Origin of the sequence: Nitrospira sp. (assembly GCA_024998565.1) — a bacterium.
In the GTDB taxonomy this organism is placed as follows: domain Bacteria; phylum Nitrospirota; class Nitrospiria; order Nitrospirales; family Nitrospiraceae; genus Nitrospira_A.
In genome coordinates this window covers 168234-225339 of the sequence record JACOEM010000001.1, presented here as the reverse complement: position 1 = coordinate 225339, position 57106 = coordinate 168234, and the positions used below count along the sequence as shown (strand labels likewise).

Genomic DNA, 57106 nt, shown 5'->3' with positions numbered 1-57106 from the left:
GAAGGGGCAGACGAAGGCCTGCGTCGAATCCGACGGCGAAGGGATGGCGGACGCAGATATCGCTGTGCCTGGGTGAACGGTTGCCATGGTGCCTAACGACCCTTCGCCCGGGCGTATTGTGGACGGTCCCGCGAGTGGAGCGATCGGTGATTATTGAAAAGGATAGCGCAAAACGGTAGGAGCGCAACCGGTCCGACGGCCTGAGCCGGGCCGTCTCAGAGACGTCTCACCGTACAGAGGAGTGGTTATGCGGAGATTGAGGCGTTATGCGGGCGGGAATCGTGTAATGGTGACGGGGGCATAGCTCAGCTGCGGGCCGTCCTCCCGACGGTGGCTGACGGTGTGCCGGAGCCAGGCACTGTCGTTTCGAGTCGGGAAATCGGCCCGGTAGTGGGCCCCGCGGCTTTCTTCCCGTCCGAGAGCGCTCACGACGATGGTGTCCGCGATGTCGAGTAGGCACTGGAGTTCAAGCGCCTGGATCAGGTCGGTGTTGAAGATCCGTCCTTTGTCCTGAACGCACATCCGGTTTGCACGGGCCTTGAGGGCTTGAATGGCCCCCAGAGCCTCTTGCATGGACTGTTTGGTGCGGAAGATGCCTAGATTGAGGCTCATGGTCTTACCGAGATCATCCCGTATCTGCCAGGCCCGCTCCGGGCCTGGATTGGTCAGCAAGGTATTCAGGCGCTGTTCTTCACTCTTGAGGACTTCTTCGGGAACCGGTTGCAGGTCATAGTCGCGGATCGCGTCGGCGGCTCTCGTGCCGGCACGGCGCCCGAAGACAATGGTTTCGAGGAGGGAATTCCCTCCCAGGCGATTGGCTCCGTGCACACTGACGCACGCGCATTCGCCTGCGGCGAAGAGTCCCGGCAGGTCGGTTTCTCCCCAAGCGTTGGTTTTCACGCCGCCCATTTGGTAATGGGCGCCGGGTCGAATGGGGATGGGTGTTTCGATCGGATCGAGTCCGGCGAATTCCAGGGCCAACTCTCGAATCTGCGGGAGCCGCTCCAGAATGCGGGCGCGGCCGAGGTGCCGAAGATCGAGTAAGACGCAGCCGTCGACGCCTCGTCCTTCTTGAATCTCCTGGCCGATGGCCAGCGACACCGTGGAGCGGGTCGCCAGCTCCATCTGCTCCGGCGCATACCGTTTCATGAACCGCTCGCCGAGCGTGTTCAGCAAATAGCCGCCTTCGCCGCGCGCGCCCTCGGTGATCAGAATGCCAGTGTCTTTCAAGGTGGTCGGATGGAACTGGACGAACTCCATGTCTTCCAGCGGGAGGCCCGCGCGATAGGCCAGGGCCATGCCGTCTCCGGTGTTAATGACGGCATTCGTGCTGGTCGAAAAGACGCGGCCGCTCCCGCCGGTGGCAAGAATGACGGCCTTTGCACGCAAGACCTGCAATCCTCCATGGACCAGATCCCAGGCCACCACTCCGCAACAATGGCCCTGTTCGACCAGCAACGCCGTGACGTACCATTCTTCGTACACCCGGCATCGTCGCTTCATCAGCTGCTCGTACATGGCGTGCAACAGCGCGTGTCCGGTGCGGTCGGCGGCATAGCAGGTTCGTGGAAATCCGGCTCCCCCGAACGGCCGTTGGGCGATTCGCCCTTCCGGGGTGCGGCTGAAGATCACACCCATGCGTTCAAGCTCTAAAATGTCTTGCGGGGCTTCCCGGCACATGGCCTCGATCGCATCCTGATCGCCCAGGTAAAGTCCCCCCTTGGCCGTGTCATAGGCATGGGCTTCCCAGGAGTCCTGCTCCCCGATGGCCGCGTTAATCCCGCCTTGGGCGGCCACGGAGTGGCTGCGGACCGGATGAACCTTGGAGAGGAGTGCCACATTGAGGTCAGGCGGTGCGGCAATAGCCGCCCGCATTCCGGCGAGTCCCGCTCCGACGATCAAGATGTCATGTGTGATCATGGGTCTTCGTATCCTGGCCATCGTGTAGCCGTGCGATCGACGTCCCTGGAGGGACATCCGATGTCACTATTACGCTATGGAATTTCGGAAAACAAGCGATGGCGATGGGTGCTGAACGCTTGGAAAACTCGGTGCTGCATGATAGGTTAGCTCACACCGCTTCGAATGGACGAGAGCGCCAACTTTTAGCAGGATTTCACCCCCATGCCACAACCCAATTTCCTTGAGCCGACCGATACGTTTGTGCCCCGCCATATCGGCCCGACGGATTCCGACATCCAGGAGATGCTGGCCACCCTGAGCCTGCCGTCGTTGGAAGCCCTCGTGGAGGCGACGGTCCCGTCCGATATCCGCTTGCAGACCTCCTTGGCGGTGCCGCCCCCGCGGGGCGAGCAGCAGGTCCTGGCGGAATTGCGTGGCATGGCCGGACAGAATCAGGTGTGGCGGTCTCTGATCGGCATGGGGTACTACGATTGCGTCACGCCGTTGGTGATCCAGCGAAACATTCTGGAGGATCCCGGATGGTATACGCAGTACACCCCGTATCAAGCCGAGATTGCGCAGGGGCGTCTCGAAGCACTGGTCAATTTTCAGACCATGGTCGCCGATCTGACCGGGTTACCGCTTGCCAACGCGTCGCTCCTCGATGAGGCGACTGCCGCAGCCGAAGCGATGACGATGTGTGCGGCCATGTCTCGAGCGGCCGGGCATGAGCGCAAGAAATTCTTCGTCTCTGAAAATTGCCATCCGCAAACGATTGCGGTGGTGCAGACCCGCGCGGAACCGTTGGGCATCGTCCTGCAGATCGGTGCGATTCAGTCGTTGGATCTTTCCCGGGACGAGTTCTTCGGGCTGTTGCTCCAATATCCCTCGACGGACGGGTACGTCGGTGATTACAGCGAGTTCATCACGCGTGCGCATGCCTCGGGGGCTTACGTCGTGGTGGCGACCGACTTACTGGCGCTCACGCTGCTGCGTTCACCGGGAGAATTCGGTGCGGACGTGGCGGTCGGATCCAGCCAACGGTTCGGTGTCCCGCTTGGATTCGGTGGGCCCCACGCGGCGTTTCTTGCCACCAAGGAAGAGTTTCGCCGGCAGATGCCGGGCCGCATCATCGGCGTCTCGAAAGATGTGACGGGCCGCGTGGCCTATCGCTTGTCGCTGCAGACCCGGGAACAACATATCCGGCGCGAGAAGGCCACCAGCAATATTTGCACGGCGCAAGTGCTGTTGGCGGTCATGGCGGGCATGTATGCGGTCTATCATGGTCCTGCAGGGTTGCGGCGGATTGCAGAGCGGATTCACGGTTTAACGATGGTACTGGCCGAAGGTTTGCGGCGGCATGGGTGTGCCGTCGGTCTGGAGCCGGTGTTCGACACGTTGCGTGTTCCACTGTCGCCGGCACAATCGGAGACCATTCTGAACCGGGCGCGACAACAAAAGATCAATCTCCGTCGGTACGACGATCAGAGCCTGGGGCTTTCGTTGGATGAATGGAGTACGGTTGAGGAAGTCCAGCAGGTGTTGGCGCTCTTCGTCGGTCATGAGATCCCTGCCGAAGAATTCCAGGCCATCCTCGCCTCGGTCGATGTGCGGTATCCCGCGCCGCTCGCGCGCACGAGCCCCTATCTCACGCATCCGGTGTTTCACCGGTATCATGCCGAACACGAACTCTTACGCTACATCCACCGGCTTCAGTCCCGCGACTTGTCGCTCGTGCATTCCATGATTCCCTTGGGGTCCTGCACGATGAAGTTGAACGCGACGGCGGAAATGTTGCCGGTGACCTGGCCGGAGTTCGGGCGTCTTCACCCGTTTGCTCCGTCCGAACAGGCGCAGGGATACCAGACGCTGTTCCAGCAGCTCGAAGCCTGGCTGGCTGAACTGACCGGGTTTGCCGCCATTTCGCTGCAACCCAATGCCGGGTCGCAGGGGGAGTATGCAGGGCTGATGGTGATCCGTGCGCATCATCGACATCGTGGCGAAACGCAACGCGACGTCTGCTTGATTCCGGTGTCGGCGCACGGGACCAATCCTGCGAGCGCGTCGATGTGCGGCATGACAGTCGTTCCGGTGGCCTGTGATGAGCGCGGCAATGTGGATCTGAACGATCTTGAGGCCAAAGCCACCCAGCATCGCAACCGCCTCGCGGCGTTGATGATCACCTATCCCTCGACCCACGGGGTTTTCGAGGAAGGGATTCGCCGCATGTGCCAGATCGTGCACACGCATGGCGGGCAGGTTTATATGGACGGGGCCAACATGAACGCCCAGGTCGGGCTCTGTCGACCGGCCGACCTGGGGGCGGACGTCTGTCACCTGAATCTTCATAAAACGTTCTGCATCCCTCACGGAGGTGGCGGGCCCGGGATGGGACCGATCGGAGTCGCCCGTCATTTGGTGCCGTTCCTGCCCGGACACCCGGTCACCAAACTGGGTGGACCGGAGTCGATCGGTCCGATCGCTGCCGCGCCGTACGGGAGCCCAAGCATCCTCACGATTTCCTGGGTCTATATCGCCCTGATGGGACGGGAGGGCTTGACCAAAGCCACGCAGGTGGCCATTCTGAACGCCAACTACATGGCCAAACGATTGGAAAAGTATTATCCCGTCTTGTATACCGGCACCCGCGGCTTCGTCGCACATGAGTTCATTTTGGATCTGCGCCCGCTCAAGGAGAGCAGCGGTGTGGAAGCAATGGACGTGGCTAAGCGTCTCATGGATTACGGGTTCCACGCTCCCACGGTCTCGTTTCCCGTGGCCGGCACCTTGATGATCGAGCCGACGGAAAGCGAAGTGAAGGCGGAGTTGGATCGGTTGTGTGAAGCGTTGATCGCGATCCGGGGCGAGATCGAATCGATTGCCGATGGCCGGCAACCGCGCGCGGGCAATGTTCTAAAAAATGCTCCTCACACGGCATTATCTGTGACCGCGGCTGAGTGGACGAAGCCGTACTCGCGTGAGCAGGCGGCGTTTCCCGCTCCGTGGGTGCGTGACAACAAATTTTGGCCGAGCGTGGGTCGTATCGATGAAGCCTATGGCGACCGCCACCTCTTTTGCACCTGTCCTCCGATGGATCCTGCGTCCTGATCGATCTGTGGGCGGTGGCTCCTCGACTGAAAAGGCGACCTATCTCCTGCCGCAGGTGCGTGCCGGACTTTCGGTCGCCGCTGGTTGTCTCCTGGTGCCCTTGTTTTTCTCGCTGCCGGCTTGGGCTGAGTTAGAATCGGGTGCGGCTGCGGAGGCGCAACAAGGCAGCCCCATCATCGATGTCGATCCCGGTGTGACGTATCGCGCCGGCGCGAGGCTCAGAATTCCCGGGACCGATTGGTCGTTCCTGGTGCCGACCGGTTGGCAGAGTACTCGCCCCGAGGATTCGGACATGCCCTTTCTGATGGCGGAGGAAGGGAAAGGCCTGGGCATGATGTTCCCCCTCACCGATGTGACCCGTGAGATGGTCCGTGATCATCTCAGTCAACCTCTGTCGCTGTTACACGGGTTGTCATTTATTCCTGCCGGTTTTGAAGTTGAGACCGAACTCTCGATTGCCCGCTCGTATCAGGGTGAAGACCTGGCCGGCCGTGCCTTGGCAGTCCTCGGGCCCGGCAATATATCGGTCATATATTTTCTCATGGGACCTCCCGACGAGGTGTCCGGGTATCAGTCCGTTCTGGAAGGACTTGGACAATCTACCCGATTTGCCGCGACGGCATCCGGGCGCGACGTCGGTTTGTAGCCGGGGTCGATTCCCTATCAGATCTTCTAGGCATGCAGAGACGCTCCCCCACGAAAGTGATCCTCGATACCGATCCAGGAGTCGATGACGCTCTGGCGCTGCTGCTGGCGTTCGCCTCGCCCGAATTGCAGGTCGTCGGGGTGACCACCGTGTGCGGGAACGTGCCGGTGGGACAGGCGACGAAGAATTTGTTCCGTCTGCTGAACGTTGTACAGCCACCCCAGGGGCTGTTGGTCGGACAGGGCGCGGCGCGGCCGTTGGAGGAGGATCTTGTGACAGCGGTCCAGGTCCACGGGAGCGACGGGCTTGGCGAACTCGACTCTGTCCTGGCCGAGGAGGGGACGCTACGATATCCTCAGGTCCGGTTGCCTTCCGTGCTCTCAACCGCCCAGGATGTGTGGAATGAATGTGTCCGCCGGTATCCCGATGAGGTCTCGCTGATCACGTTAGGACCACTGACGAATGTGGCTGTGGCGCTGAAGGTGAATCCCCTGACGGTTCAGAAGTTTCATTCGGTGATCGTGATGGGGGGCGCGATCGGCGTACCGGGCAATGTTGCCCCCGCAGCAGAATTTAATATGTATGTGGATCCGCATGCGGCGCATCGGGTGTTTCAGGCCTCGCTCCCGCTCACGCTCGTTCCGCTCGATGTGACGACACGAGTGGGAGTGACACGGGAGAGCTTAATGAGCTGGGCCGCTGAGTCGCGTGCCCCCCTCGCCCGGATGACAACTGACATGACGCGGAAGGCATTCGAGTTCGCTGAAAAGGTTGAAGGGCATGGGCTCTTCTATTTCCACGATCCATTGGCCGTTCTGGCCGCCGTTGATTCCTCCTTGTTGAAGGTGGAGCCGTTGCATGTGTCGGTTGAAATGGCCGGGCGAGTGTCTCGCGGGATTACCATCGCGGATCGTCGCCAGCGCACGCCGGAGGAGAAGGCACGTCCGAACATGCGCGTGGCCGTTGATGTCGATGTCGACCGGACGCTGAGTCTCCTACGCAACCGGCTGTGCCCATGATCGTAGTGGTCGGGTCCAGCAATATCGATTTGGTGGCGTCGGTGGATCGTCTGCCGAGTCGAGGAGAAACCGTCCTCGGGTACCGTTTCGCCCAATCATTCGGCGGCAAGGGCGCAAATCAGGCCGTCGCGGCAGCCCGCGCCGGTGCGAATGTCGCTTTTCTCAGCAAGCTGGGGGAGGACGCCAATGGACTGTTGATCGAACAGCATTTGGCCGCGCAGGGATTGTCCAGGCCGGTCCTCCTGCGCGATGACGAGGCTCCTACTGGAGTCGCGATGATTCTCGTTGACCGAGCCGGCGAGAATCAGATTGCGGTGGTTTCAGGGAGCAATGGGCGTCTCTCTCCAACGGATGTACGGCAACACCGCGCGTTGATAGCCGGAGCACGGGTCCTGCTGGTTCAACTGGAAATTCCGCTGGAGACAGTTTTTGAAGCGTTGAGACTCGGCCGTGAATGTGGTCTCACCACTATGCTCAATCCGGCTCCCGCTGCTCAGTTGTCGTCGGACTTGCTGCGATTGATCGATATCCTCACTCCCAACGAGACCGAAGCGCAGGCGTTGACCAGTTCGGCGGATCCGGCAGAGGCGGCGCGGATTCTTACTGATCGTGGCGTCGGTATCGTGGTCGTGACCTGTGGCGCAAACGGGGCGTTCCTGACAACCGGCAACGACGTGACCCATATCCCCGGATTTCTTGTCGAGACGATTGATTCGACGGGCGCCGGAGATGCGTTTAACGGTGCTTTGGCCTGTGCTGTGGCTGAAGGGGTACCGATCAAGAGCGCGATCGAGCGGGCCAATGCGGCCGGTGCGTTGGCCACCACCGGACGTGGGGCGCAGGAGTCGATGCCGACCAAGGATGACATCGAGGAGTTGTGTCGATCGGGGATCAGGCAGATGGAACCGCCGTCACATTCGTAAGTCGGTAGGCCTGATTCCAGGCGAGAGGAAAAAGCGGGTTGCTCAATTGCCTTTGGCTGCTTGGGCTCGTAACTGGGACAGCACTTGCCGGGCTTCGGGAATGAAGTCCGCGCGCTGCAGGCTTTGGGCGAGATCCAGCGCCTTGGTCGCGATAGCGACCGCTTCTTCATGCCGCCCATTGGCGCAATAGCTCTTTGCCAGGCTCAACCGGGCATTAACGGCAGCCGGTTCCCTGGCAATGACCTGACGCAGCAGCGTCTCCCCCTTTTCTTTATCCCCACCCATGAACGCCGGAATGCGCACCAGAACGGTTCCCTTGGCTGAGAGGGCATCCAAATGGTCCGGAGCCAGTTCGAGGGTGCGGTTCAACTCCTTCATCATGCGTCTGAAGCCGAAGAGCGAGGTCAGGCTTTCCCCGTCGATCCGCAGTTGCTCACCGAGGTTACAAAACAACGAGAAGTGGGCATCGGGCGATAAGTCGTCTTTTTCGATCGCCTGTTCTCCAAACGCTTGACCTTGTGCGAAATGTTGAACGCGCTCCGTACGAGTCTGAGCCTGACGGCCCAGCGCACATTCGCGCATCGCATCGGCTGTGAGTTGTTGCGTCGGGGTTCCGGCGGCAGCCAGTTCCACGGCGAATAACAGCGTGATCGCAAGGATAGTCGTAATGCGAAGAGATTTCATGGAGTGTCCGTTTCGGTGTGCCGGAGGAAAATCAGCGGCAGATTTTACAGCAGGTCCCCGGCGGAATTCCAGCAGAGGGCGTGGCGCGGCATGGGTAGTCAGGGATGACTCTTGAGGCCGCTCCCGGCCCACGGTGTCAGCGTACGAAATGCCTCCAGCATGGCATGGTACGGGTAGGATGCGTTTCGCCCACTCGGGTTTGGAAGTAACACAATATTGGAGTTGTACAGTGTCGCTGGTTGCAGACCTGGTTTTCGCCCGGGCTGTTTAGGTTCGAGCGGAAAGAGGATCGGGTAAAGGGTCATGCCCAGCAAGGCGACGACCCGCGGCCGATATCGGAGAATTTTCTCCATGAGCACAAGTCGGCCGGTCGCATAATCCTGCGGCGTGAGACTCGCCATGCTCGTGGTCGATCTACCGACCAGATTGGTGAGTCCCAATCCCCAGTCCGGAAGTCGCCCGTCATCTCGATAGCTGAGTGGTGCCGGCACAAGGTTCGCGTCGTAAATCAGTTTCCAGAAACGATTCGAATGTCCCGCATAGTGATGACCCAGCTCGGCTGAGCGTCGTCCAGGATTGATGCCCACGAATACAATGCTGAGTTCCGGGCGGAGATGATCCGGTAGGAGCGATTGATTTGGCATGATGGTCGTGAGCGCGTACCGTGTCGCATCTCCTGAATCGACTGATGAGGCGGTTTAGTATCGCCCAGGCTATTTTGCCACAGAATCGAGCCATGCTTTCTGTATTATTACGAAGTGTGATGAATGACATGTTCGAAAAAACAACAGTTTAGATTTGTGGGTGCATGAGGCAAGGACTTTGCTTTACCGAACATCCGTCGGTCGGTGGTAATTTCAAACCTAACAGGAGGTCAGAATGAAGAAGATGATGTTGACGGTGATGGCGGCTGCATTGTTGGTGGCGTTCAGCGCTCCTTCGTTCGCCGGTGACGACAAGAAGAAGGAAGAGAAGAAGGGCGGCCACTTCTCCCAGACCCTCTTCGGCGATGACAAGAAGAAGGAAGAGAAGAAGGGTGGACACCTGTCCCAGACCGTGTTCGGCGAAGAGAAGAAGAAGGACGAGAAAAAGGGCGGCCACTAAACACAACACCGTTTCTGGCGAGGCTAGCTGGCTTGGGAGGTCTCCCATCCTGAATGGTGGGAGACCTCTTGGGTCGTCTACCGGTGTCGCTCCTTCCGAATATAGACTGCTTGTAGCCCTACGATCGTTTTTCCGTCCCGAATGGTTCCATCCTCAATCTTCGAAATGGCCTCGCGGAGAGGCATTTCGACCACTTCCAGAACTTCATCCTGATCCAGATTTTGCGTGCCGATCGTCAAGCCCGTCGCAAGGTAGATGTGGATGACTTCATCCGCAAATCCCGGCGCGGTGAAAATGCTGGAAAGGAGTTCGAATCGACCGGCCTTATAACCGATCTCCTCTTCGAGTTCGCGGGCCGCACAGTCGAGCGGGTCTTCTTTCGGATGGAGTTTCCCTGCGGGTATTTCGTAAATAAACCCGTTCGCCGCATGACGGAATTGGCGGATCAGCACGACCGTTCCATCTTCTTTCAGGGGAACGACGGCGGAGGCACCGGGATGGCGGATGACTTCCAGATCGATTATATGGCCGTTCGGCAGTCGCACCGTATCGACGTTGAGCGTGACCACCGTGCCCTTGTAGATCGGTTTCACCATGACTTACGGCGTGCCCGCGGGTTTCTTGTAAAACGGTGGTTTTACGACGACGGCGGGGCAAGCCTTGCCTCGAATATCGATCAGAATGGACGACCCTGGTTGGGCTGCAGCGGGCGTGACATATCCCATCCCGATACCTTTTTGCAGCAAGGGCGACAAGTTTCCGCTGGTGACTTCGCCGATGTCGGCATGAGGTGCCTGCGCGCTCAGAATTTTGAATCCATGACGCGGCACAGCCTTTTCGACGAGCTCGAACGCCACGAGCCGTCGTGCTGCTCCCTGTGATTGCTGCGCAAGCAATTCAGTTCTGCCGATGAAGTCTCCCTTGTCGAATTTCACGACCCATTCTGCCCCGGCCTCGATGGGAGTTGTCTCCTCATTCATGTCGTTGCCATAGAGCAGGTAGGCCATTTCAAGCCGGAGCAAATCACGTGCGCCTAACCCTGCCGGCTTCATGCCCAGTGGACGTCCCGCTTCGAGCAGTTGTTCCCAGACCTTCGGCGCCCCTTCTGCCGGAAGATACAATTCATATCCCAACTCGCCGGTGTACCCCGTCCGTGTCACCAAGGTCGCGTGACCGCATAGGGTGGCGTCCAGGCAGTGACGAATTTTCAGCGTGCTGAGGTCGGCAAGGCCCACGGCTGCCAGGATGGCGCGTGAGGCCGGACCTTGGATCGCGATTTGCGCGAGGGATGCTGACTGGTCCTGGACTTTGCACCCCTGGGCTTGCGCCACCTTCTCATGCAGCCATGCCACAATCTTTTCCCGGTTGGAGGCGTTCACGCACACCAAAAACTCATACGGCTTTACGTGGTAGACGAAGATGTCGTCTTTGATGCCGCCGTTGGGCGCGCAGATCATGGAGTAATGCGATTGTCGCACGGAGAGTTTGGACACATCGTTCGTGGTGACGCGCTGTAAAAACGCCAGCGAGCCCGGCCCGCTGACACGAATGCGCCCCATATGACTCACATCGAACAGTCCTGCGTGGCGGCGGACGGTCTGATATTCGTCCACTACGCCGGAATATTGGATGGGCATTTCCCAGCCTGCAAAGTCGACGAGTTTGCCCTGGGCTTTGCGGTGAGCGTCGATGAGGGGTGTCTGTTTCATCAGGTGCGTCTAACGTCCACGGTGGTGAGTGAATGCCTGCGCGTGTAAAACGGTCCTACCGGACTTCCAGCAGTTCCACGTCGAAGACGAGGGTCGCATTCGGCGGGATCACGCCGCCGGCTCCACGTGCGCCGTATCCAAGTTGCGAAGGAATGGTCAGCTTCCGTTTTCCGCCGACTTTCATTCCCGCGACGCCTTCATCCCATCCCTTGATGACCCTGCCGGCACCGAGTGGAAAGGAGAACGGCTCGCTGCGGTCGACGGAGCTATCGAATTTTTTCCCGTTGGTCAGCCAGCCGGTATAGTGGACGGTCACCAGGTTTCCCGCGGCGGCCTCACGGCCCGTGCCTACTACGACGTCTGCGTAGGTCAGGCCGGAAACGGTCGTGATGTCAGGCGTTGAGGCGGGTTGTTCACTCTGTGCCATGATTGGTCTCCCTATGCTCAGAAATAAGAATCCCACGATACCGCAAGTCGTCAGCCAGAAGCGAGTGTTCATAAAGGTGTCCTTGTCCTGTCTGCCGGTCCGGTGGCGCGACCTGCATGCGCTGACGGTAGTCAATGATTCGAGCTTTGTCTGTCTGACCGATCCGGTTCAGAAAAGATGGCGATGCTCGCCGTATAGCCGTGGAGAAAATTACGTCCGCCGACCGGTCCCAGCTCGCCCTGCGCGAAAAATCCCGCCAGAGGAATAGCGCCCAGTTGCTCCCCCAGGACAGAGGCGTCGTGGTTGGGAACCCCGAAGAGTCCTTTCCCGCGTCCGCAACAACTGAACAGCAACGCCCCCAATGGTCGTTGTGATTCATCGAGACGGGAAGCCGCGAGCAACGCGTGGAGATCCTCGTCTGCGGACTGTGCGTCCCGGACTTGGAACTGAACGGTTTGTCCTTCCTGGACGACGTCACCGACGACAATAGCCCCGGTTTGCTGATCTGCTCCAAGGAGATTGCGGATCAGAAAATCCCCGCGGGTAAATTGTGCGCGTTGCTCATCCATGGCGATACCGATATGGAGCGCCCGTTGCGCCTGCGCGCGTTCATCCATGGAGAGTTGTCCGAAGACCGTCTGCAAACAATGCAAGGCCGGGATTCCGCCGAGTTCTTGAATGACGTTGTGCTCCGCCTTTGTGACGATGAACCGGTCTCCGATCGGACGACAGCCTTGTGAAATCACGGTGCGAACCGAGATGTTTCCGGAGAGCGCGACACCGACCAAGCCGTCGCTGTACACCTCGTCATCCAGAAACAGACGATTCTCGGCAAGATCCTGCCCGCCACCTGCCAGCCCGCCGAGCGCACGAGCCTGCGGGTAACGCTCCTCAATGACGCCCAACACGTCTTGCAGCGGAGTGGAGAAGGGATCTGCGAAGAGGAGCAGGACGGGGGCCGATTCGCCTCCATAGTCCAGTTCAGGCCAGTCACGCAGTGAAAACTGATCGTGGACGCTTGAAAACGACAGTCGTAACGGATGTGCGATGACTCCCGGCAAATGGGCCGCCCACAGGGTTGCGGCCGGTCCCGTTTCGACTTCTCGTCCGGTGGCAATGACTCCCTCTCCTGTACAGCCGACCAGGGTATCGGGGCCGAGTGCCGTGCGGAGTGCATGCGAGAGCGTATCGGCCTGATCGGCATGTTGGGCGGAGATAAACAGGAAGGCGACATCAATGCGGGAAGAGCCCAATTGTTCACGAATAGATCGGATCAACTCGTCGGCTGCAGTCTGCACGTCGGCGTGACGAGTGAGAGCGGAGGCGAACCGCAGTGTTGATGGAGGTGTCAGAATCACAGGTCTGTCTTTGCCGATCGGATCAGGGAGTAACGTGCCTGGGGCGATTAGACGCCAGGATTCATGCGCTCAGGTCGGTCCGACGCGAGTTTTTTGTAATAGCGCCACATATACGAATGGTAGTCATCGAGCTGGGCGAGCAAGTAGTGGAGTTCGGTCGGGTCCTGGGTTTCCAGTGCTTGCGTCATGCGCGTCTGTAAAAATTCAGCGAACTTGCCGTTCTTTTCGAGCGCGGTCAGAAGTGTGAGGCCACCTCCGATAGGATAATCAGCCATAGCCCTCCGGATGACGTACGGATCAGCCAGGAGAATAGCCGTGGGGCCTTGCAAAAGCAAGGTATCGACGGCTCTCAGCCGGGGAGATGGCGGGCTGTTAGGGGCCGGGCGTGGCACCGGTGGATAGGAGCTCACGCAGACGAGGGATGGAGATGGCTTCGGCTCGAAACCCGTCGCGCCCGGTGACGGTGCTGGCTCCGGTGAGCGCATTCAGAATCGCCTCTTCTGTGGCCTCAACCGTGGCGGTTATCACCGGATTGAGGTGCGTGTCGGCCAGATGGGTGAGTGAAAAGGTGGGGTCGGACGGGTAATGGGGGATGACGTTGCCGGTGGAGAAGGCCAGCATGAAATCCCCGCTCCCGTGGCGGGCGGTTGAGCCGGTTCTGGCGAGCCCGAGCGCGGCACGTTTCCCAAGGCGGGTCAGTTGCCGGCTGTCCAACGGCGCATCGGTGGCAATGACGACGATGATCGACCCTTCGGCGTTCCCGCTGGTCCTTTCGCGAGAGGCGTGAAGGGAGCTCGAATTCTGTTCCGGCGACAGGCTGGATTGGGTTAGAGCGGCACCGTACCGTTGTCCGACCGGTACCCCGCCCATGGTGAGTTCTGGTCTGCGGCCATGGTTGGCGTTCACCAACACCCCGATCGTAAATCCGCCATTGGCCTCAGGGAGCCGCCGCGAGGCCGTGCCGATGCCGCCTTTGAATCCATAGGAAATCATGCCGGTTCCGGCTCCCACGCTGCCTTCCGCCACAGGGCCTGAGGAGGCTTCATCCAAGGCCCGCATGACATCGGTTTCCGAGACGTGGCGACCCTGAATGTCGTTCAATCGTCCATCGTCACATTCCGCCACGACGGGGGTCAGGGTGTCGTCGGTAATGCCGATGCCGGGATATTGCTTGAGCATCCAGCTGATCACGCCATTGGCAACTCGAGGCACGTTCAGTGTGTTGGTCAGTGCGATGGGGTATTCGAGAAAGCCCGATTCCGCGACCCAGGATAGTCCGGTCATTTCTCCGGTGCCGTTCAGGATGAAGGCTCCGGCCGGGACTTTCTTGTGCCACACATCTTCTCGTGGCACGATGACCGTGACGCCGGTTCTGACCGGCCCCTGTCCGGGCTGCAGGGGGCCGTCCCCTTGCATCAGCGTCACCTGGCCGACCTTGACCCCCGGCACATCGGTGATGGCATTCAAGGGACCGGGCTGAAATTGTCCGATGTGCAGCCCCAACGCGCGCGCCCGGACCCGGCCCTGGTCCGCCGACTCGGGCGATATGTCCAGGCTCCAGACCGGCGACGCGCAGGCAGTCACAAGCGTCAGGGCACAGGCCATAGTCAGGTGGCAGCTCATTCTTGATGCGTTCATGCCTACCGATCTCCTCCCTGAGTGGGCGTGCCCGAGCAGCGGGGCTAGATCTCGTATATGCTGTCTTTAGCCGGGACTACGACAGCCATCCCGGGGTGTTCGGTCTGAATGGCCGCTCCCAGCGACAAGGCTTGTTTTTCTTCTCCGTGGACCACGAACACTTGCTGAGGGGCGGGAGAGATCGCCCGCACGTACGCAAGCAGATCGTTCCGGTCCGCATGGGCCGACAATCCGTTAAAGACGACCACCTGAGCACGGCGCGGCGTCGGGATCCCGAAAATCGGCACAACATCCCATCCTTCAACCAGTCTGCGCCCCAGCGTATGCTCGGCCTGAAATCCCACGATGGCGATGATGTTGGCTTCGTCCTGGATGCCATGTTTGAGATGGTGTACGACGCGCCCTCCCTCGCACATGCCGGAAGAGGCGATGATCACGCAGGGGCCTTTCATCTCATTCAGTCGTTTGCTTTCTTCCGGTGAGGAGACATAACGAATATATCGGGCCGCAAAGGGATCCCCTTCCGATGTGAACGTGCGGAAGGTCTCTTCGTCGTAACACTCGGGGTGTTTTCGGAAGACGTCTGTCACTTTCGAGGCCAGAGGCGAATCGATATAAATCGGGAGCGGGTCGATTCGCCCCTCCGCCACCAATCGTTTGATTCGCATGACCAGGTCTTGCGTGCGCCCGAGCGCGAATGCGGGCACGATGATCTTGCTCCTATGTTCCTTGGCATGGGCGACTAGTTGCTGGGCTTTTTGGGTCAGCGCCTCTCCGGCTTCCTCGTGCAGGCGGTCGCCGTAGGTGGATTCGATGATCAGCACATCACAGCTTGGCGGTGGAGTCGGATCGCGGAGGATCGGCATCTGCGACCGTCCCAAGTCACCTGAGAAGAGCACGGTCGTACTGTTGCCGCGCGCGGAGTATTTGAGGCGAATGGCGGCGGAGCCCAGAATGTGCCCGACGTCGTGAAAGGAGGCGGTGACGCGAGGGGTGACCTTGATCGTGTCCCCGTACCGCGCACCCACGAAGCGACGAATGATCGCGCGGGCATCGCGGCTCTCATAGAAGGGTTGCAGGCAGCGCTTACCCCGACGATTTTCTTTCTTGTTCAGATAGGCGCAATCGTTTTCCTGCAGGCGGGCCGAATCCTCTAGCATCACCGCGGCAAGATCGACGGTCGCGCGGGTCATGTGCACATTCCCGCGGAACTGATGTTTGCCCAGCACGGGAAGAGCGCCGGAATGGTCGATATGGGCATGGGATAACAACACGGCCTGGATCGAGCGCGGGTCGAATCCCAGAAACCGGTTTTGACGGTCCGCTTCCTGGCGCTGTCCCTGAAAGAGGCCGCAATCCAGGAGAATTCTATTGCCGGGCATTTCGAGCAGATGGCGGCTTCCCGTCACGGATCGCGCGGCTCCGTGGAATGAGAGTTTCATCGGGCGGACGGGCCTCCATGGCTTCGGCTGATGAGATCCCAGGCCTGCTGAGCCGTTTCTGCAAAGTGGAAGAGCGAGAGGTCCTCGGGGCTCACCAGGCCTTCTTCAATCAACAGCGGCCAATTGATGAGGCGCTCCCAAAAGGCTTGCCCCATCAGGATGATCGTGATGTTGCGCGTTTTGCCGGTCTGGAGAAGGGTTAGTGTCTCAAAGAGTTCGTCGAGTGTGCCGAACCCACCGGGGAACACGACCAGCGCCCGGGCTCGGAGGAGAAAATGCATCTTGCGCAGGGCGAAATACCGGAATTGAAAACAGAGGTCTGGAGTGATGTAGGGATTGGGGCGCTGCTCGTGCGGCAGCGTGATGTTGAGCCCCATCGACTTGGCGCCTGCGTCCGCGGCTCCACGATTGGCCGCCTCCATAATGCCCGGGCCTCCACCCGTGACGATGACGTAGTCGCATTGCCCGTCGATCTGGCAGGTTGAGGACACAATCCGGCCGAATTCCCGGGCGACATCATAGTATCGCGAGAGGGCGAGACGGCGTTCGGCGACGGCGACACGTTGCTGACAGGTTGGGTCGTCGGGGGAGGCCTGCAATGCTGCCGAGGCTTGTTCCAGGGCTTGGCGTGCGTGCGATGGCTCCAGCAGCCGTGCGCTTCCGAAGACCACGATCGTCGAGCGGATACCCTGCTCTGTCTGTATCAATTCCGGCTTGAGCAACTCCAGCCCGAGGCGCAGGGGGCGCAGTTCGTCGCGCTGGAGAAAGTCGATGTCGTGATCCGCCGGGATATAGGAGGATGATGTGCCGGGGGGCTGTTGGCTCGATGACTCGTCGGAAGAACCTGCACCCATGAGCGGCATTATAACGAGATGTACCGGGGGCGGCAATTCACCGATGTGAGGCCTATGGGCAAAGGAGTCAGAAGGGATAGGGTGTGAACGGCGGTGCCGGGCGGTGGCGCACGAAGGCATGGTGGGTGACAATCCAATGGTCGTCGCACAGGAGTTCGAACGCGTCTGTGCCCAGGCCGGAGCGCGAGAACACGAGGTCGGGATCCACGGGCGACCAGGGTTTCAGTAACCAGCCGAAATTGACCCGCGAATATTTGGCGTTGAGGAACCGGTAGGTGACGATGGTTCCAGTTTCTGTATCGGTAATGGAATCCGGTGCTCCGAGTGTGTCGACGACATCGGCCAGGGTGGTGCGGCCTTTCGCAATGAAGGCCACCGATTCAGGCGTCAGGGGGGTGTTGATCGTGAGGCGAGCCACGTTACAGCCGGCCAAAGCCAGGGCAATGACTGCGGAGCACAGCAGTGTGACAGAGCGGTTCCAGCCTGTCATGACCTTAGTCTCCGAATGGCCAGAAGCGGAATTCCAGGCCCTCTGTCCGTTTTGACGCGATCACCTCTTCGACGGTCCCTTCGCGGTTGATCACCACAAACAGATCATCGCTCTTGACCGACACGCGCGAAAAATTGAGCACGATCAACAGCAGGCTGCCGACCTTGGCATCGTACCGGTAGTACTGAAAGAGGTCACGTCCGTTCAGTTGCAGGAGTCGGTCCGGGGCGCCGAGTAGAGCCAGGACTTCCGCCCTGGTGGTTACTCCCTTCTTGATCGAGTTGACGGTGTCGGTCTTGATCTCGTCGCCGAGGGTGCCCCGGCTGAACGCGCAGGCGTTCAATGTCAGGAGCATCAGAACCAAAAGCACACTCACTCGTCGCATGTGACCCTCCTTATGCGGACATCGATCGGACTGACTTACGCCTTTGTGGCGACGTTGTGTGGTTTGGGCAGGACAAAATCAGATTCGTACACCTGGTAGCTGGATGGCAAGAGCCCGACTCGTTGATAGACGCATTTGGCGATGTGATTGTCGCCTTCGACGTAGAGCCGGACGCCGCACACCCCTGGTTGCGATTGCGCGAGGTTGATGATGGCGCCATGCATGGACCGATAGATGCCTTTGCGTCGCCAGTCAGGGTGCACATACACACTCTGGATCCACCAGAATTGGGCGTTCCGCCAATCGCTCCACTCGTATGTGATGAGCAGCTGGCCTACGGTTACTCTATCGGCTGGCGGCTCCGGCCGCAAGTCTGCCACGTAAAACCGCCCTCGTTCAGGCTGCTCGAGAACCGCCTGGGTTCCCAGGCGTAAGCGTGCGCGATCCAGTGTGCGTTGCTCAGTTTCCAGGGCCATGGCGGCGCTGAATGTCGTGAGCGCGTCGAGGTCGTCCAGTGTGGCGGGACGTACGGTCAGGCTATCGACTCGGCTCATGACGGGTTCCGTGCCGGCGACGTCAGCCATCCTGGTAAGGGGCGATAGAGTCCTGCTGAAAACTCCAACTTCAATGCCTCTTCCGGCAACAGGTTCAGCGGGTGCAATTGTGTTTTGGGAATCATGGCCAAGTATCCCGTGAAGGGATGGATGGCGGTCGGGACAAAGACCATCACCAATTCCACCATCGGTGCGATTTGAAGTGCCGCCGGTGGAGAGCCCATGACAAAGCCGAGGGCCCAAAGGCCGTCGCGTGGAAACGGGAAGGCCACCACGGTGCTTTGTCCGAAGCGCGCCCGGTAGTTGAGTAAATCCGTCATGCCCTTGAGGGTCATATAGATGCTGCGAATCAAGGGAATCCGGTCCAGGAGGGCCTCGGTCCAATGCACCACTCGTTGTCCGATGACTTGCGTCGCAATGGCCCCGACCGTGAGTACCATTCCAATGAGCAGCAGAAGGCCGAGGCCCGGGGCATAGGGCTGGATCTGCCGGCCGATGAGATTGAGCAAGAAGGAATCCAGTGTCTCGAACAGCGCGGCCAAAATGAGAAACGTTGTCCAAGCCGGAAGCAGCACGAGGAGTCCGGTAAGGAAAATGCGTCCGAGTCGATGCGAAGCAGTCACGTCCCGTCCCGATATTGGTGAGTGAAGGGGAATCGACCAATGACGATATCAGAAAGGGGGGCGATTTGGTATCTTCTTGATCTGTCGATTCATTTGGACTATCTTTCCGGTAACCGTTCAGTCACCCCTATCGGGTGGGATTGTGAGAGATATTGTGAGCGATGCCGCAGGAAAAAAGGTGAATCTCGACAAGGATCTGTTAGCCATACTGTGTTGCCCCGAAACAAAGCAGGCCGTGGCTCTGGCCGACGAGCAGTTGATTCAAAAGGTGAACGGTGCGATTGAGCGCGGGGCGCTCAAAAATAAAGCCCAAAAGCCGGTCACGGAGAAGCTCGATGGAGGATTGATCCGGTCCGACAACAAGATTCTCTACCCGGTGCGAGAAGACATTCCTGTCATGTTGATCGACGAGGGTATCCCTCTCGATCAGGTTTCCTGATTACCCTCCCCCGGTCCTCTCTTCCTTCATGCGAGTCCTCCCTCGGCAAGCGTTCGCACTTCGCCATAGGCAGTGATGCCCCCGACGTAAGGTTCGGCCTGTTATGGGTGAACGCACGTGCTGGAGTGAACGTTTGACGGTGGATTGCGGTACGTATGCTTACGGGGCGAGCAGTCCACCTTCCGCCGAAGCACTTTCCGTCTTTGAGCCGGTCGAGGCTCCGCATTGAGCACAGAAGTATTCGTAGAGATTGCCTGTCGGCAGGACGAGCAGGAGCCGTTGACGTGTCGGAGTCGCCTGGCGGCATTGTCCGCAGTACAGCAGGGAGGCGTTAAACGAGTCATATTGATCTGTCTGGCGTTGGCCCGGCTGTGACGATGCGGGGCGCGGTCGTATGGCGCGTGGCGGCCAACTGGGAGGCGAGGGTCTGTTTGAACGCGGTTGCATGAGCGGTATTCTACTGAGGGAGGTGGATGCGGTGCAACAGGGCGATGCCCGTCAGGTTGGTATCAGGGGTGGCCGATGCGTTGATCCTCGGGTGTTTCCGGCTCCTCGGCGTTCCTGCCTCGTAAAATCCACCAGAGTGAACGGACGACCTGAACCACGACGTAGAGCGCGACGCCTGAGAGCAACCCGTAGAGCCAGGCTTTACTCCATGGCCACAGGTCAGGCGCGTGCAAGACCACGGCCAGGGCAATATGGCCTCCCAAGCCGAGACAAACGGCGAAGATGATCCACTCACGGGCCATAGTCGCCCTCGGAGGAGGCCATGACGAAGGATAAGCCTGGAGACAATCGACAGGCGGTTACACGGAGGTTTTGGCGGATTCGATCTCAGTTGCCGTGATCAGGCTGGACAAGTAGTCCGCCACAAAGGTCAGGGCTTCCTCGCGTCCGTCGGCCCGTCGGCCTTTTTCGCGCCGCTGTACGGAGAGCTCATGATCCAAGTCCGATTTCACTTCCGTCAGGACACGTTGCAGTGTCGTGGGAGTGATATTGGCATCCATGTCCTCCAGCTCCTGACAGCGATCCAAAACCCAGTTCAGCCCCTCGATCCGCCCGGCATAGTGCTCCTGTTCGGCGGTGTCGATTCGGGACATGGTGGTTGCGAAAGTCTGGGCTTCGTACACCAGATTATAAAAACTCGTAACGGCGCGCTGTAACGTGGGATTCATAGTGCTCCTTGGCTCATTAAGAGGTTCTCGTGATTATACCTGAGAATGGGAGGCCGACAAGGTATTTTTTTACTGGGCAGTGACTTACGTAAACAGGAGGGAATGAAACTCGTTCATGAATCCGTAATACAGCGGGGCAAAATCTTTCAGACTATCGGGGCTATTCTCTTTCAGTCGCTTGAAGAAGAAGACTTGGGCGCGTGGATCCAACTCCTCGAGAAGACGACTGAGTTGTGCCATCGTGTAGCTCCCGGCCGGAACACTCAGTACGTAGTGAACCAATCGCTCAACAAACTGTTGCCCGATGTATTCACTCGTGAGAAGCCCCTCGGGGATCTTGCCCGAAGCGAGATACTCGTCGAAGGGAATGGCCTGTGCTGCAAACGGGGCGGACGGCTGAGGACGTGAGGTCACGCTAAGGGTCCCTCGCTGATGAGGATAGAGTAGGCAGTCATTGCAATCACTCTACTCAAGCCTCGCAGGTCCGTCAAGTGGACAGAAGAAGCACGCAGGTCTGAGTCGAAAGGCTGTATCTTTTCGAGAAGAGGGGCCATCCGCGCTTCGTGCAGATGGTCGGTTGTGATGGTGGCCCCGCTCAGGCAGCTACGTAGAGTCGCGGTAATGACGATATTTCTGCTGCCCGGCTTGACAGTCTTTACGCATGGCCGGTAGAATCCCGCTTCTTCTGTCGGTGGAAGCGGGAATAGCTCAGTGGTAGAGCATCGCCTTGCCAAGGCGAGGGTCGCGGGTTCAAATCCCGTTTCCCGCTCCAATTCACACTCCTCCTCGCCACGCTCATTACCCATATCGTTCCGGACAACCACGGTTCGTGCCTTGATCCGTCCCTTTGCCCGGTGAAATCCTAGCTGAGCATCATCTATAGTCTTGTTCGCCCTGTCAGGACTTGTCTTAGCGGGTGGACTTTCCGGCCGCGCACGCCGCTTTCTTTCGCTCCTGGTTATCCTCTTTTGTCTCATTCCACGTCTGAAGCGTGGCCTCACTCAGCATTATTGTGGTGAGCGGGTGGTCGCTCGTTCCAGTGTGTGGAGCCTGCGCAGCAGGTTTTCGGCGGTGCTGTGGTCTTCGGGCGTGAGGGAAGCGTGACCGAACCGGACTCGAGTATAGAGTTGTGTAAGGGCATCAGCGAAGGGCCAGGCTTCAGCCCATTCTTCTTGAACATGGCGAAGCAACTCTATGGGGGTCGTGCTCGCTGACTTCACGATGCCGCGTTGCGCAAGGCAGTGCAACATATTGGTGTAGAGCGTGACGACGGTGCGTTGATGCGCTGAAAGCACATCCGGCGGTGACGTTGTGTGTCGAGACGACCGCAGCAGCAGTCGACCCGCAGACGCTGCGCCGATGGCCAGAATGATCAAGAGTAGGGTTTCCGGTATCCCGGCCGTTGTGAACGAGGACATGAACCGACGGAATATCGCGGCGCTCTGGGCGGAGAGGGAGTTGAGAGATTCGGAGAGCTTTGCCCGAACGGCTTCGCCGCTCTCCCGAAGGCCTTGTACGACAGTGAGTTGATCGTTTGCGCTGAAGTGGACGAAGAGGCGATCCCATTGAAGCCGGACCGAGTCCATCACACGACCCGCAGATTGCCACCAGGTTTGCCCAATGTTCTCCGGAGCCGGAGGCGTTGGATCCATGGTAATCCAGCCTGACCGTGGGAAGTAGACCTCCACCCAGGCATGGGCGTCCCGCTGTCGAACCGTATAGTAGCCGCCGAACTCATTCCATTCAGTTGCAAGGAATCCTGTGACCAGTCGGGCCGGAATCCCGCTGGCGCGGAGCAGCACCACCATCGCGGTGGCGTAATGTTCGCAATAGCCTGTTTTCCGAGTCAGGAGAAAGTCTTCAAGCGGGTGAGCCGATTGGAGCGAGGGCACGTCCAGGTTGTAGCGATAGTTGGCGAGCAAGTGCGAGTGGATCAGGCTGACGGCCTGAGAGATGCTGGTGGCCGGTTGAGTGACCCGATGGGCGAGATCAACGATCTGCGGGCTGACGGCTGGAATCTGTAAATACTGCTGAAGAATAAACTCCGGGTACAGCACCGCGGCGGCGACCCGCTCTGCCGGATTGATGCTGGTCGGTACGGAGTAGATTGTGTACTGGATGCGGCTATGAGAAGGAAACGCCAGGTGCAGCGATCCCATCAGATCGGATTGGACCGAGTGGAAGTCGCCCTTGACCGCGAAGGCAAGGGGGGCGCCGAACAGCACGGCCGTATCGAGCGGTTCCAGCAGAATATCCTGTCGGAGCGCGCGTGCCTGGGGCGGCGGTTTGGCGCCCGGTGTTCGGAGCGTGAAGGTGCCTTGGGGAACTTCCGTGAGCATACGGCGGTGCAGCAGACTGTTGCTCCAGGATTTTCCGTCATACCGATTGTAGGCGACGCCGCGGAGATACAGCGGCCCCCGTGCCGAGGGAGTTCCGGGACCGTCCGGCAGCTCCACGCGCATGACGATGCTGGGATCCTGCTTCACCGGGCCCATGACGCCCAGATCGACCTGCTCTGAAAACCCCGTCGTTCGCAGGCTTTCCCCATGGGAATGTTGCAACAGGCCAACCCCTACCCGTGGGATCGAAAAGAAAAAGAGCAATGTGAGGCCGAACGCGCCGGCTGCCATCGCATTGGTCGTCCAGAAAAAGCGGGCCGTCATGTGCGGCAGTGTCGAGTCGAGCGGTGCCGCTTGGCTGCCGAGCACCTGATGACCGGTACTCTCTTCGTGTTCCTGCAGCAGGTGATACAGGAGCAGCGTCCAGACTCCGGCCACCAGATAGACCAAGAAGAAGGGGGCATACCAGATTTGCGTGGTCAGCGCGGCGGAGGCCAGAAGCGTGATGAGGCTAATGGCATAGAGGTGAAGAAAATCCCGCCGCTGGTCGAGGTTCGAGAGTTTATTCACCAGGAGCAGCACGAGGAAATGGATCCCGGCCGGGAGAAGTTCCTGCGAGACGAGTAACAGATCGATCCAGAAGCCTGCGAAGGCGAGGAGGAGGAAAATATTCCATGTCAGAGCAGAGAGGCGGACTTGTTGCACGACTCCGGACAGGCCTGAGGAGGGATTCACTCGCAGGAGCGCCAGGGCGAAGGCTGCACCGGCCAAGGCGAGAAGCCAGACTGGCAGGGCAATCGCGAGCGTCAGGCTCGCGAAGCCGGTTGCCGCCAGTAGAATTGAGCTAAGCCGAAAGGCTCGATCCAGCGTCATCGAAGAGCTCTCTGTGTGACTGGGGAGAGACGATGTAATCGACCGATGGAACTTCCTCATTTCGGGCAGGATCGGTCCAGGGTGAGAGCAGGATCGTCGGGCCTTCATGCACTTCTGCAAGCGCCCGTGCCATGGAATGTCGGATCGCAGCTCCCGTTTCCGTCGGGCGTCGCTCGCAGAGCGCCAGAGCGTGAAAGAGATGCAGGGCCTGGTCGGTGCCGCAGGCGAGAAGGGCCTGTTGATCGCCCAGTATCAACCGGACTTGGTACCCGTCTCTCAGAAAGTGATCAATGAGGGAGGCGCCGATCGAGAGTCCCCGTTCGAAGCTGTTCTCCGCCTCGTCCGGCGCAACGGTCGAGATAACCAACGTGATCGACCGCCTATCCTCCGCCTCGGTTTCCTTGAGCATTAACTTCGAGGTGCGGGCTGTGGTCATCCAATGAATGGCGCGGGAATCGTCCCCCGGCCTGAATTCGCGCAAGTTGTACAGTGAGTTCCCCGGCCCGCGCCGGGCCCGCGCGAAATCCTGCCCCAGGGCATTCAGTTCCAGCAGGTGCAGTGGCGGAAGGGGAATGATTTCCGGACAGACGATCAGCGTGGCTTCGAGTGGATAGAAGGACTTCTTGTAAAACAGGCCGAATGGAAACGGGGTCACGATCCGGACTCCTTCGAGCCGGTAGTGCCCACGCTGCCGCACGAGTAGCGGGTACGAGCAGAGGGTGGAGGCGGCAGGCGCGAGGTGCGTGATATGAATTCCCCGATCGAGATCTTTTCCGGCAACGACATCGAGGAGGCGTAACGAGACACTCGGGAGACGTGATTTGTGATTGACGACTCGAAGCGTGGCGGTGGTCGGCTGATTGACGAAGAGGTAGTCCGGGAGGTGCCGATGGAGATCCAGTCGCCGCACACATTGTTCAGACAGCAACCCGGACAGCACGACCAGGCTCAGCATCATGGCCAGCAGGAGGTAGAACAGATTATTGCCGGTGTTGACGGCGGCGATCCCGACGGCCAGGGTCAGCAACAGAAAGCGGACGCCTTCCGTTGTCACCCGGATGGTGCGATCCCGGAACAGTCGGCGGAATAGAGCCTGGAAGTCGTTGGTTGCCACGCTGATGGACTACTGCCGGCCAGACCGCTTACTGGCGACATTTCGCGCGATGCCGCTGTTCAACCCCTGGCGGTTGTTATACGGGAACCGGGACTGTTTCAAGGATGTCTTGAATGACCCGTTCCGTCTGTTCGACGGTGTTCGTGCGCATCCCCCGGGACCGACTGAGCATGACACGGTGCGAGAGGACGGTCGGCGCAAGCTCTTTAATGTCTTCGGGGAGGCAATAGGTCCGGTCGCGCACCAGAGCCAGGGCTTTCGCCGCTCTGCACAGTGCAAGGGCGCCCCGGGTACTCACGCCTAACGACAGCAGTTCGTTGTGCCTGGTGGCGAACACGATGGCGAGGAGATAGTCCATCAGGCTGTCTTCCATCCGGACCTTTTCCGCCTGCGCTTGAAGATCGACGATATGCTGCGCGCTCAGTACCGGTTGAATTTCGTCGGCCGGGTGCAGCAGCTGGGGGCGATCCAGCACTTTCTTTTCCTCATCCGGAGTCGGGTAGCCGATGCGAAGTCGCATCAGGAATCGGTCGAGCTGCGATTCGGGAAGCGGGAAGGTGCCGTGATATTCCGCCGGGTTTTGTGTGGCGATGACCATAAACGGCTGCTGGAGCGGATAGGTTTGGTTGTCGACGGAAATCTGGGATTCGCTCATCGCTTCGAGGAGGCTGCTTTGAGTCTTCGGCGTGGTGCGGTTGATTTCGTCGGCCAGGACAATGTTGGCAAACAGTGGGCCCGGCATGAACTCAAACGCTTGTTTCTGGCGGTTGAACATGGAAATGCCGACGATATCGGAGGGCAAGAGGTCGCTGGTGAATTGAATACGTTTGAAGGAGCAATCCAGGGAACGCGCGAGGCTATGGGCCAATGTGGTCTTCCCGACGCCGGGTACGTCCTCGATCAGGAGGTGCCCGCGTGCCAGCAGGCAGACAACGGCCATTTCGATCACCCGTGGTTTCCCTTTGATGACCTGCGCGATATTGTCTTGTAACGATTTGATAGATTGAGAAGAATTCACGATGGGATGTATCTGACGTGGGTTACGGCCGGCACCAGGGACGTGATGCCAGAAGTCTAACAAAGGGTCTGGAGACCGTCAATTTATACGGACTTTCATGCGGGAGGCCAGGCGGAAGCTGTAGGGATTGCCACGCTGGCGCGACTTTTGTGAGCCTGTCACGCCGTCTGGACTGGTTCAGGAACGAGAGTAAGAAACCAGGGGGGAGTTTCTTCCGCCATCCCCTGAAACCGCCGGGCCGTGCTGCTGGCTGGACGACCTTCGAACAGGGCGCCGCGCTGAATGGTCACTTGTCGGAATCGGTAGGTTGCGGTCCGGCCGGCAGGGGTGCGCAGCGCCGAAGGAAAAGCCCGGCGCAACGGTGTGAGGTCAGATAGTAGGCAGGACCCGCCGATCGGGAGGGCTGAGAGCTTGTGGTAGGTATCCCCGAAGACCTCGGGTACATTCTGAGCAGACAGGATGAGATCACGGGGTCTGACCCGCGGATCTTCGATCAATTGCGACAGGATTTCCCAAAATACTTGGGAGTCAACAGCTCCCAAGACGCAGAGCGCTCCGCGTGTGGCCATCAATTCCAAGAGGGCAAGCGGGCCGCGGATATCGAATTTCCAGGGCGGAAAAAGGAGACTCCGACCAGCGTGTTGCACTTCAAGGGCGGACTCTTTGCCATGCCGGACTTGTCGGGACTCGCCTTTTGTGCGTCGCAGCTCTTCAGCCAGACAGGCCGGGGAGAGGCGCGTGGGTTCGTAGGCAAAGGTCGGGGTGGCCGGTGCCCAGCACGTGACGATCAGATAGCGCTCGGCAAGACGTTGATCCTGTTCGAGCGGGGCGAGTGCAAACATGTCTTGATCGCCGTAAAAGCGAAATTGCAGTCCGGGTCTGGAACGCAGACGGTTCAGACGAAGCGGATGAGCGTGCAGGGGACCGCCCAGTTGCGAGCCGGGATCCAGCCGGTCAAGGCAGTGTAAAATGAGGGGCCTGCTTTGGGCGGCAAGCTGAGGTTCGTACTGGGTGGCCAGCTCTTCGGCAAACGAAAGGTCACCGGCTCCCAGATCCAAGACGGAAGCCGGGTTCTCTTGTGTCAGCAGGTCGAAGGGGTTGTGGTGCCGGCGGATCAATACGTCGATGGTGTCTGCCGTGACCGCCGGTAACGGCCATTTCGATGATGGTTTCGAGCGCACTCCAAAAAAAATGCACAGAGCTCGTAAGGCTTTGGAGGTCGGAAGTCCCGTCAGGTGCTTGAGCGATTCCGCGGAGGCGATGCGATTCGTGCTCTCGTGCACAGACGGCAGGGCTTCAACCAGGCTGCGTTTGATCGTATCCGGGACACCCGAATTTTCGATCGCATCGACCAGCGCTTGAAGGGTCATCGGCCAGTGAGCCGCGTTGACCAGGTGACGCGAGGCCTCCCAGGCTTGTGCATCCAGTGACCGTGCCGAAGTGATCTGCTTCCGAAAGGCCGCCAGGTTGTCAGAGTCAACGTGCATGATGCGATCAGCGTTGTAAGGATTTCTGTGTCGCGTGGGGTTAAGAGCTGCTGTGCGTGCGGGCAGAGTATCGGGCCTGTCGTAAGGGAGTCAAGGGAGCTGCCTTGCGGCTACCGGGTCCGTATGTTAGGTAGACCATATGACTACATTCACTCCATCGTTTGTCCGGAAGACTCGCCCAGTCTCGGGACGGTTGCTGGCCCTGCTGGGTCTTATCTTGATGATGTTCGGCTGCCAGGCGAAAGATCGCTCAGCGATTGTCACCCATCAGGCCTGGGACGTATGGGCGGTGGGCCAGGTGGTGGATGCCAGGACCGGTCTCGCGGTACCGATGCAGCCGTGGCTGGAGGGACTGGCCGCATACGATGTGATCTACCTGGGAGAAGAGCATCACAATCGATCGCATATTGACGCGGCGTTGGCGGTGTTGCGCACCCTTATGAGCCACGGTCGTCGACCGTGGCTCGCGATGGAAATGTTCGGGTGGGACGGTCAGCCGGCACTCGATCGCTATCTGCGTTCGGAAAAGATTGTTCGCTCCGAGTTCCTGGAGCAAGTCTTGTGGAAGCAGAATTGGGGCGGCGCGTTTGAAGATTACGAGCCCTTGGCGCAGTTCGCGAAAGATCAACATCTTCCGCTTCTGGCAATGAATCCCCCGAAGAGTCTGATCCGGCAGGTGGTCAAGCAGGGTTTGATCCAAGCCAAGGAACAGCCCGAGTGGCGTCAATGGGGCATGGAGGGGGAGGACATCGTGGATGCGCCTGCCTACCGGTCCCGGATTTTATCTCAACTCCAGGACTGCCACGGCGGTGGCTCCCCCGAGGACTATCAGACCATGTACGAAGCCTCTATGGTCAGAGACGAGGGGATGGCGAAGACCCTGGCCGCAGCGCTGAAGCAACGACGTGTCGAGGCCAGCCCTGCTCAGGGCCCCCTGCTCAGTTATACGGGCGGCGGCCATGTGCAATTTCGGCTACCGGTTCCGGATCGGGTGGCTCGACGGGTTCCGGAAGGGCTCAAGCAGGTCACGGTCTATATGGCCACATTCGAGCGAGAGCGGGCTGTGGAGCTGCATCAGGCCATGCAAGAAGGGATTGCCGACTATGTGTGGCTGACCCCCCAGGGGGCTCAAGGACCCCCTCGACGCTGCCGATAAGAATCTCCAGTGGCGGCAAGAACAGTCTTCTTGGCTTCGATCCATTCCTCACAATTCCCCCCGCCTGCGGGATGGCCGTTCAGAAGCGCCTGTCATACACTCAGGCCTCGCTGGACAGGTGGACGTCAAAAGTGGTGATTCCATGACACTGCGGCGATCATTCGGTAAGCTGCAAGGACGACTCAGCGGTACAAATCATTCCACAGGTGGCACTATGAAGGGCAGAATCGCGTGTTCGGCCGATCGTCTGAGTTTGTTGGAAGCGTCCATGATTAGCTCGGTGGTGGAGCCCAACGCGTTTCAAATCGGAAAGCAGTATCAGGCGGAACGCCGCGTGCAAATGACGGATGCGTCGGATACGGAAGTGACGTCGTCGGTTATGGGCAATTCCGGGTTGTACGAGCAGACGATTCGCCTCATTGATGGACATCTGGAGGCCAGGTGTTCGTGCACGTTATCTGAGCAGCCGATCTGCCGCCACGGAGTGGCCGCACTGCTTGAGTATCAGCGCTGGTCAAAGGCTCGCATCGTCCCCAAGCCCAGAGTCGCCGCTCCCCGCCTCGAAGCAGAAAAACCAGTCGCTTCTGCCGTGCCTTCCGGTGATGTGAAGTTGAGTGAATTGAACCAATTTACAGAGTGGATGCAGCGAACAGTTCAGGCGATTCAATCCGGCAAGTCCCTTCCTGACCAACCTCCTATCGGACCGGGCCTCGTGTCGACCTGGACCCAGGTCATCCAACAGATGGATGACCGCAGGCGAGAGAGCGAAGGTGCACAGGTCGAGCTTGATGCGGACATTCGCAACCGAGAGGCTGTGGTGGCGCGCCTCACTCAGGATCTGGAGGCTTCAGTCAAAGAATCCAAATCCCTCCAGGTCATTTGCCGAGACCTTCAACGGGAGATTGAGGTGCAGAAGGCTGCGGCAAGCAAGACGACCGATCTTGCCCGGCAGGTTGAGCAGGTCGAAGTCGAGGTAAAAGCGATGGCCGCCCTGTTGACGGACAAGGGGCGGCGCTTGGAAGGTCTTTCGGATACCTGCCGAGAGGTGTCTTTGATGCTCAAGTCTTTGGGAAAGGCCTGATTCGCCAGTCGGTGGTACTGGAAGCTCTCACCCCGATTTCTCTCTAATTCCCTCTCTGTGAAACCCCCTTGCGTCATCCATGGTCACTTCAGTACAATGCGGGCCTCTTTGGGTATTCCTTGATTACAAGGGGGGATCATGAACAAGCTGATAGCAGGATTGATTGCCGGTATTGGGGCGCTTCAGGCAACCAGTGCGTTTGCCAATGTCAGTGAAGGTCCACCGGACTACAGTGGAATCACGGGCCTGTATTATACCTTGATCGCTCTGATCTTGGCTTTCGGGGTCTACGACACCTTCTTCAAGAAGAGTTAACCGGCTTTCAGGACTTCATGGCGTGAAATGTTCACCCGCTTGATGTGGCGGGGAGGATGTTTCACGCCTGCTTCTTTTTCGCTGACGAGTTGTTGGTGGATGCGTCCTTCAACACAGGAAGCAGGCTCCGGAGGACGTTCTCGACCACGATACGATACCCTTCCCCCGTCGGGTGGATACCGTCAGCTTGATTGAGGGCCTTTTCCCCTCCTACTCCCTCCAGTAGAAATGGGATAAGTGGAAGCCCATGGAGCCGCGCGAGATCCCGATATATGGCTTCGAATCGAGCGGTGTATTCTTCGCCGTAATTTGGGGGGAGCTTCATTCCCGCTAAGATCACTCGTACGTGAGCATCCTTGAACTGTCGGATGATCGCGTCGAGGTGTGACCGGGTTTCAGGCAACCCGAGGCCGCGCAGTCCGTCATTCCCACCCAACTCAAGAATCACCACCCGCGGCTTGCCGGCAAGGACCCAGGATACACGGCGGAGTCCTCCTGCTGACGTATCCCCGCTGACCCCTGCATTGAGCACTTGATAGCGATAGCCTAAGGCGTCGAGTTGTTTCTGAAGCTGGGTCGGGTAAGACTGCTCCGGGGTGACTCCAAGTCCGGCAGTCAAGCTGTCTCCAAACGCGATGATGCGGGGTCGATCATCAGGAGGCGGGGTCGGCGTGGCCGGAATCGATTCGCGCGGGGGCGTGTGTTCGGCGGATGGAGGAGTGGCGGAGACAAGGCCGTCGGACGAGGACGGAACAGTGGATGTATTCGACTGATCGCATCCTGATAGTCCGCTGAGGACCCATGCCATGAGGCAAGCCGTTCCCAGGCGCGCGATAGACTTCAAAAGCTCCGAGCAGGTCAGCATCTGTACAGTATAATATGAAATCGTTTTGCGGGCACTCCATCGAGGAATCATCCAAGCAATGATTGCTACTCAGCATGTGACGATGCAGTTGGCCGCAGGCGGTCAGACGGTGACCATTCTTGACGATGTCACGATAGACATTCCGGAAAAACAAACGGTAGCGATTATCGGGCCTTCCGGGAGCGGTAAGTCCACGCTCTTAGGCCTGATTGCGGGGCTCGACCGACCGACATCTGGAACTATTTGGTTGAACGGGGTCGAGATCACGGCGCTCGGTGAACAGGCGATGGCGCGACTGCGCTTGGCCAATGTCGGGTATATCTTTCAATCGTTTCATCTCATTCCAACGCTCACGGCGCTGGAAAATGTGTCGATACCGCTTGAACTCGCGGGCGACTCTCAGGCCCCGAGGCGAGCGGAGGAATTGCTGCACGCGGTGGGGTTAGGACATCGGATGTCGCACTATCCGGTTCAGCTGTCTGGAGGAGAGCAACAACGGGTCGCAGTGGCGCGTGCGTTTGCCTGTCGCCCGCCGATTCTGTTGGCCGATGAGCCGACCGGCAATCTCGACTCCTCCACAGGGCAGCAGGTGATCGAATTGATCATGGCCTTGCACCGCGATGCCGGGACGACCCTGGTCCTGGTCACCCACGACCAGCACCTGGCCGCTTCCATGGAACGGGTGATCACGCTCCGGGATGGGCGTGTGGCCTCCGATCAGCTGGCGTCACTCCACCATAGGATGCCTGATCTCGAACCATGATTCCCTTCTGGCTCATGATGGCCTGGCGGGAACTACGTTCGGCCTGGCGGCACTTTCTGTACTTCCTCGGCTGCATTGCCCTGGGAGTCGGGGCCGTGGTCGGGGTCTCACTCTTTTCAGCCAATGTTGAGCGGGCCGTCCTGAAGGAAGCGCGCGGCCTGCTGGGCGGAGACCTGGAGATTCGCCTGTCCAGACCCGTGGGTGCGGCAGGCTCGGCCGTGCTTCAAGGGCTCACAGAGCGCGGGATTCTGCGCACACGAGTGAGTGAATTGGTTGCGATGGTGGCACGAGTTGATCGCGCACAAGGCGCGGCAGATGTGACGCAACTGGTCGAATTGAAAGCCATCGAATCGGGTTATCCCCTCTATGGAATTGTCCGGGTTGAGCCTGACCGGCCGCTGATGGAACTGCTTCGGCCGACCGGAAATAGTTGTCGGGAGACCTGCCGCGGGGCAGTGGTTCAGGAAAGCCTCCTGATTCGATTGGGGTTGGTCGTGGGCGATGCGATCAAAATCGGACAGGCGTCATTCCTGATTACCGGCGTCATTCATACCGAGCCGGATCGAATGGCGAATATGTTCAGCCTGGGGCCGCGCGTGCTGATTTCCCAAGACGGTCTCGTAGCAGCCGACCTCGTCAAACCCGGAAGTCGCCTTCGCGAACGGCATCTCCTCAAGTTACCCACTGCCATGGCCCTGTCCCCGCTGCTCTATGAGCTCCGGGGGCGCCTTTCCGCGGAGTCCGCACGGGTGTCTTCCTATCGGGATGCTCAGCCACAGCTCAAGCAGTTTCTCGACCAGCTGGCCCGGTACTTGGGGCTAGTGGGATTGACGGCGTTGTTTGTCGGTGGGATTGGCGTGGCCTTGTCGATTCAAGCGTTCGTTCGGGAAAAACTCCAATCGATTGCGATCCTCAAGACATTGGGCGCCGACACGAAGACCATCATCTATTCGTATCTGGGACAAGCAGTCGGATTGGGATTGCTGGGCAGCGCGGTCGGTATTGGAATAGGGCTCCTGTTGCAGGCCGTGTTGCCGCAGGCGGTCTCCACCTTGCTTGCGACGGATGTTCTGCAGCAGGTTGAGTTCACGTCCGTGCTGTCTTGGACGGCGTTGGCACCGCTCTCGAAGGGCTTGGGCCTGGGGGTGTTGGCCACACTTTTGTTCAGTCTGTGGCCGCTCCTGACGATTCGAGCCATCAAGCCTGCGGTCATTTTTAGGCGTGAAGTGGAGGAGGCAATCCGTTCCGGTGTTCGGCCTGAGACCTCGGCGTGGCGCCGCGGGATACGGGTCGTCACGGCGGATCCTGTTCGTGCCGTCACGGCGTCCGGCATTGGGCTTGGTTTGGCGGGTCTCTCGGTGTGGCAGGCCGGATCTCTGACGATCGGGGGGCTTTTTATCGGCGGCCTCCTAGTCGCTGTAGTGGCGTTAACCGTCACCGCGAAAGCACTTCTTCTCGGGATAGGTGCGTTACCCAGCCCGCGCGCGCTTTCTCTGCGCCAGGCACTCGGCAACATTCAACGTCCCGGAGGCCAAACCCTGGGGGTGATGGTCTCCATCGGTGTCGGAGTCATGGTGATTCTCGCGATTGCATTGCTGGAACAGGCCTTGGTGCGTCAGGTCGGCGAGAATCGACCGAACGATTCACCGACGTTCTTTTTTGTCGATATACAACCCGATCAGGCTGAGGGCTTTTCCGCCTTGATTCATCGGCGCACCGGCGATGTGGCTCCTGATCTGACTCCGCTGGTGCGGTCTCGATTGCATGCGATCAATGGCCACACGGTCACGGCTGAGCGGGAGTCCGAACAGGAAGACCAGCCCAGTCAGTCGCGAGAGGAGAAGCGGAAGAACTGGTATGTGAATCGTGAGTACGTGCTGACCTTTCTCGAACGGTTGCCTAAAGACAATAAGATTATCAAAGGCGCCTGGTGGAAGCCGGGGCAGGTCCATGCGCGACCGCAGGTGTCCGTCGAAGAGGAAGCGGCAAAGAGTCTCGGGATTGATGTGGGTACCATCCTGGACCTCAATATCCAGGGGACGATCATGCGGGCTGAGGTGAGCAGTATCAGAAAGGTCGAGTGGGGAAATTTCTCCACGAATTTCTATATGATTTTTTCGCCGGGAGCATTGGACGGGGCGCCGATGACCTATGTCGCGACGGTGCGGGTGTCCCTGCAGGATGAGGTGGCGCTGCAATCGGCCGTGGTGGCCGCGTTCCCCAATGTGACGGCGATCAACATCGGCGAGGTGTTAAGCAGCTTCGCCCGGGTTCTCGACCGGCTGTCCCTGGCCATCCGAGCGGTGGCGCTGTTTTGTCTGTTGGCCGGGGCACTCGTCATGGCGGCGGCTCTGGCGGCTACGCGGTATCGTCGTCTCTATGAGGCCGTGATTCTCAAGGCTCTCGGCGCGACCCGTGCGTTAATTGCCCGGTCGTTTGCCGCGGAATATGCAGTGCTGGGATGCGTGGCGGGGGTAATCGGCGTCGCCCTGGCCAGCCTCTTTTCGTGGGCGATTCTGCGCTATATTTTGGAGTTGCCTTGGTCGCTGGAACCGTCGTTGCTGGGCATTGGGCTGGGCTGCACCGTGTTGCTCACCCTGGTCGTGGGATTCCTCAGTACGTACCGTCTGCTCGGGCAGCCTCCGTTGACTGTGCTCCGGCACGAGTGACGGCCGGCTGGATGTTTTCGGTCGTTCCCACTACATCGCGGCGCGTGCCAGTACGGCGCGAATGGCGTCGCGGTCGCGTTCACGGAATCGCACGGCGATGTGCAGCTGCTCCAGATACTGCTCCAGAGTCTTCCCCCCCAGGTCGATCTTTCGGGATGTGAAGAACGCTCGGACGTCCCGCTCCAATTCCGGAGTCGAAAGACCGGTGATCCCTCCGCACATGCGGCGCAGGCCGCTCTTGGGAAACTGCCGGTCCATGCGCTCCCAATTGGTCTTCACAAACTCCCAGGCTTTTTCACGAACGTACACATTGTGCAACAGGCTGCTGACGAGGAAGGGCGCATCTTGGGTGCGGATCTCGTCGGTCAGGGTTTTTGCAAGGGTGCGCTCAAGCAGGTCGGGTATCCGGAAGGCCGCGAGTGAAAAGAGATAGCGACGCTCTTCCTGCGGGGTGGAGGCCTTGTGGAAGCGGTTGAGAAATTCCTCGTAGCGAGCCGCGTCGCCTGTGAAGGCTAGAATGGAAACGAGCGCCGGGATCACATTGGGGTCGATCGGTCGAGTCTGCTGCTGCAGCGCGGTATAGGCTTCCAACGCCTGGGCTTGCACCGTCTGGTCGCGACCTAATGTGCCCAAGGCGCGAATCATGTCACCGCGCAGCTCTTTGACAAGATCGCGCTCGTCTGCACGCGGTGTCCATCCCAGATTTTGGAATGTGGGAGTCAGGCGATTGCGCACAACGGCAGCCAACAGCGGTCGATCCTCCTCGCTCAGCATGTGATTCATGGTGGAGAACGAGCCTAGCATCACCGCCCAGACATGCGGGTCCTGTTCGCCACGGAAATGTTCCGTCAAACTGAGATAGTCGGCGGGTGACACCATGCCGGCGATGGTGGCGGCCCAGGTGTCGTTCAGGAGATTAAACCGTTCCACGGGAGCCATGGTCTGATGCCCCGTCTGTTGCAGACCGCTGAGGAGCTCGGTGCTGTATCGAACGCGATAGAATCCGTGCCCGCCCTCGTTCGCCAGCACTGCTGTCCAATCCTTCGGGAGCGGGATACGGTTCTCCCGATCGCTGAGCAGCACACGCCGGGTTTCAGCCCCCCTCGCGGTGTGGATGCGCAACTGAATCGGGACCTGCCAGAGTTGCGCCGGTGCTTCGGAGGATGCCGCCGCAGAGTCTTCGGCATATGTGAAGCGACGTTGCGTGAGTGTCAGGGTGGAGGAAGAGTCGACGGCAAGCGAGAGTAAGGGATATCCCGGCGAGAAGATCCATTCGTTCATGAGTGCCGGAACATTCTGTTGTGAGGCATGCGCGAGCGAGACCCACAGGTCGGTCGTCTCTGCGTTGGCGTAGGCATGCGTCGTCAAATAGTGGCGGACGCCGTCTCTGAATACCGTCGGACCGATATGCTGTTCCAGCATGCGCAGGACGGAGGCTCCCTTTTCATAGGTCAGCACGTCGAACATGGCTTCGGCTTCTTTGGGCGCGCGCACGGGGAACTCAATCGGCCTCGTGCTCAGCAGGCCGTCGACCGACAGAGCGGCAGCGCGTGAGACGCCAAAGGCTGTCCAGCGTTCCCACTCCGGTTTCCAGGCATCCACCACCAGCATTTCCATGAAAGTGGCAAAGGCCTCGTTGAGCCAGAGCCCGTTCCACCAGGCCATGGTCACGAGGTCGCCGAACCACATGTGGGCATTCTCGTGCGCGACCACGTCCGCGATTCGTCCCTGCTCCGCATGTGTGGCCGTGCGCTGGTCCAGCAGAAGGGCAGTTTCACGGAACGTGATCGCACCCAGATTTTCCATCGCTCCGGACGCGAAGTCTGGGATGGCGATGAGATCCAGCTTGTCGCCCGGATAGGGAATGCCGTAGTAGTCGGCGAGGAAATTGAGCGAGTAGACGGCGATTTCCTGACCGAACGGGGTCAGGTGTTGTTTGCCGGGCACGGACCAGAGGCGGACCGGGGTCTGCCGGGCCATGGTGGGAGCTGTGGCGTCGAGTTTCCCGACGATGAAGGCCACGAGATACGTGGACATCTTCATGGAGTCGGCGAAGCGCAGCACCCGCTTCCCGCCTTCTTGCCGATCGTCCACGATCCGGGTATTCGAGATGGCGGTCAGTGCGGGATCGATTGCCAGAGTGACGGCGAAGACGGCTTTGAACTGGGGTTCGTCCCAACAGGGAAACGCCCGCCGTGCGTCGGTCGCTTCGAACTGGGTCGCGGCCAGACTGTGTGAATTGCCCTGTTCATCCTTGTAGCTGCTGCGATAGAACCCGCGTAATTTATCGTTCAGTGTGCCGCGAAAGGCCAGGTTCAATTTCCAGGCGCCGGGTTGAATGACTGACGGGAAGGAGAGGTGGCATCGCTGATGCTCCTCGTCCATCCGCACGGTTCCGGTGCGCGGGGACGTTTTTTCGCCGGACAAGGTCGCCGTCGAGACCTCCAATTCGGTCGCATTCAGGATGATCTCAGTCGTCGGTTCGGTCACCGTCAGTGTGACGACCTCGTGGCCGGTGAATGAGTATGCCTGGAGGTCGGGCTCGATACGCAAGTCGTAGTGAGACGGAATGACATGGCGCGGGAGTCTGTATGGATCGTGAGGCTTCATAGTTGAACTCATGGTGTGTGGTTTCGACTGTCGATGGTTGTGCGGTGGATTCGGGCGGCTCCAGGCCGCGGGCATGAAGAACCATGAGGTTGCGCCCTGCCAGGCACCCCACCAGACTACTGCTTTGGTGAGGACCCGGGTGGCCAATAGCGCCGCATGTCGTCGAGTGACGGGACGGTCGGCCTGGCCGCTCTTCATGACTCCGCTGCAAGGGTGACATCGGCACCCTGTGCATGGCCGACGATCAGGATGCTGGTCCGTCCAATGAACAGTCCGGTTTCCACGATGCCGGGAATCTGGTTGAGTTCTATTTCGAGGGTGGCCGGATCATCGATCTTCGGCATGTGCAGATCGAGAATCACGTGACCTGCTTCGGTCTGGAACACAACGCCGTTTCGCTCGCGTAAGACCGCTTTGCCTCCCGAAGTGTGTTCGATGTTCCGTGCCGTGCTGCCCCATCCGAACGGCACGACTTCAATCGGCAACGGAAAACTGCCGCCGAGCGCCGGCACGAGTTTCGTGTGGTCGACCATCACAATAAAGCGCTTCGCTGCGGCGGCCACGATTTTTTCCTTGAGCAGCGCGCCTCCGCCGCCTTTCACGAGGTTCAAGGCGGGATCGACCTGGTCGGCTCCGTCGATGGCCACATCGATCATCCATGCGTTATCGGATTCGATGAGGGGGATGCCGGACTGCCTGGCCAGAGCCGCTGTGTCGTGGGATGTCGGTACGGCGTGGATTCGGAGCCCTGCGCGCACCCGTTCGCCGAGCGCGATGATCAGATGCTTCGAGGTACTACCGGTACCCAACCCGACGACCATGCCGTCTTGCACATATTCAGTGGCTTTCAGCGCCGCCTGTTTCTTTTCGGAATCGAGATCAGATGATGGTTTCATGATGGATGGTGTCACGCTGAGGCCATTGATGAGAGTTGTGCCGCTGTCGAGGCGGCGCCGAGCAGAGCGGTTTTGTCGTTCATCACGACTTTGACCGGAATCTGGCCCATGATCCGTTTGTAGCGGCCCTTATTGGTGAACCCGCGCATAAACGAGCCGTCCTGCAGCTTCTTCAGTAATTTGGGCGCAATCCCGCCGGCGACATAGACTCCGTCGAGTGTGAGCGCCTTGAGCGCCAGGTTGCCGGCTTCCGCGCCGTAAATGGACGAAAATAAATCCAAGGCCTGTTTGGCGATTTCGGCCTGTCCCTTGAGTCCGGCATCGGCAATCTCGGCGGCGGGATTGCCGACTTTGATCTTCTCCGCCAACCAGGTCGGCTCATTTTTCTTGGTGTCGCGGAGATATTCGTAGATGGCATGGAGGCCCGGCCCGGATACGATGCGTTCGTAACTGACATGCAGGTAGCTCCCACGCAGATGGCGAAGCAAGTCGATTTCGCTGTCGCTGTTGGGGGCAAAGTCCGTATGGCCGCCTTCCGACGGCATGGGGCGGTAGCGGGTTCCATCCCAATAGAGAATGCATTCCCCAAGCCCGGTCCCGGCTGCGATCAAGGCGAGGGCCTGTTTTTTCTTCGGCGGGGTGCCGGCGTTCAGCACTACGATTTCATCGGGGTTCAGGAGGAGGAGGCCATGGGCCGTTGCTTCGAGGTCGTTGAGCAGGCGGACCTGCGGGATGGCGAATCGTTCCGCGAGTGTCGCCCCATCAATGAACCAGGGAAGATTGGTGGTGCGGCAACGGTTATCGATCACCGGCCCTGCCACGCCGAAGCACGCCGCCGTTAATTTGATGGGCTCTGGGGGAAGCTCCGGTGCCTTCGTGGTTCCTTCTGCCGGCACCTCGACGGGCTCGTCTCCCAGCTCGTCTTCTGCGTGTGGCTTGGGCAACGGTGTACTGAGAAATTCTTCGATGATTTCTTCGAGGGTCTTATAGTCCGCGCTATGGAAACTATCTTCCCGCACCGGCTCGACCCGTTCAGTCGTCCAGTCGTAGAGCGCCAGATTGGTTTTTGTGCCTCCGATATCGCCTGCCAGGATCATGGTGCCTCTTGCGATGACTAATCGTCAGTGGTTGCGGTCAATTCGGATGCCGCGGCGCGGTCAAGATACCACAACAGTCGTCCGGTCTCAGGCCGAACCAAGGCTGCGGGATACGGGCCGGGATCACCGGGCCGCTGCTCCAGTAGGCGTCGCACGACCGCGGCTTTGTTCAGTCCGGCGACGAGGAACAGTATCACACTCGCGTGATTGATCACACCTAGGGTGAGAGTCACCCGTGCCCGCGTTCCCTGGGGAGAAGTGCCGGGAACCACCCAACGAGTCTCTTCAGTCAGTGATGCCGTACCGGGAAAGAGGGACGCGGTGTGGCCATCGTCGCCCATGCCCAGAAGGACAAGATCCAATTGTGGCCATTGTCCGGGGGCGGCTGCAGTGAGGTGACGCAGGGTGGTTTCATAGTGAGCTGCCGCCGCTTCAGGCGGGTCTTCGCCGCGTATCCTGTGAATCTGTGCGGAGGGAATGTGCAAGGGGCTGAACAACATGGCGTTCGCCATGGCGAAATTGCTGTCGGCATGTGTAGGCGGTACGCTCCGCTCGTCGCCGAACAGAAAGTGCACCTTGCTCCAGTCGAGTTGCCGTGCGTACTCCTTGCTGGCCAGGATCGAATACAGGGTCTTCGGAGTTGAGCCGCCCGAGAGAGCCACGAGGAAACGATGCCGCTCGGTGATCGCCCGCCTGCCCATTTCCAGGAAGAGGCCTGCCGCGGCACGGGTCAGTTCCTGGGTGTCAGAGAAGTGGTGGATTTCTGGAGCCTGGAACATGTCAACGGTGAGTGCCGCGTTTGGGGAGAGGACGTTTTGTTGCAGCGGGTTTACGACGGCCGGCTTTGGCTGGGGTGAGCATGGCAATAAGGCTTCGGATAGTGCGCACGGGATTGGGGCCGAGGGCGATACGTACGGCCGGGCGCTGATGCGTCTGCAATGATTGAAGATCCCCGACAGCTTGCGCCTGTGCCAGCGTGCCGAAGGAATAGAACTTGTCGGGGACCGGAACGTCAGGTTTCATGCTGTCCACGAATTCGAGGAACAGGCCGCTGTTCGGGCCGCCTTTGTGGAGTTGGCCTGTGGAATGCAGGTACCGGGGACCATAGCCCGCAGTGGTGGCGATGTGGTGGCGCAGCATCACCGCTTTGCGCAACGCACGTATCGAGGCATCCAGTTGAGGGCCGGGAGTGGTGTACGCCAGAATGGCCAGGTAGCGATTGGGCGCCGCCTGTTCGAGCAATCGGGTCAGTGCCTGCTTGGGCGTGAGCATCGGCAGTGAGCGGAATCGTCCTTGTGTTTCAACGTCTTTTAAGACGCGAGCGGTGTTGTCTTTGCTTTCCTGCACGTTCGGCTGATCGAACGGATGGATGCCGAGCGCATGTCCTGCGACCGCGGTCGCGAATTCCCAACGGAAGAATTCCCCGCCGAGGTCGTAGCGGTCCGCCAGGTTCAATCGAAATACCGGATGCCCGGCCCGTTGCAGCGCGATGATGGATCGATCCAACGCAGCATTACGGTCGCCTTTGAGTCGAAGCGCGACGAAGAGCCGATCAGCTCCATAGGCAGTCGGGGAGGCGAGGGGCTCTCCTGCCACGGGGACGATGCCGGTGCCTTCCTTCCCGGTGCTTTCCGCGAGGAGTTGTTCCACCCAGAGTCCAAATGAATTGAGCGCGGGGGAGGTCAGCAGAGTGACCTTGTCCCGCCCTGCCATGGCCATCGCGGCCATCATCCCTCCCAGGGCTGCTCCCGGGTTGTCCTTCGGGTGAGTGGTGTGTCGACAAGCCTCACGCATGGCGACCGCCCGGCTGAGGAGTTTGCCCACGTCGAGTCCCAGCAGTGCCGCGGGCACCAAGCCAAAGTAGGAGAGGACGGAGTACCGCCCGCCGATGTCCGGTTGATTCGTGAACGTGCGCCAAAACCCGCGTTCGCGCGCCAGCTGTTCGAGTCCGGTGCCGGGGTCCGTGATGGCGACAAACTGGGCTCCGCCGCGATTGCCTTTGGTCCGTCGGACAAGTTCCCAGAAGTGAGCGAAGAGTGACATCACTTCAATCGTTCCTCCGGACTTGCTGGCCACGAGAAAGAGGGTTCGCGCCGGTTGAATCGCTTTCGTCACCTGACGAACCCAACCCGGGACGGTGGAGTCCAGCACCCAGAGTTTGGGGCACCCCTTGGCAGAACCAAATGTGCAGCGGAGGACTTCGGGCCCCAAGCTGCTTCCACCCATTCCAAGAAGCACGACGTCGGTAATGCGAGCTTCCCGGGTGGCCTGCGAGAAGCTCCGTAACTCGGCGAGTCCGTCCTGCATGTGGTCGAGAACCGTCAGCCAGCCGAGCCGATTGTCGATTTCAGTCGGACTGGGCTTCCAGAGGGTATGGTCTCGTGTCCAGATACGCTCGATCGTATGGCTGTTCGCCAGGTCGTCCAGCGTTTTGCTGATGGTCGGGTTGTCGAGCAGGAGCGATGCAGTGGGACGGGTCGGCATAACACGCTCTCTTCCGTTAGTGGAGGAACGAATCGATGGACCTCGGCTCGTTCGTATCTTAGGTTCGAGCGTGCCAAAAGGCAAACGAAGAGAAGCCAGAGGCCGCGTAGGAGTGTTTTAAATGAGGGGGTGTGGGTGCTGTGCGGTTGGAGCGGTCGTGCGGCGGGATGGATGTCTTAGGTTTCTTCTTCCTGGTCACCCAGATCGGCCAGTACGAGAGAGATGGAATTTTGCGATTCCAGTGCGCCGACAATAGTGACAGGTGTTCCGACAGAAACTTGGTCAAAGAGCACAGCAATCTGCGGATTGTCCAACAGGATGCTGCCGTATGGTTGATCCGTGATGCCTTGTGCGATGCCATGGAGCTGGATCAGGCCTGGCATATGCTGACTCTTGGGAATCAACCCTGATCGCTGTGCTTCCTCAAAGCGGCGTCGGTCGTCGGCATTGGGATAGTCGAGAATCAGCGCGCGGAAATACGGGGTCTGTCCCGACCCGCGCTTGCGGTGAATGCGATATTCGCCTTCGGGTGTCGCACCGTCGCCGTAGTGCTGTTTCGCCCGGATGCCTCTCGACCCCAGGCGGATGGGATAGGTCAATACTTTCTTGCCGTTCTTGTACAGCGACAGCACTCGGTCGGCCTTGCTGATGACAATGGCCTGCGCGCGATGGGTGCGGGACCACTCAATGGTTCGTTGGGCTGATTCTCGCCAGGCCGCAATGAGGTCGTCATCGGCATATCGGCCCAACTCGTTTGTCAGCAAGGCTGTTTGGGTGAGCAGTATTTTTCCTGCACGATCTGAAGCCTGGATGGCATGGTCGAACTGTCCCTGTTCAATGAACAGTCGAGCTTGTCGTACAAGCAGTTCGGTTTCAACCGGATGTTCGCCGAGTACGACACGGCTGCCGATATCTCCTACGCGGGTGTTCAAGAGGCGGAGCCGTTGCTCGACCTTGGCCAGTTTCGTTTCGGCGGCGGTGCGTTGTGCTTGGAGGCGCGTGTTCACGTCGGCCACGAGCTGCGCCCCTTCGACTTGCAGGTTTTCGAGGTCGGTCTCCAGCTCATTCTCTTCCCACGGCCAACGGACGATATTTTCGTCGGATTGAATGCGGGCTCGTAAAGAAATCCATTCGCGGGAGAATTTTGAATAGGCTTCGGGGCTGATGTCGGATGCCCGCAGCGTCACGAGGTCACGGTCGATGCTTTCGATGGCTTCCACCAGCTCGTCGGGGACTGTTTCGACGCACCCTCCCAGACTCATCGACAGGAGACCGACGAGGGCTAGGCTGCAGAAGATGCGACAAATGTGCTTCAGGCGTCTCATCGATTCATTCTATCTCGCAGGGAGCGATTCTCGCGAGCTCTTCTCGTTTTGTCACTGACACGCGCGGACAAGCATGGCCAGTTCAGAATGCGTATATCCGGTTTCTGCTGCGGCCGAAGGCTGCCAGGAATAGCTCCATTCCGTTACGGCCCACAGCTCCGGAATCTACCAACGCAAGCTGGATGCCAGGGTGGAGATTGTTGCAGACTGGAACGATTGTCTTTTCAGAACAATTAGTTAGATCAATGCGGCAAGACGCATCCTCTGCCTGTTTCTGTGGCATGTTTGTCACAGTCGGGCAAGAGTGCCTCAAGAGTTCGAGGTTGAGTAGCGATCGCGCGGTCAGAAACCTTTCCCCATTCAGCTCTGGTTCTCCTTTCGTGCGCCCTTGCAGGGCGGATTGACGCGTCAAGGTTGATTGACACCCTCCTGTCCCGCCCCTATAATGCGGCCTCTTCATTGAAAAATGATCTCTCGACAAGGAGTGCGCAATGTCGTTCACTTTTAAACAACCTTCGAATCTCAAGCGCAAGCGGGAACATGGATTTCGGAAGCGCATGAGCACCAAGAACGGCCGAAAAGTTATCGCTCGTCGTAGAGCCAAAGGCCGCGCTCGTCTCACCGTCTGATTCTTTCCTGCCGCTAGGCAATCTGCAAGTAGGCAACATCCAGGTGGTGGATGGTACACCTGGGGTGGGTTCTGTCGTCTTAGCCTGGTCGTAGTAAAAATGCGGCGACGCACAGTCTTGGCACGCGGCCTCTGGTCTTTGAGGCCTTGTGTGGACTGGTGACCCACAGGCAGGTGTGTTATGTCGGCAGGGCAACGGGCTGTTCCGTTTTTCTTGAAGCGTAGCCGGGACATTCAGCACATCAAGAAGAACGGCCGACGGGTTTCAACAGGACTATTCAATCTCCAGATTTGTCCGGGTCTGTCCCAGGATGCGATGTTGGGGATTGTGATCGGGCGACGGTTCGGAACAGCAGTGCGTCGGAATCGGGCAAAGCGCCTGTTTCGGGAATTGGGCCGCGCGGTGCGCCCGGCACTTGTCCCAGGTCTCGCATTTCTCGTGTTTCCGAAACGAGAGTGCCTGAATCTGCCGTTTGCGGAGCTGCAGAACCTATGGCGAGGCACATTACAAAGGCAGCGGTTGGCCCGTTTTGGGGAACCCTCGCTCTGAGGCGGCTGTGCATTGTCCTCTTGATGATCTATCGAGCCTGTCTGTCCCCATTGCTCGGGCCTGCGTGCCGGTTCCATCCCACGTGTTCCGTGTATGCCCAGGAGGCCATCGAACGGTATGGCATTCTCAAGGGGCTTCTCATGGCGGGCAGGCGCCTGCTGAAATGTCATCCCTTCCATCCCGGCGGAGTGGATCCGGTACGGTAACCGTCGTGGCAATAACTCTTCAGCTTCTGTCCAGTACATAAATTCCATGGAAAAACGCGTCATTATCTTTCTCATCGTCTCCCTGGCCGTGATTATCGGTTACGACTATCTGCTCAAGGGCATGGGGCTGTTGCCGCCCTCTGAGCCGGTGCAGGTGGCTACGAATCCAAGCCCTGTAGCCGAGACAGGTAAGCCTGCGGGGGGAGCGGGAGATTCGGCGAAGGCTGCGACTGTTGATCCGGTCTCCTCCGTGAATGATGCCCCCGCTTCTCCCGGCAATGCGACCGGGGCAGCAAGCGAAGAGCAAACGGTTGAAGTGGACACGGAACTGTTTCGTGCCAAATTCAGCAATCGCGGCGCCGTGCTTAGATCGTGGGAATTGAAGCGGTACAGCGCGGCTGTCGAGCAGAGCTCGACGCCTGTGCAGTTGGTCTATAGCGGAGGACGGTTCAAGGGACCTCTGAGCCTGGTGACCGGGGATCAAGCCGTGACCAGCGACCTTGGATCTGCCCTCTATCAGGTTACCCAGGATCTCTCGCATCTCGATAGCGCGCATCCTGTCGGTCACCTCACCTTCCGGTACCACGATACCCAGAAGAATGTTGACGTGGAGAAGGAGCTGACCTTTCACCATGGGTCCTACGTGGTGGACATTGCGATTCGCACGCAAGGGCTGACGACTCCGGTGGACGTCACTCTCGGCACCAATTTCGGTATTGTGGAGTGGGGAGAGGGTTTCATCGGGCTCATGGGGTCGGCGTCATTGGTCGACGACAAGGTACTGAAGGAAACACCGGACGGCGAGGCTGAACGCAAAGGCGACGTGAAGTGGTCGGCCATTCAGGATAAGTATTTCTTAAGTGTGTTGATGCCGCAAAAGGCTTCGGCTGCCCTCGCGAAGAAGGAAGGGGACAAGTTGGTGTCGGCCGGTGTCCGCTACGCCGCGCCCGGAAACGGGACAACGATGGCGATGCAGCTCTACGCCGGGCCCAAAGAGTACGACACGCTGAAACGCTTAAACGTCGGGCTGGAAGATACGATCGATTTCGGCTGGTTTGTATTTGGGAGTTGGGGGTTGGTCAAGGCGGTGGCCAAGCCGATTTTCTATGTGCTGCGATTCCTCTATGAATTTACGCACAACTACGGGATCACGATCATTCTCTTGACCATGCTGATCAAGCTGATGTTCGTGCCGCTGCAGTACAAGAGCTACAAGTCCATGAAGCAGATGCAGGTCATTCAGCCGAAAGTGCTGGCCCTGCAGACGAAGTTCAAGGACGATCGTGAGCGGCTGAACAAGGAACTGATCAAGCTCTACAAGGATCATCGGGTGAATCCGGTCGGCGGCTGTCTGCCGATGGTGCTGCAGATGCCGGTCTTCGTGGCGCTGTTCAATATTCTATATATGACGATCGATCTTCGGCAGGCCCCGTTCATGCTCTGGATCAAAGACCTGTCCGTGCAGGATCCCTACTACGTGCTGCCGATAGTCATGGGCGCCACCATGGTCATTCAGCAAAAGATCACTCCGACCACGATGGATCCGACGCAGGCGAAGATCATGCTGTTTCTGCCGGTGTTCATGACGTTCCTGTTCGTGAACTTCCCCGCCGGATTGGTGCTCTATTGGCTGACGAACAATACGCTTACGATCACCCAGCAGGTGGTGACCGAGCGTCTGTTCGGGAAGAAGTGGCAAGTGGCTGCTGCGGACGCTGATGCTGTCACCGGCGACGAACCGAAAGAGCAGAAGAGCAGCGGCAAGCGGCGCAACAGTCCATCCGAGTAATTCCACACGATTGGGTGCGTCATGCATGGCGCGCTGGACGATACCATCTGTGCTATCGCCACCCCTCCAGGCGAAGGGGGCATCGGGGTTGTCCGTATCAGCGGGCTTCACGCCTGTGATGTCGCTTCTCAAGTCGTGCGCCTCCGGTCAGGCAAATCCCTTCACGACCTTCGAACTCATGTCATGGCGCTGGCGGACGTAGGTTCGCCCGGAGCGACACACGCCGTTCCGTACAGTACGGAGTCACGTCCGCATGCGGTGCTCGATGAAGCGCTCGTCGTCGTGATGAAGGGGCCGCATTCGTATACCGGCGAAGATGTCGTCGAGGTGCAGTGCCATGGGGGGCCAGTCGTACTGGATCAGCTGTGCCGGAGTTTGATATCCGCAGGGGCCAGGCTGGCCGAACCGGGAGAGTTTACCAAGCGCGCCTTCCTCAATGGCCGACTGGATCTAGCGCAGGCCGAGGCCGTGCTCGATACGATTCGCGCGAAGACTGCGCGCAGTCTGGCGATTGCCCAATCCCAACGGCGCGGTGAATTGTCCCGTGAGGTGGAGGAGACGCGGTCGGGTTTAATCGTGTCCCTGGCGCATATCGAAGCGGCGCTCGATTTTTCGGAAGAGGATATCGCATTCGTTCGGCAGGACGAACTTCTGCGGCTCCTCGATGAGACCGTGATTAAGCTGCGGCAATTGGTTCAGTCCGGTCAGGAAGGGCGAATCTGGAGAGAAGGCGCCGCAGTGGCGATTCTCGGACGTCCAAACGTCGGCAAGTCGAGTTTGCTGAATGCCCTGTTGCGGAGCGACCGCGCAATCGTCACCCCGATTCCCGGCACGACGCGGGATTTGTTGGAAGAGGTCGTCAGTATCCACGGCATTCCGGTGCGACTCTTCGACACGGCCGGCATCCGCGCCACGGATGACCCCGTCGAGGCCGAAGGCATTCGTCGGAGCCACCTCGCGTGGGAAGACGCGGACCTGGCGCTGATTCTTCTGGACGGCTCGCAACCGTTACTGGAGAGTGATCGGATGTTGCTTCGTCGTCAGGAGGCCGCGCAGGCATTGCTGGTCGTGAATAAGTGTGACTTGCCATCTGGCATCTCGAAAGAAGACCTTGTCCGTGTCTGCCCCGTGAACGCCGGTGTGCTCGAAATCTCTGCGAAAATGCAGATCGGGCTGGATGGATTGCGGGATGCGATCAGCCACCGGCTAATGCCCCATCGGTTGGAGCCTCGGGACGGGGTTCTGGTGACCAATCTCCGGCATGCCGCCGCCTTCGAGCGCGCCCTGCAAGGTGTGGAGCAGGCCAGGCAGTCGGTGGATGCGGGACGTGCGGGCGAATTGGTGGCCATGGATCTTCGCATTGCCGCCGATGCCTTGGGTGAAATTACCGGGGCTATCACGACCGACGAAATTCTGGAGCGCATTTTCGCTGAGTTTTGCATCGGGAAATGAAAGGACTCTTGTCGTGAGTGAACAGTGTGACGTCATCGTCGTCGGGGGGGGCCATGCCGGGTGTGAAGCGGCTCTGGCCGCAGCCCGCATGGGGGCGCGCACGATCCTGCTCACGATGGATCCGGACCGGATCGCTCAGATGTCCTGCAATCCTGCGATCGGCGGCATTGCCAAGGGGCATCTCGTCAAAGAGATCGATGCGTTGGGCGGAGAAATGGGGCGGAATACCGACCAGGCCGGCATTCAGTTTCGGATGATCAATACCAGCAAGGGCCCGGCGGTCCGTGCCTTACGCGCGCAATGCGATAAGAAGGTCTATCGCGAAGTCATGCAGCGCACGCTCCGTGCGCAGCCGGCACTTGAGGTCAGGGGCGGGACGGTTGATCGCATCCTCACCCGGGGTGGGGCTGTAACCGGTATCGTGACGGATGCCGGTGTGTCTATTCATGCGCGGGCAGTGGTGCTTACGTCGGGAACGTTTCTCAAGGGATTGATCCATATCGGTCTCAACCATTTTCCAGCCGGTCGAGCCGGGGAGGCTTCTGCGGAGCACCTGTCCGATTGCATGCGTGATTTTGGCTTTGAGGTTGGTCGGTTAAAGACCGGCACTCCGCCCCGACTCGATCGGGATTCTATCGATTTTTCTGTGATGGAGTTGCAGCCAGGAGATGATCCTCCACCGCCGTTTTCTTACCGAACGCAGCGTGTGTCCTTGCCGCAGGTGCCCTGTCACTTGACATATACGAACTCTCAAACGCATGATATTATTGCGAAAAATATTGATAGATCGCCATTATTCAGCGGGGTGATTGATTCTGTCGGTCCCCGATATTGCCCGTCGATCGAGGATAAGGTCGTGAGATTTGCCGACAAAGACCGGCATCAAATCTTCATCGAGCCGGAAGGGTTGGATACGAACGAGTTTTATCCGAATGGAATTTCAACCAGTCTCCCGGTCGATGTGCAAGCGGCCATCCTGAAAACTATTCCCGGACTTGAGCAGGCGAGAATGCTGAAGCCTGGGTATGCGGTCGAGTACGATTATTTTCCTCCCCGCCAACTTCACAATTCGCTAGAGACGAAATTAGTTGCCGGGCTCTACCACGCCGGCCAAATCAATGGAACGTCCGGGTATGAAGAGGCCGGTGCCCAGGGAATTATGGCTGGAATAAACGCGGCCTTGAGGTGGCGTGGTGAAGAGCCGCTCGTGCTGGATCGGTCGCAGGCCTATATTGGCGTGTTAATTGATGATTTAATTACGAAAGATGCCAGAGAACCCTATCGGATGTTCACATCGCGCGCGGAATACCGTCTGTTGCTCCGCCATGACAACGCCGATCTTCGCCTGATGGATCTCGGGCACCGCATCGGATTGGTATCTGATGAGGTGTACGGGAAGCTGGAGGCGAAGCGGTCTGCTATTGAACGGGAAGTTCAGCGCCTCAAGGAAACCAGGCCGAAAATAACGTCTGATGTGAAGCGGCTCATGGAAGAGGCGAAGATAGGCACTGTGGCACCAACACAATCGTTGGCTGAGATTCTCAGGCGTCAGGACATGACGTATGAAAAGATCGTCGCAGTGTTCGGTGGCGCTAATATTGACGATGTTGATATCGCGGAAGCGATTCAACTCGAAGTGAAATACGAAGGATATATTAAGCGGCAGCTGCAGCAGATTCAGCGATCGGAGAAGCTAGAGCACAGAGCGATTCCAGATCAGTTTGATTATGACGGAATAACCGGTTTCTCGGGTGAAGTCAGGGAGAAGCTCAAGCGTGTGAAACCGGCATCGATAGGGCAGGCTTCGCGTATTTCCGGTGTGACGCCTGCCGCTATTTCACTTCTGTTGGTTGCAATCGAGAGGCATCGTCGGCAACCATCGGCATGAAGGGACGTACCAGATCGCGTGAATAGAGGTACGGTGGCCTTTGTTCCTCTCGTGGGGAAGAACCTGCTTGACCGCCCAGGTTGTTTTCGCGTAAGTGTTCCACGTGGAACAGGACGAAATTCAGTTCGCAAAATCACTTCAGTCCCTTGCAGCGGATCTCTCTAGCTCCATTCCCGATTTCTCTATCCCTTATTTCTTTCGCTATCTCGGCGAGCTGAAGAAGTGGAATAAGGCCATCAATCTCACGGCCATCGACGATGATCGCGAGATCCTGGCGAAGCATTTTATTGACTCAATTGCTGGCCTTAAAGTCATTGATATTAATCATGAAACTGAGTTGCTTGATGTTGGCGCCGGGGCTGGATTTCCGGCCCTTCCTCTCAAGTTTGTGCGGCCTGAGCTGTTGGTTGAACTGCTCGAGCCGAGCGAAAAGAAAGGGGCATTCTTGCGGTATGTCGTGGGATCGCTTGGTCTGCAGAACGTGACGGTTACGACGGCCAAGTTGGAAGATTATGCCGGCCGAGGAAATGCTCAGGGTCGGTTTGATTACATCGTCGTGAGGGCCTTTAAGGTGGATCAGTTCGGCATGGCGCTGTCGACGCTTCTGAAGCAGGACGGAAAGCTTGTTTTGTACCGTGCGGAGAAGGTTCCTAGAAGTTTTGAGCTTGTCGACCTTGCTTTGATTAAGGAAGTCGAGTATGAGCTTCCAGCTAAGTACGGGCATCGAGTGTTGTCGGTGTTTTCAAAGTCACCGGGATGAGATGGTGTTCCACGTGGAACATTGGGGCGCACATATCTTTGTTTGAGTGGATAGGGGAACTACATGGCTCGAATCATTGCTGTTGCAAATCAAAAGGGTGGAGTGGGGAAAACAACCACCTCTGTGAACCTTGCCGCAGCGCTGGCAATCGAGGGAGGATCGGTTCTCCTCGTCGATATTGACCCTCAAGGAAACGCAACGAGCGGGCTTGGTGTAGACGCCATGTCGCTCACGAAGACGATCTACAATGCCTTGATTAGTAAGGAGAGTATTGAGTCTCTGGCTATGCAGACCGGAGTGAACGGGTTGTCGATTGTCCCGGCGAATTCCCACCTCGCCGGTGCAGAGGTCGAGCTGGTAAATATGGAGGACCGTGAGCAGCGTCTCAAAGAGGCCCTGGCTGAGGTGTCTGACCGCTACGACACCATTCTGCTGGATTGTCCACCGGCCCTCGGCCTTCTGACCATCAACGCAATGGTCGCGGCGCACTCAGTGTTGATCCCGGTGCAATGCGAATACTATGCGATGGAAGGCCTCGGTCGGCTGATGGAGAGTATTCAGCGTCTCCGGCAGTCGCTGAACCCTGGGTTGGAAATCGAGGGCATTGTGCTCACGATGTACGATGCGCGCAATTCGCTGGCCCGCCAGGTCGTCGAACAGATTCGCGGGCATTTCGGGGGCAGCGTGTACCAAACGATGATTCCCCGCAACGTGACGTTGGCCGAGGCACCGAGCTATGGTCGCCCGGCCCTGCTCTACAACATGGCATCAGCCGGTGCCCAAGCCTATCTTTCCCTAGCCAAGGAGTTTGTGGTCCATGGAGAAAAAAGCCCTCGGTAGAGGACTCGACGCACTATTGCCGACCGGCCGAACAACGGCAGAGCCGGAGCGTGGTGATGTCCAGGAGTTGCGGCTCGAAGCGATCGTCCCAAACCGCTTTCAACCACGGCAGCAATTCTCCGAGGTCGAGCTGGCCGAGTTGACCGCCTCGTTGAAGCAAAATGGCTTGCTGCAACCGATTCTGGTACGACGAAAAGGTGATGGCATCTATGAGTTGATTGCCGGTGAGAGACGCTTGAGAGCTGCTAAGTTGGCGGGAATGCAGAAGATTCCAGTTCTTGTGCGAAACGTGTCCGATCAGGAATCCATGGTGTTGGCGTTGGTGGAGAACCTCCAGCGGGACGACCTGAATCCCATGGAGACCGCGCGGGCGTACCAACGCATGCTGAATGAATTCGGACTTACCCAGGAGGCGATCGCTCAGAAAGTGGCGTGCGACCGGTCGTCTGTGGCGAACCTGCTCCGATTGATGTCGCTGCCCTCCGAGGTGCAACACATGATCGAATCCGATCAGCTCTCCACGGGCCATGCCAAGGTCATTCTCGGGCTGATGACACCGGCCGCGCAGGTCAGTTTGGCGACACAGATCGTCAGCGGGCAACTGTCCGTCCGCGAAGCGGAGCGATTGGTACAGGAACATGCGGAAGCGAGAAAGCCGGGGAAGCGTCCGGTTCGTGCGCCATTACGATCGGATCTTGAAGAGCGATTGCAGAAACGTCTGGGGACCCGAGTGGATGTTCAGAAGGGGCGGCGCGGCGGCAAGATCGTCATCCATTATTTTTCGCCGGAAGAATTGGACGGCGTCGTCGAGCGGCTGCTCAATTCATAGTCGAGACATTTTCAGGGCAGATTTTCTCCAATTGACCGGAGTAGAATGCCGTCAGAATTTTTGAATCGGGAGTGACCTCGTGCGGCTGTAGCGGCACGTCCTCCGGTCAGTGCGTGAGTTGTTGTTATTTGTGGGAGGTGTAACAAATGGCATGGATCAATAAGGACAAGCAGGACGGGAAGCGTCAGGCAGGACAAAGCGAGGGAACTGAAATGGAAAATTTGGAGTCGACGGCACCACGCGAGGGGAACGAAGAGATCAATGCCTTTGTCGGAAAGGGCGTCAGCTTCAAGGGCGTCATTTCCTATAACGGCACCGTGCGCATCGATGGCAATCTGGATGGAGAGATTCATACCGAAGGGGTGTTGCTGGTCGGTGAGGATGCGGTTCTGACGGCGAAGATCACGGCCGGTACCGTGGTGTGCAAAGGGAAGATCACCGGCGATATCAGCGCCCGGGAGAAAGTGAAGCTGCGCGCCCCTGCCGTGGTCAATGCCGGCGTAAAGGCGCCGCTGCTGGCCATGGAGGAAGGGGTGGTCTTCAACGGCACCTTGGAGATGAGCCAGTCGGGCACGCGCGAGCCGCAGGGGCAGGGATCCACGCGCGGCCAGGGCGTCAAGTTGGTCAACGGATAAGGTTGGCGCAACGACGAATTCGTTGGACAGCGTGCGGCTTGCCTTGTAAGCCAGAGGCAGGCACAGGAAGATTCCATTCAGTGGCGCCCCGGTCGCTTGGATGTGTGGGGTGCGCGAAGGAGGATGCCGATGTGGGGTGAGACCAAAAAGCAGCCGGTCGCGGAAGACGATAAGTTTACCTTTCTCGGCAAGGGGACCAGCTTCAAGGGCATTGTCACGTTTGATGGCACCGTCCGAATCGATGGCCGGGTGGAGGGGGAAGTGCATACGGGTGGGGCGGTGATCGTCGGAGAAAGCGCCGTCATCAAGGGCGTGATTGCCGCCGGGTCTGTTTCGATCAGTGGGCGCGTGAAGGGGTCGGTGACGGCGCTGCAGAAGGTCGAAATTCAAAAGCCGGGGATTCTCATCGGAGATATCCAGAGCCCGGTGATCATGATTGAGGAAGGCGCGCATTTTCACGGCATGAGTAATATGGGGGCCGAGAAGTGGACGGAGGACGAGTCCTCTGAGTTCGGTGCTCCGCAGGATCCCGGCGTACGCGACCTCGTTGCCCATCGCGGCAAAGTCAAAACACAAGAGCCGTAAGTGCTCGGCGCATTCTTTCCCCGGTAGATCTATGTCACGTCAGACCGTACTGCTAGGTATGAGCGGCGGAGTGGACAGCTCCGTCGCGGCCTCGCTCCTCGTGCAGCAGGGGTACGAGGTCCATGGCGTCACGCTCCAGGTGTGGGAGCATGAGGACGACCAGGTCGCCGTCTCCAAGCGTTGGGAAGAGCGGGGATGCTGCAAGATCGGCATTGCGAGGTATGTCGCGCAGCGTCTACGTATTCCGTATGAGGTGGTCGATCGTCGCGACGTCTTTCAGCAGGGCGTGATCGATGATTTCGTCTCCGGGTATGCCTCCGGCACCACGCCCAACCCCTGCGTGCGGTGTAACGAGCGGGTGAAATTGCGCTCGCTCTATGCCTTGGCGCAAGAGCGAGGCATGAACTATGTGGCCACGGGGCACTATGCCCGCGTGCAGCAGATCGATGGGCAGTGGTCGCTGCATCGGGCACTCGATGTGCGCAAGGACCAAAGTTACTTTCTCTACCGGATCAATCCCGCCTGGTTGCCGCAGCTACTCTTTCCGGTAGGCCATATGCAGAAGCGCGACGTGTGGCACGAAGCCGAATCGCTTGGATTGCCCGTAGAGGAACTCAAGGAAAGCCAGGAGATTTGTTTCGTGAGCCACGGCGACTATCGAACATTCATCGAGCAGGAAATGCCGGAGGCGAAGAAGCCCGGATCCTTTGTGGGGGTGGATGGTGAGGTCCTCGGGCAGCATGAGGGCATCGCGTTCTATACGCCGGGGCAACGCCGCGGCCTGGGTATTGCCGTGGGGCAGCGGTTGTACGTGCAGAAAGTGGTGCCTGAATCCGGCCAGGTGGTGTTATGTGCGGAAGATCAGCTAGTGCAGTCGGAGTGTCAGGTCGCCGATCTCAGCCTCTTCGACGGCGCGCTCGGGCGGCAGCCGGTTGAGGCGGACGTGAAGATTCGTTACGCCACACCTCCCTGCCAGGCGACCCTTCTGCCGTCTGGAAGCGGCGCGCTTCAGGTTCGATTTCATCAGCCGCAGCGCGCACTCAGTCCGGGGCAGTCCGCCGTCTTCTATCATGGTGACCAGGTACTCGGTGGCGGCATCATTCAGCGGTCATAGGCCGTGTCAACTCTCCAGAGTTTTTCAGTATCAATTTTGAGAGCCGTAGGCTCAGTGGAAGCCTTGCGCGAGCGGCATCGGCGCGGGTCGCATGCTTGTTGCGACGTCTCATCTCTCGTCTCTCCACGCATCACTTCTTGACAGTACCCGCTTTTGAATGCTAACTTGGCGCGCTTTTTGTCGTGCCCACCGCACGCAAGCTTCCCGTTTGATCAAAACACGGTTAACCGTAGCGGATAGTCCATTGTGATTAAGACAGCCGTCGCACGTCGATACGCAAAAGCCCTGTTCGAACTTCTTGATACCCCAAGCATCGAGCCCGCCCGCTCGGCGTTGAACGGGCTGGGAGAGGCCTTCACGCAGTCCGCTGCGTTACGCCATGCCATCGCTTCTCCTGTGTTCCCGGAAGAGACCAAATTGGGTGCGCTGATTGAATTGGCCACTCGACTCGGATGCCCGCCGGTCGGCCAGAGATTTCTCGAACTCTTGGTCAAAAAGAATCGGGTCAGTTTCCTGCCGGACATCGCCGAGGCCTTCGCCAAGCTCGTGGATCAATCCAAGGGGACGCAGCAAGTGCTAGTGTCATCCGCGAATGCCTTGCCCGCGGCCGAGCAGGATCGGATCACCACCCGATTGCGCGATCTTTTACAGCGCGACGTCGATGTCACTTTCCATATAGAACCTGAACATGTCGCCGGTCTCCACATCCGCCTGGGCAGCACCGTCGTAGACAGCACGGTCCGGGGCCGACTGAGCGCCATGCAGCGTGTGTTGACCAAGGAGTAGCCATGCAGATCAAGGCAGAAGAGATCAGCTCCATCATTAAAGAGAAGATCAAGGGCTTCGATCAACAGGTCGATGTCAGCCAGACCGGTTCCGTCATTCAGGTCGGAGACGGCATCGCGAAAATCTACGGATTAGACGGAGCGATGGCCGGAGAAATGCTCGAGTTTCCGGGCGGCCTGTACGGTATCGCGTTGAACCTCGAAGAAGACAATGTCGGCGCCGTGTTGATGGGTGACGATGTCGGAATCAAGGAAGGCGATCCGGTCAAGCGCACTGGTCGTATTGCGGAAATCCCGGTCGGTGAAGCGTTGATCGGACGGGTGGTGAACGCGATCGGTCAGCCGATCGACGGCAAGGGCCCGATCAACTCCCAACATTCGTCCCGTATCGAAGTCGTGGCACCCGGTGTGAACACGAGACAGTCGGTGCGTGAGCCGCTGCAGACGGGCATCAAGGCCATCGATGCCATGATCCCCATCGGTCGTGGTCAGCGCGAGTTGATCATCGGCGACCGGCAGACCGGAAAAACAGCCATCGCCGTCGATACCATCATCAACCAGAAGGGCCTCGGCGTCTTCTGTATCTACGTCGCTGTCGGTCAGAAGCGTTCGACGGTTGCGCGCGTGGTCAAGACCCTCGAAGAAAATCACGCCATGGAATACAGCATGGTCGTGGCGGCGACGGCCAGCGATCCTGCGCCGATGCAGTTCCTGGCCCCCTTCTCCGGTGCCGCGATCGGTGAATACTTCCGCGACAACGGCAAGCATGCATTGATTGTGTACGACGATTTGTCCAAGCACGCGGTAGCGTATCGGCAGCTGTCCTTATTACTGCGCCGTCCGCCGGGCCGTGAAGCTTATCCGGGCGACGTGTTCTATCTGCACTCCCGCCTGCTGGAGCGTGCGGCGAAGTTGAGCGATAAGTTGGGCGGAGGCAGCCTGACGGCCCTTCCGATCATCGAGACGCAAGCCGGCGACGTGTCGGCGTACATTCCGACCAACGTCATTTCGATTACCGATGGCCAGATCTATCTGGGCAGCGACCTCTTCTATTCCGGTATTCGTCCCGCGATTAACGTTGGATTGTCGGTCTCCCGCGTCGGCGGATCCGCGCAGATCAAGACGATGAAGCAGGTCGCAGGTACTCTCCGGCTGGACCTCGCACAATACCGTGAAATGGCCGCGTTCTCCCAGTTCGGGAGCGAACTCGACAAGGCCACTCAGATGCAGCTCGCCCGAGGCGTGCGCATGGTGGAATTGCTCAAGCAAGGGCAATACAAGCCGATGCCGGTTGCCGATCAAGTCTTGTCGATTTATGCGGGCGTCAACGGATTCCTGGACGATGTGCCCGTGGACAAGGTGCTGCAATTCGAGGCGGACCTGCTCCATTACGTGGCGCAGAATCACCAGGACATGCGGAAAGATATCGCCACGGTCGGAAAGATCGATGACAAGGTCGGCGGCAAGCTGAAGGAAATCATCGCGACCTTTAAGCAGAAAATGGGCTACGGAGCAAAATAGCGATCAGCCTTCACCTTCAGCATGGAGCTGAGGTCCGAGCGCTGACTGCTGAGAGCGTACAAGAATGCCGAGTTTACAATCTCTCCGGCGGAAAATCGCCGCCTTCAAGAATACGCAGAAAATTACCAAGGCCATGAAAATGGTTGCGGCCGCGAAGCTCAAGCGTTCGCAGGACCGTATTCTGGCTGCGAGGCCCTACGCTCATAAAATGCGTGGGGTGCTTAGCAATCTCAGTCAGCGCGTCAATCGTACATCCCATCCCCTGCTTCAAAAGCGCGAGGGGAAGAAAATCGAAATTCTCGTGGTCACGAGCGATCGCGGGCTGTGCGGCGGATTCAACGGCAATATTGTGCGGAAGAGCTCCGAGTTCGTCCGGCAGTGCGAAGCGCAGGGACTTTCGGTCAACCTCAGCCTGATCGGCCGTAAGGGGCGTGACTATTTCCGCCGTCGTGCCTGGCCGATCCGACAGGAGTGGACCGGAATCTTCGACAAGCTGACCTTCGAGCATGCCATCGATATCGGCGGCGACCTGACGGAAAATTTTGTGAAGGGCACGTTCGACGAACTCTACGTCGTCTACAACGAGTTCAAGTCTGCGATCCAGCAACGGGTGATCGTCGAGAAATTGTTCCCCATCGATGCGGCCGCCGAATTCGGTGCGGCACCGAGTACGACCGGGCAGTCTGCGGTCGGCGGTAGTTACTTATATGAGCCGGACGAGGGTGAGCTTCTGAATGCCTTGGTGCCGAAGCATTTTCAGATTCAAGCCTATCGCATCCTTCTGGAGTCGGCGGCGGCCGAGCACGGGGCACGCATGGCAGCCATGGACGGTGCGACTCGCAATGCAGGGCAACTCATCAAAAAAGTCACCTTGTATTACAACAAGACTCGCCAAGCGGCTATCACCAAAGAACTCATGGACATCGTGGGCGGCGCAGAAGCCCTGAAATAA

56 protein-coding genes and 1 tRNA gene (1 of these 57 running past the window's edge) are annotated in these 57106 nt (G+C 58.9%); 27 read left to right on the top strand and 30 right to left on the bottom strand.

The window, feature by feature from the left end:
- Positions 1-87 carry the 5' portion of an ankyrin repeat domain-containing protein gene (locus tag H8K11_01145; protein ID MCS6262337.1) on the bottom strand. Its footprint begins 1227 nt before the window's first position, so 87 of the gene's 1314 nt are visible here — the first part of the coding sequence; it begins with the start codon at positions 85-87; its stop codon lies off the left edge, out of view.
- 177 nt (positions 88-264) lie between these two features.
- Entirely contained in the window at positions 265-1920 is a 1656-nt protein-coding gene (locus H8K11_01140; protein ID MCS6262336.1) for an FAD-binding protein, read from the bottom strand.
- A 204-nt stretch (positions 1921-2124) separates the two neighbouring features.
- On the opposite strand from H8K11_01140, the gene gcvP reads away from it, so the two are divergent.
- Genes gcvP through rbsK form a run of 4 tightly spaced genes read left to right on the top strand, consistent with a single transcriptional unit; the run spans position 2125 to position 7598 of the window.
- Positions 2125-5010, top strand: coding sequence for an aminomethyl-transferring glycine dehydrogenase (gene gcvP, locus H8K11_01135; GenBank protein MCS6262335.1), 2886 nt, complete (start codon positions 2125-2127; stop codon positions 5008-5010).
- The gene (locus H8K11_01130) at positions 4958-5656 is read left to right on the top strand and encodes a hypothetical protein (GenBank protein ID MCS6262334.1); all 699 of its coding nucleotides are present in this window, start codon (positions 4958-4960) and stop codon (positions 5654-5656) included. Before gcvP ends, H8K11_01130 begins: the two co-directional genes overlap by 53 nt.
- A 32-nt stretch (positions 5657-5688) precedes the next feature.
- Positions 5689-6675, top strand: coding sequence for a nucleoside hydrolase (locus tag H8K11_01125; GenBank protein MCS6262333.1), 987 nt, complete (start codon positions 5689-5691; stop codon positions 6673-6675).
- Positions 6666-7598, top strand: a complete 933-nt coding sequence (gene rbsK, locus H8K11_01120) for a ribokinase (protein MCS6262332.1) — start codon at positions 6666-6668, stop codon at positions 7596-7598. The genes H8K11_01125 and rbsK overlap by 10 nt, the downstream gene beginning before the upstream one ends.
- A gap of 42 nt (positions 7599-7640) precedes the next feature.
- On the opposite strand, the gene H8K11_01115 is transcribed toward rbsK, so the two are convergent.
- Positions 7641-8282: a hypothetical protein gene (locus H8K11_01115; GenBank protein MCS6262331.1), complete on the bottom strand. Its 642-nt coding sequence runs from the start codon at positions 8280-8282 to the stop codon at positions 7641-7643.
- A gap of 98 nt (positions 8283-8380) precedes the next feature.
- Complete coding sequence (locus H8K11_01110) at positions 8381-8926, bottom strand: mismatch-specific DNA-glycosylase (GenBank protein ID MCS6262330.1); 546 nt, start codon at positions 8924-8926, stop codon at positions 8381-8383.
- Between the two features lie 235 nt (positions 8927-9161).
- Between H8K11_01110 and H8K11_01105 the strand changes: the two genes are divergently transcribed.
- Positions 9162-9386, top strand: coding sequence for a hypothetical protein (locus tag H8K11_01105; GenBank protein MCS6262329.1), 225 nt, complete (start codon positions 9162-9164; stop codon positions 9384-9386).
- Positions 9387-9463: 77 nt separating this feature from the next.
- Here the strand turns inward: H8K11_01105 and H8K11_01100 are convergent, their stop codons facing one another.
- From H8K11_01100 to H8K11_01045, 12 genes are all read right to left on the bottom strand, one after another.
- Positions 9464-9982, bottom strand: a complete 519-nt coding sequence (locus H8K11_01100) for an NUDIX hydrolase (GenBank protein ID MCS6262328.1) — start codon at positions 9980-9982, stop codon at positions 9464-9466.
- A 3-nt stretch (positions 9983-9985) separates the two neighbouring features.
- Positions 9986-11095 (bottom strand): glycine cleavage system aminomethyltransferase GcvT, encoded by a 1110-nt coding sequence (gene gcvT, locus H8K11_01095; GenBank protein ID MCS6262327.1) that lies wholly within the window; start codon positions 11093-11095, stop codon positions 9986-9988.
- A 55-nt stretch (positions 11096-11150) separates the two neighbouring features.
- Positions 11151-11522, bottom strand: a complete 372-nt coding sequence (locus tag H8K11_01090; GenBank protein MCS6262326.1) for an FKBP-type peptidyl-prolyl cis-trans isomerase — start codon at positions 11520-11522, stop codon at positions 11151-11153.
- 131 nt (positions 11523-11653) lie between these two features.
- On the bottom strand, positions 11654-12880 hold the full coding sequence (locus H8K11_01085) for an FIST C-terminal domain-containing protein (GenBank protein ID MCS6262325.1): 1227 nt from the start codon (positions 12878-12880) through the stop codon (positions 11654-11656).
- Between the two features lie 47 nt (positions 12881-12927).
- Positions 12928-13155, bottom strand: a complete 228-nt coding sequence (locus tag H8K11_01080; protein ID MCS6262324.1) for a hypothetical protein — start codon at positions 13153-13155, stop codon at positions 12928-12930.
- A 97-nt stretch (positions 13156-13252) separates the two neighbouring features.
- Positions 13253-14503 (bottom strand): P1 family peptidase, encoded by a 1251-nt coding sequence (locus H8K11_01075; GenBank protein ID MCS6262323.1) that lies wholly within the window; start codon positions 14501-14503, stop codon positions 13253-13255.
- 59 nt (positions 14504-14562) lie between these two features.
- Positions 14563-15960 carry an MBL fold metallo-hydrolase gene (locus H8K11_01070; protein MCS6262322.1) on the bottom strand — a complete coding sequence of 466 codons (1398 nt, stop codon included), beginning with the start codon at positions 15958-15960 and terminating at the stop codon, positions 14563-14565.
- Positions 15957-16823, bottom strand: coding sequence for a TIGR00730 family Rossman fold protein (locus H8K11_01065; GenBank protein MCS6262321.1), 867 nt, complete (start codon positions 16821-16823; stop codon positions 15957-15959). The genes H8K11_01070 and H8K11_01065 overlap by 4 nt, the downstream gene beginning before the upstream one ends.
- 58 nt (positions 16824-16881) lie before the next feature.
- Entirely contained in the window at positions 16882-17304 is a 423-nt protein-coding gene (locus H8K11_01060; GenBank protein ID MCS6262320.1) for a hypothetical protein, read from the bottom strand.
- Between the two features lie 4 nt (positions 17305-17308).
- A complete protein-coding gene (locus tag H8K11_01055; protein ID MCS6262319.1) occupies positions 17309-17689 on the bottom strand; it encodes a hypothetical protein in 381 nt (126 codons plus the stop codon).
- Between the two features lie 35 nt (positions 17690-17724).
- Positions 17725-18243, bottom strand: coding sequence for a GNAT family N-acetyltransferase (locus H8K11_01050; GenBank protein ID MCS6262318.1), 519 nt, complete (start codon positions 18241-18243; stop codon positions 17725-17727).
- The gene (locus tag H8K11_01045; protein MCS6262317.1) at positions 18240-18866 is read right to left on the bottom strand and encodes a DUF502 domain-containing protein; all 627 of its coding nucleotides are present in this window, start codon (positions 18864-18866) and stop codon (positions 18240-18242) included. The genes H8K11_01050 and H8K11_01045 overlap by 4 nt, the downstream gene beginning before the upstream one ends.
- Before the next feature lie 139 nt (positions 18867-19005).
- Between H8K11_01045 and H8K11_01040 the strand changes: the two genes are divergently transcribed.
- Positions 19006-19305, top strand: a complete 300-nt coding sequence (locus H8K11_01040) for a hypothetical protein (protein ID MCS6262316.1) — start codon at positions 19006-19008, stop codon at positions 19303-19305.
- A 509-nt stretch (positions 19306-19814) separates the two neighbouring features.
- Here H8K11_01040 and H8K11_01035 read toward each other — a convergent pair.
- The 3 genes from H8K11_01035 to H8K11_01025 all read right to left on the bottom strand — a co-directional run bounded on the left by H8K11_01035 (position 19815) and on the right by H8K11_01025 (position 20894).
- Positions 19815-20054, bottom strand: a complete 240-nt coding sequence (locus H8K11_01035; GenBank protein ID MCS6262315.1) for a hypothetical protein — start codon at positions 20052-20054, stop codon at positions 19815-19817.
- Positions 20055-20111: 57 nt separating this feature from the next.
- Positions 20112-20480: a hypothetical protein gene (locus tag H8K11_01030; protein MCS6262314.1), complete on the bottom strand. Its 369-nt coding sequence runs from the start codon at positions 20478-20480 to the stop codon at positions 20112-20114.
- A gap of 84 nt (positions 20481-20564) precedes the next feature.
- Positions 20565-20894 carry a hypothetical protein gene (locus H8K11_01025; GenBank protein ID MCS6262313.1) on the bottom strand — a complete coding sequence of 110 codons (330 nt, stop codon included), beginning with the start codon at positions 20892-20894 and terminating at the stop codon, positions 20565-20567.
- A 283-nt stretch (positions 20895-21177) separates the two neighbouring features.
- On the opposite strand from H8K11_01025, the gene H8K11_01020 reads away from it, so the two are divergent.
- Positions 21178-21252: transfer RNA gene (locus H8K11_01020), tRNA-Gly, on the top strand.
- Between the two features lie 235 nt (positions 21253-21487).
- Here the strand turns inward: H8K11_01020 and H8K11_01015 are convergent.
- The 4 genes from H8K11_01015 to H8K11_01000 all read right to left on the bottom strand — a co-directional run bounded on the left by H8K11_01015 (position 21488) and on the right by H8K11_01000 (position 27311).
- Complete coding sequence (locus H8K11_01015; GenBank protein MCS6262312.1) at positions 21488-23692, bottom strand: DUF3488 domain-containing transglutaminase family protein; 2205 nt, start codon at positions 23690-23692, stop codon at positions 21488-21490.
- On the bottom strand, positions 23664-24806 hold the full coding sequence (locus H8K11_01010; protein MCS6262311.1) for a DUF58 domain-containing protein: 1143 nt from the start codon (positions 24804-24806) through the stop codon (positions 23664-23666). Before H8K11_01010 ends, H8K11_01015 begins: the two co-directional genes overlap by 29 nt.
- A 76-nt stretch (positions 24807-24882) precedes the next feature.
- The gene (locus H8K11_01005; protein ID MCS6262310.1) at positions 24883-25887 is read right to left on the bottom strand and encodes a MoxR family ATPase; all 1005 of its coding nucleotides are present in this window, start codon (positions 25885-25887) and stop codon (positions 24883-24885) included.
- A 95-nt stretch (positions 25888-25982) separates the two neighbouring features.
- Entirely contained in the window at positions 25983-27311 is a 1329-nt protein-coding gene (locus H8K11_01000; GenBank protein MCS6262309.1) for a hypothetical protein, read from the bottom strand.
- Positions 27312-27450: 139 nt separating this feature from the next.
- Here H8K11_01000 and H8K11_00995 point away from each other — a divergent pair, with 139 nt between their 5' ends.
- The 3 genes from H8K11_00995 (at position 27451) to H8K11_00985 (ending at position 29863) form a co-directional block, all read left to right on the top strand.
- On the top strand, positions 27451-28467 hold the full coding sequence (locus tag H8K11_00995) for a ChaN family lipoprotein (protein MCS6262308.1): 1017 nt from the start codon (positions 27451-27453) through the stop codon (positions 28465-28467).
- A 268-nt stretch (positions 28468-28735) separates the two neighbouring features.
- Positions 28736-29548: a hypothetical protein gene (locus H8K11_00990; GenBank protein ID MCS6262307.1), complete on the top strand. Its 813-nt coding sequence runs from the start codon at positions 28736-28738 to the stop codon at positions 29546-29548.
- A gap of 138 nt (positions 29549-29686) precedes the next feature.
- Positions 29687-29863, top strand: coding sequence for a hypothetical protein (locus H8K11_00985; GenBank protein ID MCS6262306.1), 177 nt, complete (start codon positions 29687-29689; stop codon positions 29861-29863).
- 61 nt (positions 29864-29924) lie between these two features.
- Here H8K11_00985 and H8K11_00980 read toward each other — a convergent pair whose 3' ends face one another.
- Positions 29925-30728, bottom strand: coding sequence for an arylesterase (locus tag H8K11_00980; protein MCS6262305.1), 804 nt, complete (start codon positions 30726-30728; stop codon positions 29925-29927).
- A 58-nt stretch (positions 30729-30786) separates the two neighbouring features.
- On the opposite strand from H8K11_00980, the gene H8K11_00975 reads away from it, so the two are divergent.
- Positions 30787-31491, top strand: a complete 705-nt coding sequence (locus H8K11_00975; GenBank protein MCS6262304.1) for an ABC transporter ATP-binding protein — start codon at positions 30787-30789, stop codon at positions 31489-31491.
- Positions 31488-34160, top strand: a complete 2673-nt coding sequence (locus tag H8K11_00970; GenBank protein ID MCS6262303.1) for an FtsX-like permease family protein — start codon at positions 31488-31490, stop codon at positions 34158-34160. Before H8K11_00975 ends, H8K11_00970 begins: the two co-directional genes overlap by 4 nt.
- Before the next feature lie 30 nt (positions 34161-34190).
- Here H8K11_00970 and H8K11_00965 read toward each other — a convergent pair whose 3' ends face one another.
- The 6 genes from H8K11_00965 to H8K11_00940 form a co-directional block, all read right to left on the bottom strand.
- On the bottom strand, positions 34191-36770 hold the full coding sequence (locus tag H8K11_00965; GenBank protein ID MCS6262302.1) for a M1 family metallopeptidase: 2580 nt from the start codon (positions 36768-36770) through the stop codon (positions 34191-34193).
- A gap of 194 nt (positions 36771-36964) precedes the next feature.
- Positions 36965-37666, bottom strand: coding sequence for a ribose-5-phosphate isomerase RpiA (gene rpiA / locus H8K11_00960; protein MCS6262301.1), 702 nt, complete (start codon positions 37664-37666; stop codon positions 36965-36967).
- 11 nt (positions 37667-37677) lie between these two features.
- Entirely contained in the window at positions 37678-38763 is a 1086-nt protein-coding gene (gene glk, locus H8K11_00955) for a glucokinase (protein MCS6262300.1), read from the bottom strand.
- Between the two features lie 17 nt (positions 38764-38780).
- A complete protein-coding gene (pgl, locus tag H8K11_00950; GenBank protein ID MCS6262299.1) occupies positions 38781-39542 on the bottom strand; it encodes a 6-phosphogluconolactonase in 762 nt (253 codons plus the stop codon).
- A 1-nt stretch (position 39543) separates the two neighbouring features.
- The gene (locus H8K11_00945; protein ID MCS6262298.1) at positions 39544-41247 is read right to left on the bottom strand and encodes a glucose-6-phosphate isomerase; all 1704 of its coding nucleotides are present in this window, start codon (positions 41245-41247) and stop codon (positions 39544-39546) included.
- 176 nt (positions 41248-41423) lie between these two features.
- Positions 41424-42572, bottom strand: coding sequence for a L,D-transpeptidase (locus H8K11_00940; protein MCS6262297.1), 1149 nt, complete (start codon positions 42570-42572; stop codon positions 41424-41426).
- A 491-nt stretch (positions 42573-43063) separates the two neighbouring features.
- Between H8K11_00940 and rpmH the strand changes: the two genes are divergently transcribed.
- The 15 genes from rpmH to atpG all read left to right on the top strand — a co-directional run bounded on the left by rpmH (position 43064) and on the right by atpG (position 57106).
- Positions 43064-43201: a 50S ribosomal protein L34 gene (gene rpmH / locus H8K11_00935; GenBank protein ID MCS6262296.1), complete on the top strand. Its 138-nt coding sequence runs from the start codon at positions 43064-43066 to the stop codon at positions 43199-43201.
- Positions 43202-43381: 180 nt separating this feature from the next.
- Positions 43382-43750 carry a ribonuclease P protein component gene (gene rnpA / locus H8K11_00930; protein ID MCS6262295.1) on the top strand — a complete coding sequence of 123 codons (369 nt, stop codon included), beginning with the start codon at positions 43382-43384 and terminating at the stop codon, positions 43748-43750.
- Positions 43747-43956 (top strand): membrane protein insertion efficiency factor YidD, encoded by a 210-nt coding sequence (yidD, locus tag H8K11_00925; GenBank protein MCS6262294.1) that lies wholly within the window; start codon positions 43747-43749, stop codon positions 43954-43956. Before rnpA ends, yidD begins: the two co-directional genes overlap by 4 nt.
- 46 nt (positions 43957-44002) lie before the next feature.
- On the top strand, positions 44003-45745 hold the full coding sequence (gene yidC / locus H8K11_00920) for a membrane protein insertase YidC (GenBank protein MCS6262293.1): 1743 nt from the start codon (positions 44003-44005) through the stop codon (positions 45743-45745).
- A gap of 21 nt (positions 45746-45766) precedes the next feature.
- Positions 45767-47197 (top strand): tRNA uridine-5-carboxymethylaminomethyl(34) synthesis GTPase MnmE, encoded by a 1431-nt coding sequence (gene mnmE, locus H8K11_00915; GenBank protein ID MCS6262292.1) that lies wholly within the window; start codon positions 45767-45769, stop codon positions 47195-47197.
- Between the two features lie 13 nt (positions 47198-47210).
- Positions 47211-49085, top strand: a complete 1875-nt coding sequence (gene mnmG / locus H8K11_00910; GenBank protein ID MCS6262291.1) for a tRNA uridine-5-carboxymethylaminomethyl(34) synthesis enzyme MnmG — start codon at positions 47211-47213, stop codon at positions 49083-49085.
- A gap of 103 nt (positions 49086-49188) precedes the next feature.
- Positions 49189-49845, top strand: a complete 657-nt coding sequence (gene rsmG, locus H8K11_00905; GenBank protein MCS6262290.1) for a 16S rRNA (guanine(527)-N(7))-methyltransferase RsmG — start codon at positions 49189-49191, stop codon at positions 49843-49845.
- Between the two features lie 63 nt (positions 49846-49908).
- Positions 49909-50685, top strand: a complete 777-nt coding sequence (locus tag H8K11_00900) for a ParA family protein (protein ID MCS6262289.1) — start codon at positions 49909-49911, stop codon at positions 50683-50685.
- Positions 50663-51514, top strand: coding sequence for a ParB/RepB/Spo0J family partition protein (locus H8K11_00895; protein ID MCS6262288.1), 852 nt, complete (start codon positions 50663-50665; stop codon positions 51512-51514). The genes H8K11_00900 and H8K11_00895 overlap by 23 nt, the downstream gene beginning before the upstream one ends.
- A gap of 146 nt (positions 51515-51660) precedes the next feature.
- Positions 51661-52149 (top strand): polymer-forming cytoskeletal protein, encoded by a 489-nt coding sequence (locus H8K11_00890; protein MCS6262287.1) that lies wholly within the window; start codon positions 51661-51663, stop codon positions 52147-52149.
- Positions 52150-52278: 129 nt separating this feature from the next.
- On the top strand, positions 52279-52734 hold the full coding sequence (locus H8K11_00885) for a polymer-forming cytoskeletal protein (protein ID MCS6262286.1): 456 nt from the start codon (positions 52279-52281) through the stop codon (positions 52732-52734).
- A gap of 31 nt (positions 52735-52765) precedes the next feature.
- Positions 52766-53848, top strand: a complete 1083-nt coding sequence (gene mnmA, locus H8K11_00880) for a tRNA 2-thiouridine(34) synthase MnmA (protein ID MCS6262285.1) — start codon at positions 52766-52768, stop codon at positions 53846-53848.
- Between the two features lie 246 nt (positions 53849-54094).
- Positions 54095-54634, top strand: a complete 540-nt coding sequence (gene atpH / locus H8K11_00875) for an ATP synthase F1 subunit delta (GenBank protein MCS6262284.1) — start codon at positions 54095-54097, stop codon at positions 54632-54634.
- 2 nt (positions 54635-54636) lie between these two features.
- Positions 54637-56154: a F0F1 ATP synthase subunit alpha gene (locus H8K11_00870; GenBank protein MCS6262283.1), complete on the top strand. Its 1518-nt coding sequence runs from the start codon at positions 54637-54639 to the stop codon at positions 56152-56154.
- A gap of 64 nt (positions 56155-56218) precedes the next feature.
- Positions 56219-57106: an ATP synthase F1 subunit gamma gene (atpG, locus tag H8K11_00865; protein MCS6262282.1), complete on the top strand. Its 888-nt coding sequence runs from the start codon at positions 56219-56221 to the stop codon at positions 57104-57106.

Excerpts from the sequence above, each read along its gene's own strand:
- H8K11_01140 (MCS6262336.1), bottom strand. The coding sequence starts at position 1,920 with ATGATCACACATGACATCTTGATCGTCGGAGCGGGACTCGCCGGAATG.
- gcvP (MCS6262335.1), top strand. The coding sequence starts at position 2,125 with ATGCCACAACCCAATTTCCTTGAGCCGACCGATACGTTTGTGCCCCGC.
- H8K11_01130 (MCS6262334.1), top strand. The coding sequence starts at position 4,958 with ATGGCGACCGCCACCTCTTTTGCACCTGTCCTCCGATGGATCCTGCGT.
- H8K11_01125 (MCS6262333.1), top strand. The coding sequence starts at position 5,689 with ATGCAGAGACGCTCCCCCACGAAAGTGATCCTCGATACCGATCCAGGA.
- H8K11_01115 (MCS6262331.1), bottom strand. The coding sequence starts at position 8,282 with ATGAAATCTCTTCGCATTACGACTATCCTTGCGATCACGCTGTTATTC.
- H8K11_01110 (MCS6262330.1), bottom strand. The coding sequence starts at position 8,926 with ATGCCAAATCAATCGCTCCTACCGGATCATCTCCGCCCGGAACTCAGC.
- H8K11_01105 (MCS6262329.1), top strand. The coding sequence starts at position 9,162 with ATGAAGAAGATGATGTTGACGGTGATGGCGGCTGCATTGTTGGTGGCG.
- H8K11_01100 (MCS6262328.1), bottom strand. The coding sequence starts at position 9,982 with ATGGTGAAACCGATCTACAAGGGCACGGTGGTCACGCTCAACGTCGAT.
- gcvT (MCS6262327.1), bottom strand. The coding sequence starts at position 11,095 with ATGAAACAGACACCCCTCATCGACGCTCACCGCAAAGCCCAGGGCAAA.
- H8K11_01090 (MCS6262326.1), bottom strand. The coding sequence starts at position 11,522 with ATGGCACAGAGTGAACAACCCGCCTCAACGCCTGACATCACGACCGTT.
- H8K11_01080 (MCS6262324.1), bottom strand. The coding sequence starts at position 13,155 with ATGGCTGATTATCCTATCGGAGGTGGCCTCACACTTCTGACCGCGCTC.
- H8K11_01075 (MCS6262323.1), bottom strand. The coding sequence starts at position 14,503 with ATGAGCTGCCACCTGACTATGGCCTGTGCCCTGACGCTTGTGACTGCC.
- H8K11_01070 (MCS6262322.1), bottom strand. The coding sequence starts at position 15,960 with ATGAAACTCTCATTCCACGGAGCCGCGCGATCCGTGACGGGAAGCCGC.
- H8K11_01065 (MCS6262321.1), bottom strand. The coding sequence starts at position 16,823 with ATGCCGCTCATGGGTGCAGGTTCTTCCGACGAGTCATCGAGCCAACAG.
- H8K11_01060 (MCS6262320.1), bottom strand. The coding sequence starts at position 17,304 with ATGACAGGCTGGAACCGCTCTGTCACACTGCTGTGCTCCGCAGTCATT.
- H8K11_01055 (MCS6262319.1), bottom strand. The coding sequence starts at position 17,689 with ATGCGACGAGTGAGTGTGCTTTTGGTTCTGATGCTCCTGACATTGAAC.
- H8K11_01050 (MCS6262318.1), bottom strand. The coding sequence starts at position 18,243 with ATGAGCCGAGTCGATAGCCTGACCGTACGTCCCGCCACACTGGACGAC.
- H8K11_01035 (MCS6262315.1), bottom strand. The coding sequence starts at position 20,054 with ATGGCCCGTGAGTGGATCATCTTCGCCGTTTGTCTCGGCTTGGGAGGC.
- H8K11_01030 (MCS6262314.1), bottom strand. The coding sequence starts at position 20,480 with ATGAATCCCACGTTACAGCGCGCCGTTACGAGTTTTTATAATCTGGTG.
- H8K11_01015 (MCS6262312.1), bottom strand. The coding sequence starts at position 23,692 with ATGACGCTGGATCGAGCCTTTCGGCTTAGCTCAATTCTACTGGCGGCA.
- H8K11_01000 (MCS6262309.1), bottom strand. The coding sequence starts at position 27,311 with ATGCACGTTGACTCTGACAACCTGGCGGCCTTTCGGAAGCAGATCACT.
- H8K11_00995 (MCS6262308.1), top strand. The coding sequence starts at position 27,451 with ATGACTACATTCACTCCATCGTTTGTCCGGAAGACTCGCCCAGTCTCG.
- H8K11_00990 (MCS6262307.1), top strand. The coding sequence starts at position 28,736 with ATGATTAGCTCGGTGGTGGAGCCCAACGCGTTTCAAATCGGAAAGCAG.
- H8K11_00985 (MCS6262306.1), top strand. The coding sequence starts at position 29,687 with ATGAACAAGCTGATAGCAGGATTGATTGCCGGTATTGGGGCGCTTCAG.
- H8K11_00980 (MCS6262305.1), bottom strand. The coding sequence starts at position 30,728 with ATGCTGACCTGCTCGGAGCTTTTGAAGTCTATCGCGCGCCTGGGAACG.
- H8K11_00975 (MCS6262304.1), top strand. The coding sequence starts at position 30,787 with ATGATTGCTACTCAGCATGTGACGATGCAGTTGGCCGCAGGCGGTCAG.
- H8K11_00970 (MCS6262303.1), top strand. The coding sequence starts at position 31,488 with ATGATTCCCTTCTGGCTCATGATGGCCTGGCGGGAACTACGTTCGGCC.
- H8K11_00965 (MCS6262302.1), bottom strand. The coding sequence starts at position 36,770 with ATGAAGCCTCACGATCCATACAGACTCCCGCGCCATGTCATTCCGTCT.
- rpiA (MCS6262301.1), bottom strand. The coding sequence starts at position 37,666 with ATGAAACCATCATCTGATCTCGATTCCGAAAAGAAACAGGCGGCGCTG.
- glk (MCS6262300.1), bottom strand. The coding sequence starts at position 38,763 with ATGATCCTGGCAGGCGATATCGGAGGCACAAAAACCAATCTGGCGCTC.
- pgl (MCS6262299.1), bottom strand. The coding sequence starts at position 39,542 with ATGTTCCAGGCTCCAGAAATCCACCACTTCTCTGACACCCAGGAACTG.
- H8K11_00945 (MCS6262298.1), bottom strand. The coding sequence starts at position 41,247 with ATGCCGACCCGTCCCACTGCATCGCTCCTGCTCGACAACCCGACCATC.
- H8K11_00940 (MCS6262297.1), bottom strand. The coding sequence starts at position 42,572 with ATGAGACGCCTGAAGCACATTTGTCGCATCTTCTGCAGCCTAGCCCTC.
- rpmH (MCS6262296.1), top strand. The coding sequence starts at position 43,064 with ATGTCGTTCACTTTTAAACAACCTTCGAATCTCAAGCGCAAGCGGGAA.
- rnpA (MCS6262295.1), top strand. The coding sequence starts at position 43,382 with ATGTCGGCAGGGCAACGGGCTGTTCCGTTTTTCTTGAAGCGTAGCCGG.
- yidC (MCS6262293.1), top strand. The coding sequence starts at position 44,003 with ATGGAAAAACGCGTCATTATCTTTCTCATCGTCTCCCTGGCCGTGATT.
- mnmE (MCS6262292.1), top strand. The coding sequence starts at position 45,767 with ATGCATGGCGCGCTGGACGATACCATCTGTGCTATCGCCACCCCTCCA.
- H8K11_00900 (MCS6262289.1), top strand. The coding sequence starts at position 49,909 with ATGGCTCGAATCATTGCTGTTGCAAATCAAAAGGGTGGAGTGGGGAAA.
- H8K11_00895 (MCS6262288.1), top strand. The coding sequence starts at position 50,663 with ATGGAGAAAAAAGCCCTCGGTAGAGGACTCGACGCACTATTGCCGACC.
- H8K11_00890 (MCS6262287.1), top strand. The coding sequence starts at position 51,661 with ATGGCATGGATCAATAAGGACAAGCAGGACGGGAAGCGTCAGGCAGGA.
- H8K11_00885 (MCS6262286.1), top strand. The coding sequence starts at position 52,279 with ATGTGGGGTGAGACCAAAAAGCAGCCGGTCGCGGAAGACGATAAGTTT.
- mnmA (MCS6262285.1), top strand. The coding sequence starts at position 52,766 with ATGTCACGTCAGACCGTACTGCTAGGTATGAGCGGCGGAGTGGACAGC.
- H8K11_00870 (MCS6262283.1), top strand. The coding sequence starts at position 54,637 with ATGCAGATCAAGGCAGAAGAGATCAGCTCCATCATTAAAGAGAAGATC.
- atpG (MCS6262282.1), top strand. The coding sequence starts at position 56,219 with ATGCCGAGTTTACAATCTCTCCGGCGGAAAATCGCCGCCTTCAAGAAT.